Genomic DNA, 54,877 nt, shown 5'->3' with positions numbered 1-54,877 from the left:
CCTTGGCGTCTGTGGGTACGAACTTATTCGTGAATTATTCATATTTGTAAAATTAATTTTGAACAGTTACTTAAAGCATATGAAACAAATCTACAGACAAGGTACTAAAATTCTACAAATATCGAGTTTTAGCACATAGAGCAAGTATATATAAAGTGTTAAAACAGAGACTTTTAGCACAAAACAGGAAGAGGCTGAACAAAAGCAACCTCCTCCACAAATGAGTAGGTAAATAAATCACTTATGCACTTAAAATTATAAATTCAAAGTAAACTCTTATATTAAGATTACAAAATACAGTTATGCATATAAACCTAAAAAACGTTTATTCGACGAAATCAAGCGACAACTGAGTTGCACCAGTCAAGTTGTAACTCATACGATGATAAGGAGACTGACCATGCAATCGTATTCCCTCACGGTGAGCCTTTGTTGGATAACCTTTATTGCTTTGCCAATCATAATAAGGATATTCCTCAGCCAATCGGCACATATATTCATCACGAAACGTCTTTGCAAGAATACTCGCAGCGGCAATTGACTGATACTTGCCATCACCCTTTACTATCGTAGTGTAAGGAACATCGCCATAAGGATTAAATCTATTTCCATCCACAATAATTGCCTCCGGACGAACCGTGAGCTGGTCAAGTGCGCGATGCATTGCAAGAAAACTCGCATTAAGAATGTTAATCTTGTCAATCTCCTCGGGAGTTACAACGCCTACAGCCCACGCTACTGCATCACGAACAATTTGATCACGCAACTCACTGCGACGCTTCTCGGAGAGTTTCTTCGAATCGTTAAGCAATGGATTATCATAATCCTTGGGTAAAATTACAGCAGCAGCATACACGCTACCAGCCAAGCAACCACGACCTGCTTCATCACATCCGGCCTCAATAAGATCTGTATAAAAATGTGGGAGTAAACGAAGTTTGCATTCTGTCTTTTTCATATCAATAAATATAAAACAAAAAAGAAAGGCTAGCAGAACTCTTCAGTCCTACCAGCCTTCTTTTATTGAGATAAAGTCGATAATTCGAATTATTCAGCCTTTGCCTCTTCTGTAGCCTCTATTGCAGGAGCCTCAGTTGCAGGAGCTTCTACAGCTTCTGCTGACTTGCGGCTACGGCGAGTCTTCTTACCTGCCTTAGCAGTCTTAGCCATGTTCTCGTTGAAGTCAACGAGCTCGATGAATGCGATAGAAGCAGCGTCACCCTTACGAGTACCGAGCTTAATAACGCGTGTGTAACCACCAGGACGATCACCTACCTTCTCAGCAACTGTACCAAAAAGCTCCTTAATGGCATACTTGTTCTGAAGATAGCTGAATACTACACGTCGAGAGTTAGTGCTATCGTCCTTACAGCGTGTAATCAGCGGTTCTACATACATCTTCAAGGCCTTGGCCTTGGCAAGAGTCGTAGTGATTCTTTTGTGCATAATCAGCGAGATAGCCATGTTAGCGAGCATAGCGTTACGGTGAGATGCAGTACGACCCAAATGGTTGAATTTCTTATTGTGTCTCATTTTGTTTTATTCTTTATCTAATTTGTATTGAGAAATGTCAGTTCCAAACGACAGATTCAGACTCTCGAGCAAATCATCAAGCTCTGAAAGCGATTTCTTACCGAAGTTGCGGAACTTCAAGAGGTCAGTCTTGTTATACTGAACCAAGTCGCCAAGTGTCTCAACATCAGCAGCCTTTAGGCAGTTAAGCGCACGAACCGATAGATTCATATCTACCAACTTTGTCTTCAAAAGCTGGCGCATATGCAATACTTCCTCGTCAAACTCTTGGTTGCCTTCGTGCTCTGGGCTTTCGAGTGTTATCTTCTCATCGCTGAAGAGCATGAAATGCTGTATGAGAATCTTGGCAGCTTCCTTAAGCGCATCCTTCGGGTGAATGGAACCGTCCGTGGTGATTTCGAGTATAAGCTTATCATAGTCGGTTTTCTGTTCAACACGATAAGGCTCAACTGAGTATTTCACATTACGGATTGGGGTGTAGATAGAATCGATTGGAATTACGTTGATATCAGTGCAGTATTCTCTGTTCTCATCAGCCGTAACATAGCCACGACCTTTGTTGATGGTCAGATCAATCTGCATAGAGGCTTTGACATCTAAATGACAAATCACCAAATCAGGGTTTAACACTTCAAATCCAGTCAGATACTTGCCTATATCACCAGCCTTGAACTCAGTTGAATTCTCAACGGTGATACTAACTTTTTCGTTCTCGAATTCTTCTACTACTTGCTTGAATCTTACTTGCTTCAAATTCAAGATAATGTTAGTTACATCCTCCTTAACGCCTGGAACTGAAGAGAACTCATGCTCAACACCAGCAATTTTGATGGTATTGATAGCATAACCCTCCAGCGACGAAAGCAGAATGCGGCGCAGGGAGTTACCGATGGTAACACCGAATCCTGGCTCCAACGGACGGAATTCGAACTTGCCGAACTTGTCGTTGGAATCCAACATTACAACTTTGTCAGGTTTTTGAAATGCTAATATCGCCATTAATTTAATGATTATTTAGAGTACAACTCAACGATTAACTGTTCCTTAATGTTCTCAGGGATATCGGCACGCTCCGGCTTGTGGAGGAACTTACCGCTCTTTGTGTTCTGGTCCCATTCAATCCAAGGATACTTGCTGTGGTTATAACCAGCGAGAGCAGCCTCGATAACTTCGAGAGACTTAGACTTCTCACGAACACCGATAACCTGACCAGGCTTAACTGCATATGAAGGAATATTCACTACCTGACCGTCAACCACAATGTGCTTGTGGCCAACAAGCTGGCGAGCAGCTGCACGAGTAGGAGCAATACCCAAACGGAACACTACGTTATCCAAACGGCTTTCAAGATTCTGAAGCAAAACCTCACCGGTGATACCGTCAGCCTTAGCTGCCTTCTCGAACATGTTACGGAACTGACGCTCGAGAACACCGTAAGTATACTTTGCCTTCTGCTTCTCTGCCAACATGACAGCGTACTCAGACTGCTTTCTGCGACGGTTGTTGCCATGCTGTCCAGGAGGGAAGTTTCTCTTGGACAAAACTTTGTCAGCGCCGAAGATGGATTCACCAAAACGGCGTGCAATTTTAGATTTCGGACCTATATATCTAGCCATAATAAATAATATGCTTTATTGTTATTTGTATCTTTAAAGAGTTGCAGACCCAGAATAATAAGAGTCTGCAAAGGGAAATTTAGACCTTACGACGCTTCGGAGGACGGCATCCGTTGTGTGGAAGCGGAGTAACGTCAACGATCTCTGTCACCTCGATACCGCAGCTGTGAACGCCACGGATAGCAGACTCACGACCGTTACCCGGACCCTTAACGTAAGCCTTTACCTTGCGCAGACCAAGGTCGAATGCTACCTTGCCGCAATCCTCTGCTGCCATCTGGGCTGCATACGGTGTATTCTTCTTGGAACCACGGAAGCCCATCTTACCTGCAGATGACCATGAAATTACCTGTCCCTCGCTATTTGCTAAAGATACAATAATGTTGTTGAACGAGCTGTGAACATGGAGCTGTCCGATAGCGTCAACCTTTACATTTCTTTTCTTAGATGTTGCTGTTTTCTTTGCCATAATTTTGTTTAGTTAAAAGTTAAAAGTTAAAAGCCTACCTGTCAGTCACTGACAGTACATGACTTTGCTTTCAACTAAATTTTACTTAGTAGCCTTCTTCTTGTTAGCAACAGTCTTCTTCTTTCCCTTACGAGTACGGGCATTGTTCTTTGTGCTCTGACCGCGAACAGGAAGACCGTTACGATGACGAACTCCACGATAGCAACCAATATCCATCAGTCGCTTGATATTCATCTGGATCTCAGAACGGAGATCACCTTCTACTTTGAATTCAGCGCCGATAATTTCGCGGATCTTGGCAGCCTGATCGTCGTTCCACTCGCTGACCTTCAGGTCGCGGCTAACGCCGGCTTTGTCCAATATCTTTGCTGAACTACTTCGACCGATACCATAGATATAGGTCAATGCGATTTCGCCACGCTTGTTCTGGGGCAAATCTACTCCAACAATTCTTATTGCCATTGTTTAATAAAATTGATTGATTAATTAATTTGTTTATTTTTGAGTTCCAGACCGTCCTCGTCACGAGTAACAAATGTCCGGTCCTCGGAATGAGTTTTAACCCTGACGCATTTTGAACTTAGGGTTCTTCTTGTTGATAACGAACAGACGACCCTTACGACGAACGATCTTGCAGTCGGGTGTACGTTTCTTTAATGATGCTCTTGTTTTCATATATTTAAAATGTTACTTGTATCTGAAAACGATTCTACCCTTAGTCAAGTCATACGGACTCATTTCGACCTTCACCTTGTCACCGGGTAGGATTTTTATGTAGTGCATTCTCATCTTGCCTGAGATATGGGCGATAATCTGCACACCATTCTCCAACTCGACTCTGAACATTGCATTGGACAACGACTCAACGATTGTGCCGTCTTGCTCAATAGCGGATTGTTTTGCCATAAATAATTTAAAAATCTATATTAGGAATGTTCTATTTCTTCAAACGTAGACAGTATCTCAGCCTTGCCTCTCCTTATAGCAATTGTATGTTCAAAGTGAGCGGCTGGTTTCCCGTCGCGAGTACAGATACCCCAACGGTCCGGCATAAACCATACTTTTCTATCGCCCATAGTTATCATAGGTTCTATAGCTATGCACATGTCTTCTTTAAGCATGACGCCATTGCCACGCCTTCCATAATTGGGTATCTGCGGATCCTCGTGCATTTGCTTGCCAATGCCATGTCCAGTGAGTTCTCTCACCACTCCATATCCATGGGCTTCACAAAAAGTTTGGATTGCATCGCCGATATCTCCGACATGATTTCCTGCCACTGCCATTTCAATACCTTTTGTCAGTGACTGTCGTGTCACTGTCAGTAAATCTCTGACATCTTGGCTGACTTCACCAACACAAAACGTGTAAGCAGAGTCTCCATTATAACCAGCAAGAAGTGTGCCACAATCAATAGAAATTATATCTCCATCCTTGAGGAATGTCTTTTCATCGGGAATTCCATGTACAACGACATCGTTGACAGAGGTACAGATACTTGCGGGAAACGGCCCTCCAAATGGATTAGGGAAATTCTTGAACGTTGGAACAGCACCGTTGTCACGGATAAATTCCTCCGCTACCCTATCCAGTTGAAGGGTCGTCACGCCTGGTTTGATATGTTTGGCCAATTCCGCAAGGGTTGCTCCGACTAATCGGTTAGCCTTGCGCATCAGCTCAATTTCATCTTCTGTTTTTAGAAATATCTTCATTTCAAAGATAAAATCAATATGCAGAAACTACTCCGTTGCGAGTGCGACCAGAGTTGAGCAATCCGTCATAATGACGCATCAGCAAGTGACTCTTGATCTGCTGTATGGTGTCAGAAACAACACCAACAAGAATGAGCAGTGAAGTACCGCCGAAGAACTGCGAGAAAGCCTGCTGTACATTCAAAAGTCCAGCGAGAGCCGGCATAATAGCGATGAATGCTATGAACAATGAACCTGGGAAAGTGATGCGGGTCATGATTGTATCAATATATTCTGCTGTGTCCTTACCAGGCTTAATGCCAGGGATAAAGCCGTTGTTACGTTTCATGTCCTCAGCCATCTGAGTAGGATTCAAAGTAATAGCTGTATAGAAATACGTAAACGCTATGATGAGAATCACATAGATGCAGTTGTAAGGCAGACTACGGTTGTCCATAAGAGCTTGAGCCCATGATGAACCACCATCGCTCTGATAGCGTACGAATACCAATGGTATAAACATCAGCGCCTGAGCGAAGATGATTGGCATTACGTTAGCTGCAAATAATTTCAGAGGTATGTACTGGCGAGCGCCGCCATACTGTTTATTACCTACGAGACGCTTGGCGTACTGTACAGGTATTTTTCGGGTACCCTGAACAAGCATGATTGAAGCACATATTACTGCATACAGAACCAAGATCTCGATGATGAACATCACAAGTCCGCCGCTTGAAATGGCCGTGAACCGTGAGCCCAGTTCCTGCACGAATGCCTGAGGCAGACGCGCGATAATACCAATCATGATGATCATTGAGATACCATTACCAACTCCCTTGTCAGTGATGCGCTCTCCAAGCCAAAGGATGAACATTGAACCAGCAGCGAGAATGATCGTAGCCGGAATCATGAACATAGGCCATGAGATACCTGAGGCGAGAGCCGAAGCGGCTTGGGCCTTAAGGTTGAGAAGGTAAGAGGGAGCCTGGACAAGAAGGATACCCACAGTAAGTATACGTGTGTACCAGTTTATCTTCTTGCGGCCGCTCTCACCTTCGCGCTGCATCTTCTGGAAGTAAGGCACTGCCACTGCCAGTAGCTGCATAACGATAGAAGCTGAGATGTATGGCATAATTCCAAGCGCAAAGATAGACGCATTGGAAAATGCTCCACCAGAGAACATGTCGAGCAGTGACATAAGACCACCCGCTGTTTGCGACTGAAGTTGATCCAACTTGCTCGGGTTGATGCCAGGAAGCACAACGAACGAGCCAAAACGGTAAATAGCCGTAAACAGGAGAGTAATGAGGAGCCGCTGACGCAGATCCTCAATTCTCCAACAGTTCTTTAGTGTCTCAATAAACTTTTTCATCTACTTAGATAATAGTTGTGTTACCTCCAACTGCCTTGATAGCTTCCTCAGCTGACTTAGAGAAAGCGTGAGCCTCAACCTCGAGCTTAGCCTTGAGTTCGCCGTTGCCGAGAACCTTAACGAGCTCCTTGCCGTTAGTGAGGCGAGCTGCCTGGAGCTCCTCGAGTCCAATCTTAGTGAGGTTCTTCTCCTCAGCAAGCTTCTGGAGAGTAGAAAGGTTTACTGCGAAGTAATCCTTGTGGTTGATGTTCTTGAAACCAGCCTTCGGAACACGGCGCTGCAAAGGCATCTGACCACCTTCGAAACCGATCTTTCTCTTATAACCTGAACGTGCCTTGGCACCCTTGTGTCCACGAGTAGAAGTACCACCGAGTCCTGAACCAGGACCGCGACCGATACGACGACGTGAGTGTGTGGAACCTGCAGCAGGCTTTAAATTATTTAATTTCATAATTTGTTCCTTTAATGATTTTATTATTCAACTACAGTTACCAAGTGGTGAACCTTGCGAAGCATACCACGGGTGCTCGGAGTATCCTCAACCTCAACAATCTGAGAGATCTTGCGGAGTCCAAGAGCCTGAAGAGTAGCCTTCTGATCCTTCGGATAACCGATTTTGCTCTTTATCTGCTGTACTTTTATTGTCGCCATTGTATGAATCTCCTATTAACCGTTAAACACCTTATCCATAGAAATGCCACGCTGACCTGCTACTGTGTAGGCATCACGGAGCTCAGAGAGAGCAGCGATAGTAGCCTTCACGAGGTTGTGGGGGTTAGAAGAGCCCTTAGACTTAGCGAGGATGTCCTTAACGCCTACGCTGTCGAGAACGGCACGCATAGCACCACCGGCTACAAGACCGGTACCTGCAGCAGCCGGACGCATGAACACCTGAGCACCGCCGAAGCGAGCCTCTACCTCATGAGGGATAGTGCCCTTGAGCACCGGAACCTTAACGAGGTTCTTCTTAGCTGCCTCAACACCCTTAGCGATAGCAGCGGTAACTTCGCCGGCCTTACCCAGACCGTAGCCAATTACGCCCTTGCCGTCACCAACAACGACGATAGCAGCGAATGTGAATGTACGACCACCCTTGGTAACCTTAGTTACACGGTTGATAGCCACGAGACGGTCCTTCAGATCAACGTCATTATAATTTTTTACTTTATTCATTGCCATAATCGTTTAGAATTTGAGACCGCCATTACGAGCTGCGTCAGCAAGCTCCTTAACACGTCCGTGATAGAGATAACCGTTACGGTCGAAAACCACTGCGGAAACACCTGCTGCGATAGCGTTAGCGGCTACGAGCTCACCAACCTTAGCAGCCTGCTCCTTCTTAGGCATCTTCTCAAGTCCGAGAGATGAAGCTGAAGCGATGGTAGTGCCAGTCAAGTCGTTGATAACCTGTGCGTAAATCTGCTTGTTGCTGCGGAATACGCTCAGACGGGGACGCTCAGCAGTACCGCTGATGCGCTTACGAACTCTATATTTGATTTTGATTCGTCTTTCTACTTTCTTTGTTGTCATGATCGTAAAATTTAAAATGTTACTTAGCTGAAGCTGACTTACCAGACTTTCTGCGGATGACTTCTCCCTTGAACAAGATACCCTTGCCCTTGTAAGGTTCAGGCTTGCGGAAAGAACGAATTTTAGCACAAATAAGACCGAGCAACTGCTTGTCGCAAGACTCCAGAGTAAGAACCGGGTTCTGGTTGCGCTCGCTCTTAGCCTCTACCTTAACCTCAGAAGGAAGTTCGAGGAAGATAGGGTGAGTATAACCGAGGGAGAACTCGATGAGGTTGCCCTGGTTAGAAACACGATAACCGACTCCGACAAGCTCGAGAACCTTAGTATAGCCCTCGCTTACACCGATAACCATATTGTTAACGAGTGAACGATAGAGACCATGGAAGGCTGACTTCTGCTTATAGTTTACAGGGCTGTTCTCATCTACCTCGAAAGCGATGTGGCCATCCTCAATCTTAGTGATGATAGACGGGTCTATCTTCTGTGACATCTCGCCCTTAGGACCTTTTACGCTTACAACGTCATTAGCGAAAGTGACGGTAACGTTAGCAGGGATACTAATTGGTAATTTTCCTATTCTTGACATATTCTAAATCCTCCAATTAATAAACATAGCAAAGAACCTCACCACCAATCTTCTGGGCAGAAGCTTCCTTATCGGTCATAACGCCCTTAGAAGTTGAGAGGATTGCGATACCCAATCCGTTAATTACTCTCGGCATGTCCTTGTATCCGACATACTTGCGGAGACCAGGAGTAGACACACGCTTCAGCGAAGTGATAGCGTTGGTCTTTGTGGTTGCGTTGTACTTGAGAGCTACCTTGATTGTACCCTGAGGACCGTCCTCAACGAATTTGTAGTTGAGGATGTAACCCTTCTCGAAGAGGATCTTAGTGATCTCTTTCTTCAAGTTAGATGCAGGCACCTCTACAACACGGTGATGAGCCATGATTGCGTTTCTGAGTCTTGTCAGAAAATCTGCTATTGGATCTGTCATTTTATAAAAATGTTTAATTAATCGGGACTACCCCGACAATATTAAAGTGAAAAAATTAAATTACCAGCTTTATGTGTGGCGCGTGGTTTACCAGCTTGCCTTCTTTACGCCCGGGATGAGGCCCTGTGAAGCCATCTCACGGAACTGAATACGAGAAATGCCGAACTGGCGGATGTAACCCTTAGGACGACCGGTGATCTTGCAACGGTTGTGCAGACGGATAGGGTTAGCATTCTTAGGAATAGCCTGGAGCTTACGAGCAGCCTCATAAGCCTCTGCAGGATCCTCAGATGTAGCGATGACCTTCTTCAGAGCGGCACGCTTCTCAGCATAGCGAGCAACGAGCTTGGCACGCTTTACCTCACGAGCCTTCATTGATTCTTTTGCCATATTGCTTAATCGTTTTTAGCGTTTTTAAATGGAAGACCGAATGCCTTGAGGAGAGCATAACCCTCTTCGTCTGTGTTGGCAGAGGTCACGAATGTGATGTTCATACCCTGGATGCGGTCGATCTGGTCGATATTGATTTCAGGGAAGATAATCTGCTCCTGAATACCCAGTGTATAGTTACCACGTCCGTCGAACTTGCTCTCAATACCCTTGAAGTCGCGGATACGGGGAAGTGCGATGCGAACGAGCTTCTCGAGGAACTCGTACATTCGCTCACGACGGAGAGTTACCATAACGCCGATAGGCATCTTCTTACGAAGCTTGAAGTTAGCGATATCCTTCTTAGAATATGTAGCAACTGCCTTCTGGCCAGCGATAGTTGAAATCTCGTTGATGGCTACGTCGATGATTTTCTTGTCCTGAGTAGCATCGCCAAGACCCTGGTTGATGACGATCTTCTTCAGAACTGGAATCTGCATTGATGAAGAGTAGTTGAACTGCTCCTTCAGTGCTGGAGCGATGCTCTCAGCATAGAACTTCTTTAACTGTGCTGTATCCATTATTTGATTTCCTCCCCAGACTTTTTAGCGATGCGTACTTTCTTGCCATCCTCTGTAACCTTGATGCCGACGCGAGTAGCCTTGCCACTCTTCGGGTCAACGAGGCTGAGGTTAGAGATGTGAATCGGAGCTTCCTGCTTAACGATACCACCCTGAGGGTTCTTAGCAGAAGGCTTGGTGCTCTTGGAAACCATGTTCACACCTTCAACGAGTGCGCGGTTCTTCTCAACCAGCACTTTGAGCACCTTACCAGTCTTGCCCTTATCCTCACCGGCAAGAACAACGACTGTATCATTTTTCTTAATATGTAACTTACTCATTACTTGTTTGCGTTTTAATCATTAAAGAACCTCAGGTGCCAAAGAAACGACCTTCATATTCACTGCACGCAACTCACGAGCAACGGGGCCGAAGATACGGCTACCACGGAGCTCACCTGCGTTGTTGAGCAGTACGCATGCGTTGTCGTCAAAGCGGATGTATGAGCCGTCAGCACGACGGATTTCCTTCTTTGTGCGAACTATCAAAGCCTTAGATACCGCACCCTTCTTCAAATCACTTGATGGGATAACGTTCTTGACAGCAACGACAATAACGTCTCCTACGCTTGCGTAACGACGGCGTGTGCCACCGAGGACACGGATACAGAGAGCCTCACGAGCGCCGCTGTTATCACATACTGTAAGTCTTGATTCTGACTGTATCATATTTTACTTAGCTTTTTCTACGATTTGTACTAATCTCCATCTCTTGGTCTTGCTCAAGGGACGGGTCTCCATGATGAGAACTGTATCGCCAATGTTAGCCTCGTTCTTCTCGTCATGAGCATGGTATTTCTTTGTCTTCTGGACGAACTTACCATAAATAGGGTGCTTCTCCTTGAACTTAGCTGCAATAACAATGGTTTTATCCATCTTGTTGCTGATAACGACACCCTGTCTTGTTTTTCTTAAATTTCTTGTTTCCATCTGGACCATTGTTATTTGTTAAGTTCTCTCTGGCGGATCTCTGTATTCAGACGTGCTATATCACGACGAACAGCTTTAATCTGTGATGGATTCTCAAGCGGAGTAACTGTGTGGTTGAGCTTCATCTGAGAGAGCTTCTCCTGGAGGTTCTCCTTAGTTTCTGCCAATGTCTTGGCATCCATTTCTCTTACTTCTTTGATCTTCATAAATTAAGCGTTTTTGTCGTAGTCGCGTCTTACAATGAACTTAGTCTTAACCGGCAGCTTCTGGGCTGCGAGGCGAAGAGCCTCCTTAGCGATGTCGAAGCTTACGCCTTCCACCTCGAAGAGGATGCGTCCGGGAGTAACCGGTGCTACCCATCCTGCGGGATCACCCTTACCTTTACCCATACGTACGTCGGCAGGCTTACGAGTGATTGGTTTGTCCGGGAAAATGCGGATCCAGACCTGACCCTGACGCTGCATGTAACGGTTTACTGCAACACGGGCAGCCTCAATCTGACGGCTGTCGATCCACTTTGCCTCAAGTGTCTTGATGCCGAATGAACCAAAAGCCAACTGTGTGCCTCTGTGAGCGTTGCCTTTATTGCCACGTCCATCTTGAGGTCTTCTATATCTTACTCTTTTTGGCTGTAACATTGTAGTCTTTTACTTTTAACGGTTATTGTTTCTCTTGCGGTTACCGCGGTTACCACGGCCGTTGTTTGAACCACCGTTCTGCTTCTCCTGAGTGAAGTTAGGTGTGAGGTCACGGTCACCGTAAACCTCGCCACGGCAAATCCAAACCTTGATTCCGAGGAGACCTACCTTAGTGAGGGCCTCTGCCTGGCAATAGTCGATGTCTGCGCGGAAAGTGTGCAGCGGAGTACGTCCCTCTTTGTACATTTCCTTACGTGCCATTTCAGCACCGTTCAGACGGCCAGTGATCTGGATCTTCACGCCCTCGGCACCAGCGCGCATAACGTTCTGGATAGCCATCTTGATAGCGCGGCGATAAGCAATCTTGCCCTCTACCTGGCGAGCGATGTTGTTGCCCACGATAGTAGCGTCGAGATCAGGCTTCTTCACCTCGAAGATGTTGATCTGGATGTCCTTCTTGTAGAGCTTCTTGAGCTCTTCCTTGAGCTTGTCTACATCCTGACCACCCTTACCAATGACGATACCCGGACGGGCTGTGCAGATTGTGATAGTGATGAGTTTCAGTGTGCGCTCGATTACGATCTTAGAAACGCTAGCCTTCTCAAGACGCTTGTTGAGGTAAGTACGGATGTTCTTATCCTCTACGAGGTTGTCTCCGAAGCTCTTTCCACCGAACCAATTTGAATCCCAGCCGCGGATAATGCCGAGACGGTTGCTTATTGGATTAACTTTCTGTCCCATTCTACTTATTATTTTTCGTCATTAGTTTTGGTATCAACAAACAGAGTAACGTGGTTGCTACGCTTGCGGATGCGGTAGCCGCGACCCTGCGGAGCCGGACGCATGCGCTTCATAGTAACGCCTTCGTCAACGAACACCTTAGAGATGAAGAGTTCGCCGTCCTCAGCCTTGCGGTCATTCTTAGCTTCCCAGTTTGCAATAGCCGAACGCAACAGTTTCTCAACGTCAGCAGCAGCCTGCTTCTTAGAGAAGCGGAGTACGCCGAGTGCGCGGTTAACCTCCAAGCCACGAACCATGTCTACAACGTAGCGCATCTTACGTGGTGAAGAGGGAACGCCGTTGAGCTTTGCGAAGTACAAGTTCTTACGGGCTTCTTTTCTTTTTTCAGCCGATATATGTTTTCTTGCTCCCATTATTTGTTTCTATATTTAAAATGGTTTAAACCCGCTTACTTTCTGTTACCTGAGTGGCCACCGAAGCGACGTGTCGGAGAGAACTCGCCGAGCTTATGTCCTACCATGTTCTCAGTGATGTAAACAGGGATAAATTTGTTTCCGTTATGAACTGCAACAGTGTGTCCCACGAAGTCAGGTGAGATCATTGATGCTCTGGCCCAAGTCTTGACAACTGTCTTCTTGCCACTCTCGTTCATGGCGAGAATCTTCTTCTCAAGCGACACGTTGATATATGGACCTTTTTTTAATGAACGACTCATAATTTACTCTTGTTTGATTATTTGTTAGCTCTTTCGATGATATACTTGTTAGACTGCTTCTTAGGTGCACGTGTCTTGAGACCCTTAGCATACAAGCCCTTGCGTGAACGTGGGTGTCCACCAGACTGACGGCCTTCGCCACCACCCATCGGGTGATCGACAGGGTTCATAACAACACCACGGTTGTGAGGACGGCGACCCAACCAACGAGAGCGACCAGCCTTACCTGACTGCTCAAGAGCGTGGTCAGAATTTCCTACACTACCAATTGTGGCCTTACAAGCGCTCAACACCTGGCGTGTTTCACCAGAAGGGAGCTTAATAACGCAGTAACTGCCTTCACGAGAAGTCAACTGAGCGAAATTACCAGCCGAACGAACGAGCAGAGCACCCTGGCCTGGACGCAACTCAATGTTGTGGATCACAGTACCAACGGGAATGTTTGCGAGGGGAAGAGCATTACCTACTTCAGGTGCAGCCTCAGCACCTGACATAAGCTTAGCGCCTACTTCCAGTCCGTTAGGAGCAATAATGTAACGTTTTTCGCCGTCAGCGTAGAACAAGAGAGCGATGCGAGCCGAGCGGTTCGGATCATACTCGATTGTCTTCACTACAGCGGGAACACCATCTTTCTCTCGCTTGAAGTCGATCAGACGATACTTACGCTTGTGACCGCCGCCCATGTAGCGAACTGTCATCTTACCAGTGTTATTACGACCACCAGTAGCGCGCTTTCCGAAAACGAGAGACTTCTCTGGCACGGATGCAGTAATCTCCTCGAACGTGCCAATAACCTTGTGTCTTTGTCCCGGTGTAACCGGTTTAAATTTACGTACTGCCATTTTTTATTTAGATATTGCTATAAAAATCAATTACATCGCCCTCTTTCAGAGTAACGATAGCTTTCTTGAACGAGTTCTTCTGTCCACGAACGAGACCCTTGCGTGTGTAACGGCTCTGGCGCTTGCCAGCATATACCATTGTGTTCACGTCGAGTACAGTAACGTTGTAACGTGTCTCGATCTCCTTCTTAATCTCAAGCTTGTTAGCCTCGGGAAGCACGATGAAGCCATACTTTGTCTCGGCCTTCTTTGTGCGCTCCTGACCCTTAACCTTATATGTCTTGGCTACAGAAGACTTGTCAGTGATCTTGGTCATCTTCTCGGTAACCAACGGTTTTACGATGAATGTCATGTCTGTTGCCTCCTATTATTTTGTTAAGATTGAGTCGATAGCCTTGAGCGAATTCTCAGTGATTACGAGCACGTCTGAGTTCAAAACCTTGTAGGCATTGAGGGCTGTTGCTGTCATCACTTCAGCACGCTGCAAGTTACGAGTTGACAAATATACGTTTTTATTTACTTCTGGCAAAAGAAGAAGAAGCTTTTTGCCCTCAACTTTCAGATTTTTAGTAATGTTTACGAAATCTTTAGTCTTCGGAGCCTCCATTGCGAAGTCTTCTACTACTACGATAGCAGCCTCCTGAGCCTTGTAAGACAGAGCTGACTTACGAGCGAGAGCCTTCACCTTCTTGTTGAGCTTGAAGCTATAGTTGCGTGGCTTCGGACCGAATACACGGCCACCACCTACGAGCACCGGTGAGTTGATATCACCACGGCGAGCACCGCCGCCGCCCTTCTGGCGACCAAGCTTACGGGTAGAACCGCTAACCTCGCTACGCTCCTTTGACTTAGCTGTACCCTGGCGCTGGTTAGCGAGGTACTGCTTAACGTCGAGGTAGAGAACGTGATCGTTAGGCTCAATTCCGAAGATTGCGTCGTTCAACTGAACCTTTCTTCCGGTCTCCTGACCGTTGATATTTAATACGCTAACTTCCATTATTTCTTGATTAATACGGTTGAACCATTGCATCCGGCTACAGAACCCTTAACGATAATGAGGTTCTTGTCCGAGATTACCTTTAACACTTTGAGATTCTGGGTTGTAACGCGGTCGCCGCCCATCTGGCCGCCCATGCGCATTCCCTTGAATACCTTTGCTGGGTAAGAACAAGCACCGATAGAACCCGGCTTGCGAGCGCGGTCATCCTGACCGTGAGTGCTCTGACCAACACCACCGAATCCATGACGCTTAACAACACCCTGGAAACCTTTTCCCTTAGAGGTGCCTACAATGTCAACGTATTCTACATTGGCGAAGAGATCTACAGTGATTACGTCACCGAGGTTGTACTCCTCGTCAAATTTGAACTCGGCCAAGTGCTTCTTAGGTGTTGTACCTGCCTTCTTGAAGGTGCCCATCATAGGCTTAGTGGTGTTCTTTTCCTTAGCCTCACCATAGCCCAGCTGAACTGCCTTGTAGCCGTCTGTTTCAACGGTCTTGACCTGTGTTACAACACATGGACCAGCTTCGATAACAGTGCACGGAACATTCTTACCGTCGGCACTGAAAACGGATGTCATTCCGATTTTTTTTCCAATTAATCCTGGCATTTCAAATGAATATTAAAAATGAAAATTACTATACTTTGATTTCTACTTCTACACCGCTGGGGAGCTCGAGCTTCATAAGAGCGTCAACTGTCTTAGCTGTTGAGCTATAGATGTCGATAAGACGCTTGAAGTCAGAGAGCTGGAACTGCTCACGTGATTTCTTGTTAACGAAAGTACTGCGGTTTACAGTGTAGATACGCTTGTGTGTAGGCAATGGAATTGGACCGCTTACGATGGCACCAGTAGCCTTCACAGCCTTTACGATCTTCTCAGCTGACTTGTCTACGAGCTTGTGGTCGTAGCTCTTCAGCTTGATACGAATTTTTTGACTCATAATTGTATTTAAAGTTTATAATGCAATTCTTAATTGGCGCGTTCAGCGTGATTATGGTCTCAACTTGGAGTGCTGAACAGCCGAAAAAAGGAGGTGGGGTACGTCACTTAAGAGTCATTCGCTAAGCGACGCCCCATGTCCCTTTAGATTTTTTATCTTGTGAGATAAACCAGGAGAGAGGAGTCAGGAGTTAAGCCATTTGCTTGGTTTGCCAAACATTTGGCTTAACTTCTATATTCTTCAATTCTGGATTCTTCTCGTTTAACGTGCTGATTACACGAGGTCTGCGCGACCCTTAACCTCCTCGAGCACTGCCTTAGCGATAGCACTTGACAGAGGAGAGTGATGATCGTACTCCATAGAGCTTGTAGCACGACCAGAAGTGATGGTACGGAGAGCGGTTACATAACCGAACATCTCTGACAGTGGCACCATAGCCTTAACGATACGAGCGCCAGAGCGAGCCTCTTCCATGCCTTCTACCTGACCACGACGCTTGTTCAAGTCGCCGATTACGTCACCCATATTCTCCTCAGGAGTAACAACCTCTACCTTCATGATAGGCTCCATAAGAACCGGACCTGCCTTCGGGCAACCGTTCTTGTAAGCATTGAGGGCAGCAAGTTCGAATGACAACTGGTCAGAGTCAACCGGGTGGAATGAACCATCGGTGAGGACAACCTTCATACCAGTCATTGGATAGCCACCGAGGATACCGTTCTTCATGGCGTTCTCGAAGCCCTTCTGAACTGAGGGGATGAATTCCTTAGGAATGTTACCACCCTTAACCTCGTTAACAAACTGCAAGTCGCCTTCCTTGTAATCCTCGTCCTTCGGGCCGATTGTTACGATGATGTCAGCGAACTTACCACGACCACCAGACTGCTTCTTGTAAACCTCGCGGAGAGTTACCGGCTTTGTGATAGCCTCCTTGTAGTTAACCTGAGGCTTACCCTGGTTACATTCAACCTTGAACTCACGCTTCAGACGGTCGATGATGATGTCGAGGTGAAGCTCACCCATACCAGAGATAATGGTCTGACCACTCTGCTCGTCGGTACGAACGGTGAATGTCGGGTCCTCTTCAGCGAGCTTAGCAAGACCGTTGTCAAGCTTGGCGATGTCAGCCTGGCTCTTAGGCTCAACTGCGATAGAGATTACAGTATCTGGGAATGTCATTGACTCGAGCACGATAGGATGTGCCTCGTCGCAGAGAGTATCACCTGTGCGGATATCCTTGAAACCTACACCAGCGCCGATATCACCAGCGTCGATTGACTCCATAGGAATTTCCTTATTTGAGTTCATCTGGAACAGACGTGAGATGCGCTCCTTCTTGCGTGAACGTGGGTTGTAAACGTAAGAACCAGCAACAACCTTACCTGAGTAAACGCGGAAGAATACCAGACGGCCCATGAACGGGTCGGTAGCAATCTTGAACGCAAGAGCCGAAGTAGGCTCGTCCTCAGAAGGCTTACGATTCTCCTCTTCCTCAGTGTCAGGGTTTGTACCTACGATAGCGGCTGTATCGAGAGGTGAAGGAAGGAATGCGCAAACGTAGTCGAGAAGCGGCTGAACACCCTTATTCTTGTATGAAGAACCGAGGAGCATAGGAGTAAGTTCCATTGAGATTGTACCCTTGCGGATAGCTGCGATAAGCTCCTCCTCAGTAATTTCCTCACCCTCAAGATACTTCTCCATGAGAGCGTCGTCGAAGTTGGCAGCAGATTCTACCATCTTGTCATGCCACTCGTTAGCCTCGTCAACGAGGTCGGCAGGAATTTCCTCAACATCGTACTCAGCACCCATTGTCTCGTCGTGCCACAGAATAGCCTTCATCTTGAGGAGGTCAACTACACCCTTGAAGTTCTCTTCAGCACCGATAGGAATCTGAATAGGACAAGGATTAGCACCGAGGATGTCCTTCATCTGCTGTACTGTCTCGAAGAAGTCAGCACCTGAACGGTCCATCTTGTTAACGTAACCGATACGAGGAACGTTGTACTTGTCGGCCTGGCGCCATACTGTCTCAGACTGTGGCTGAACGCCGTCGGCTGCAGAATAAGTAGCAACTGCTCCGTCAAGTACGCGCAGTGAACGCTCTACCTCAGCGGTGAAGTCAACGTGTCCCGGAGTGTCAATCAAGTTAATCTTGTATGACTTGCCAAGATAGTTCCAGTTACATGTAGTAGCAGCAGATGTGATAGTGATACCACGCTCCTGCTCCTGAGCCATCCAGTCCATTGTGGCAGCGCCGTCGTGAACCTCACCAATCTTATGAGTCTTACCTGTGTAGAACAGGATACGCTCAGAAGTTGTGGTCTTACCGGCATCGATGTGAGCCATAATGCCAATGTTACGAGTCAAATGTAAATCGCGATTTGCCATTTTCCTTTTACCTTATTATTATATTAGAATCTGAAGTGAGCGAATGCGCGGTTAGCCTCGGCCATACGGTGCATATCCTCCTTACGCTTGTAAGCACCACCCTGATTGTTGTAGGCATCCATAATCTCAGCAGCAAGCTTGTCAGCCATGCTCTTACCACCACGCTTGCGGGCGAAAGCGATAAGGTTCTTCATTGAGATGCTTTCCTTGCGCTCCGCACGAATTTCTGTCGGAACCTGGAAAGTAGCACCACCGATACGGCGGCTCTTTACCTCAACCTGCGGAGTGATGTTGTCGAGGGCCTGCTTCCAAATCTCGAGAGCCGGCTTCTCTTCCTTAGCCATCTTCTCCTGAACGGTGTCAAGTGCATTATAGAAGATTTCGTATGAGGTATTCTTCTTACCATCATACATCAAGTGGTTTACAAACTTAGAGACCTTCTGGTCGTTGAATTTCGGATCCGGAAGGATCACGCGCTTCTTTGGTTTTGCTTTTCTCATTTTGTTTCGAAAAAATTTGTCTGCGTGGGGTTGTTTCTTACTGTTCTTCAACGCCCTCTCTTGGGCATTTACTCAACCTGTCTATTAACAATTCTCCAGCAAAACGATTTTAAAAAATACGTCCGACAATTAAATTATCTTCTGATTACTTCTTGGCTGCCTTAGGACGCTTAGCTCCGTACTTTGAACGACGCTGTGTACGGTTTGCTACACCGGCTGTATCGAGTGTACCGCGAACGATGTGATAACGTACACCAGGAAGGTCCCTTACACGACCACCGCGAACCAATACGATTGAGTGCTCCTGAAGGTTGTGGCCCTCTCCCGGGATGTAAGAGTTAACTTCCTTAGAGTTTGTCAAACGTACACGGGCAACCTTACGCATTGCCGAATTAGGCTTCTTAGGTGTTGTAGTGTAAACACGAACACAAACACCACGACGCTGAGGACATGAATCCAGAGCCGGTGACTTGCTCTTGTCTACGAGCACCTTTCTGCCTTTTCTTACCAACTGTGAAATTGTAGGCATAATTCTAATTTTTAATTTATATATTTTTATTTCAATTGTCGATCTTATAAAACAGCTAGTATCAAGCCGTTTTCGGGGTGCAAAGGTACGAACTTTTCTTGAAAATACCTAATATATAAAATTACAATCTTACCGCATACATCTAAATTTACGGTTTTACAGGTTATATTAACAGTTATTTACCTTTATTGAGCATCATTCCATGCTTTTCTGTTGCTATATATTATGTAATGTGATGAATGTCAATCATAATTGACCATACCGATATTTCTTAATTCGACAATCACATCCATCTTGAGCATGAGCGCAAAGAACTCCATAAAATCAAGCCGGCTATAGGTCTGAACTTTTTCAAGTGCCGACCTATACTCTTCCACCCACGCCAGATGTTCGGTATCAAGCTGCTTGAAATCTGTCAGAACGGACATAATATCTTGTATTGACTCTTGTACCAAAATATGATCGTCATCCATTTCGAGTCCACATTGCCATAACATCGACTTACGTTTATTCTTATCATAATCAATCATGCCTCGGAATATGTATCCGAACGAACGGTCAAGTGCATTAGTATGGTCTATCGAGTTGATTTTCAATCCGTCGTTTGAGGCTAACGCATTGAAATACTGCTGATATCGCTCATATTCTTCAGGACAGTTCTTTTGCAGCTTGACAAGTTCATCAATGACCTTTGGCAAATTGATTGCTATCTTCTTCAGATGTTCTTTGATTATTATCTTAATCGAGCGCACGAGGAGTGCATCCACTCGCTGTTGCATCGTCAGTTCAGGCTGTTTAGATATAAGAAAATGGCGTTTGAACGCTTCACGCCAACAGTGGTCTTTCTCTTCCTTGAGCTGCGCCTCCATGTTGCACGCATTCCTTACAAGAAAGAGCGGTTTGAATATCAGATTGTCATAATCACGGTTCACAGCATCGTCATTGATAGTTGGTCGTGAGAGATGATTGCACGCCACATTGATTTCAATGTTATAGTTTCTGAGCAGCAGTCGCATTTCCGAAACAGTTGCAGCCATCTGCGGATTGATGTCAAGCACAAAATCTTCGGGTGCAGCTTGAAGCTTAAGGATATGGCTTTCAGAAGGATACGCTTTCCGTATACCGTCCTTTGCGTTGTCATCGGCAAAGAACTTCATCGCCGTAGTCAGCACTACTACCAGATTGCGGTATTCATGTCTTGTCAGGTCACGGAACTTGTTTATCTGATCTTTGACAGGAACGTTTCGCGTATTGCTCTCGGTCTGGCTCTGCGACACATACGAACGGAACGTATAAAGCAGCGAGAACAACGCCAGTACCACGCCCACTATACCGTAAAAGTTGAGGTTGCTCCAAAAGAAGCTACCGTTCACGTCGCCTTTTACTGCCGTCACCTTGGCTGGCCACGACACTATCCATTCGTCAGAAAACAACAATACGACGACGCACAGGAAGAGTACGAGTGAGACACATTGCCAAAATAGATTGCTGGTTTTCATAGATTGTAGAAGTTTTGGTTATAATGATTTTGCAAACTTACACAAAATCAGTGAAAATCAGAACCCTACAACAAAAAAAAATGCAACAAAACGGACAAAAATCTTGTTACTTTTACTTACATTGCTTATATTTGCCTTACTATTTCCCAAGTATAATATTAACCATAAAAGCATCAATTATACATTACATTTTTGATGCTATTAATGTTTAACAGATGAAAAAGATTATACTTATAATAATCTCATGTCTATTCGTCTTGGCTGCACACAGCCAAGACAAAATGTTTGTATCGGAGCGCATATTCATAGCATTGGCAGACCAATTTGTCCTTAAGAACGACACGGTGAAGATTATGGGACAGTTGTTGTCAACAGACTACAACGACTTTTATCCATATAGCAGATATGTATATGTAGAACTTATCGATAGGCACAAACAAGTTGTTGAGCGCAAGAAAATACGTTGCAATGACAACGGATCTTTCTTCACTTCCATCCTTTTACCTGACAAGAGTCCAAACGGCATATACTACGTACGTGGCTACTCACAATTCATGCGCAATCGCGAAAGCCAGCAGTTCCCCATGGTGCCACTTTATGTGGGTGTCATGCCACAAGAGCAAGAAACGAAGGAAAATATATATGCGGGGTTCTTTCCTGAAGGCGGTCATCTGGTAAAGGGGCATGTTCAGACTGTTGGCATATATATATGTAACGAACACAAAATGCCAACAGCAACCAAATTCGTCATCTTAAACAGTCGGCGCGATACAATATGCAGCGGAAAAACCGACGCCAACGGACTTGCGTCAATATCATTCATACCCGACGGCAATAGATACTTGTTGTCTACTGAAACCGACGACAAAGCAACACATAATTTTCTTCTACCAGAAACCGTGGAAATGCCAACATTAAGAGCTGCGGTCAACCACGAGAGACTGACTTGCTACGTTTTAGCAGATACTGACGACAAAGAACCAATTGACTCCTTGGAAATAGCTATATACCACTCCAGCTTCGGCATCAAAAAGTTACATCTGAGAAAAGGAGTCTGCATGGCTGACTTGTCGGGATGCACACCCGGACTTATTACATTGTGGCTATGCAATAAAGCAGGCAACATTCTCGCCCAACGTGTATTGCGGATCGGTGGCAGCAACATTTCAACAAGCACTAATGACACCATCGGGAAAAGTTCGGTATTTGTAAGATTTCTCCCCGAAAAAGCAGGCAAAATCAGCACAGCATTCGAAATGCTTAATTTCACCGACGAACTGTTGTCACCAGTACCTTTCCCAGAGACATATTCTGACAGCTCAAACATCCAAACTGACCAGAATATCAATACATGGTTATTGTCTGCCAGCAACAAGATGATTGGTGCAGATGCTTTGAGAGCAGACAGCATATCATACAAATATCCCATAGAGCAGGCGTTATGTATATCAGGAGTCGTGAGAAATGGCAAAAGACCTCTACAGAATGCCAATGTGCAAATATACAATGTGCAGAACAACGATGCCGTATCGGTAAGTACCGATGCAACCGGACATTTCAATGCTACAGTCAACGACTTCGTGAATGGCAGCAAGTTATACATACAAGCATACAACAGCAAAGGAAAAACCGGTACATTTACCTACCAACTTGACGAAGAAGACTATCCGCCAGTGACGGACATTTCCTACAACGTACCATTCGCCCAAGAACTCACCGACGAGAATCTGGCAAAGATTATAGAACCGATAGACACGGTGCGACGTCATAAAGTGTCAGAAGTAGTAGTAAACCGCAAACATCCGAAAGAAAAGCCATACGAATGGGTACGCACCAGAAATGTGTTCAACTACTACGACCGTGAATTCCTTGACAAGCACCCTAACATACAGACAGTAAAGGACGCTGTACTATATACGTCAAAAGTGATTGTCAGCAACCAAGACAGGTCGATAACGTGGAAAAGCAACAAACTGCAAGGGCTAATGCCGCAGCATCTAAGAGTAGAAAAGATGCTCAGCGATGACGACGATCCCATAGTATACAGCCAAATAGCTGTTGTAGTGAACGGTCTGAAAATAGAAAATGGAATAGACGGCATTCTGGAATGGCCCATAACCGACATCGAATCGATAGAGCTTGTCAGTCCTTTAGATCCACGCTCATTATGGCATTATGCCGGCTACGGATTCTTTGACATTAAAATGCGCACAACGGTAAGAACGACACCGGTAGTTTCCAACGGGGTCACCATCCAGCCTCTCGGAATAGCAACACCCACAGAGCCTTTCACATGGCAACCGCCAACAAAAGCCGGTACATACAGAATGATTGTGGACGTAGTGTCAGCCGACAGAAGCATACGGCATGTTGTCAAGACCATAAATGTAAAATAACAAGGCTATACATGCCGCTAAGCTCTGACAAGCACAGCTTTAACTTGGGGCATAATAAAAGGCAGACGAATCCTTGCGACTCGTCTGCCTTATTTTTTGCATAGGTATTCCAAATCTTATGCTTCAGCAGGCTGTTCGAACGGAGTAGCGGTGCGTGGCTGCTGCTGTTCGGGCAGGTTGATCTTGCCAAACTGCTGCTCATACTTCAGGATATTATCGTTGAGGGCCATCAGAAGACGCTTTGCGTGCTCGGGAGCCATCACTACGCGGCTACGAACCTGCGGCTGCTGCATACCTGGAAGCATGCATGTGAAGTCGAGGATGAAGTCTGAAGAAGAGTGAGTGATAAGCGCAAGGTTAGCGTATACTCCTACTCCGATTTCCGGCTTCAGCTCAATCTGAAGACCCTGGGGCTGCTGATTCTGGTTGTTTTCTTCCATTTTCTTATTTGTTTAGGTTTAAAAATACGTTGTTTAACTCAAAACAATACGCCCCGCGCAGCCATAACCTTGCATGGTTTGGCTTCGTGGGGCATAATGTTTGTAATGCAAAGATAGCATTTTGTATGCTAACCTGCAAATTTTTATACGATTTATTTCATTTTCAATTTCACAAAAACGGGATAGTGGTCTGACGGCAATCGGCGCTGTGCCGGGCGGAAGTCTATCTCCTGCGGAGCGTCGCTTGCCTTGTTTGCCTCATCTACTTTTGGCGCTGTCCAATAGCAGTCGGTGAGAATTGCGTAGTTGTCAACGAGGAAATTGGACGACACAAACACGTGGTCGATACGGCTGTCGGTGTAGGTATCGTTGTTGTAAGCATTGAAAGTGCCGTTCTCGGCATAGCGCAGACGGGCTGCGGTATAGCTGTCGCGGAGCAATCCCGAATTGGTGAAGATGGCATATATCTCGTTGTTTTGGTCTACATTGAAGTCGCCCGTGAGTACAACGGGGGCGCTGCCTGCTATCTCGCGTATCTTTCGCACAACGAGTTTGGCACTTTCTCTACGTGCCACTATGCCCACATGGTCCATGTGCAGATTGAAGTAGAAGAACATCAAGTGCGAACGTTTGTCCTCAAACTTTCCCCAAGTACAGATTCTGATGCACGCTGCATCCCAACCAAGATTCGGTCGTGTGGTATCTTCAGCCAACCAGAACTGTCCGTTGTCAAGCAGTCGGATATGGTCTTTCTTGTAGAATATGGCGGCATACTCACCCCCACGCTTGCCGTCATCACGACCTACACCTATATAGTCGTAGCCGTCGAGCGTAGCGAGCATGTCCTTCAACTGCGGATACAGAACCTCTTGTGCGCCGAAGACGTCGGGCTGTTCGAAGTTGATGATGCCGCAAACGCGCGGACAACGCTGTTGCCAGCTGTTTCCGTCTTTAGCATCCGACTTGTTCTGATAGCGTATATTGTACGAACCGACAAAAAGATTTTGGGCTTGAAGACCCACTGCTGCCATGACAAGCAGCAGCGACATAATGATTTGTTTCATTTTTTGTTTTTAGGTTTATTATAATTATGGTTGAAGTCTTGTTCAACTGCGCTTGCGCTGCGCGTCCCATATCTCCCAACTGTTGATAATGTTCTGCCACAGAATGTAACAACCAGGACCTACCGACGACAGTGGTGTGAGATAGGCACAGGCTATCCATATTGCAAAGGCGGTGTTTTTCTGTCCGAGTGCCTGACCGGCATTGACGGTCTGACCGAATCGCGAGCCTATTGCCCTACCGCAGCCAAACTGAAACAGGCACAGCACAAGCGAACAGAAGGCAATAAGCAGCAAGAACGTTATGGTAGTCTGAGCATGCAGTATATTCTTCATCGTGGTGCCCGACACTATCAGCAACGAGCATCCCCAAAGATAATAGGACAAGTCTTTCACTGATGTGATGCGCCTACAGAGTTGCTGTGCATGATGCTTCACCAAGTATGCCAAAACCATCGGCACCACCAACACCATGAATACCTTATATAATATAAGGGTGAAAGCATCGAGAAAATGTATGTCGGCAGCCTGGTCTATCATCGGGAAGCATACGGGAATGAGCATTGCGGTGATAAGATTGGAGACGAAGGTGTAGGTTGTCATCTCCTCAAGGTTGCCTCCGAGTTTCTGTGTAACCACTGCTGCTGCCGAAGCACACGGACAGATAATACATGTGAGAACGGCTTCGGCAAGCGTCAGACTGTCACCCGTAAGCTGGAACGCCACAATCACAGCTACCACTGCCGACACCGTCAATACCTGAAACACGCCAACCCACAAATGCCATACTACTGGCCGCAACTTATGGAAGTCGACCTTGCAGAACGTCACGAACAGCACCAGGAACATGAACGTCGGCAACATAGTATCGAACACCGGTTCGGCTGCCAGTGCGAATCCGTCGAGTGCAGGCACGAGTGCAAAAATTAGATAAACGGTTATGCCGGTACCAATAGCCACCGGCAAAGTCCAGTCTTTTATAAATCGGATTATCTGCATGTCGTCATTACTTTGCGTTAAGCAAAGGCAAAAGTACAAAATAAATGGCAAAATAAATGGCAATATAAAGGGGCAAATATCAATAAATATGGTTCATACGATATTAGCGGCAACAAATATACACCGGCTAACTGCTCAGGCTATGGCGAGGACGCTATAGCCTCCTAATAATATAAACAAAAAGATGGTTCTTCCCAATTATGGAGTGATACATCCATTAACTAAAAGCTAAATGCAGGAGGAGGGTGTGTTCAAAAGTCAATTATATGGGATGAAAGCCCAATAAGCACATAGCCCAAGGCAGCACCTTGGGTTTATGGATTGATAAAAGCAAAACGCCCTGCAAGGGCAAAAGCATTGATAATTAACGCTTTTGTCCTTACAGGGCGCATTGTTATTGGGGTTTCTTTTACTCAGGGCGGTGTCCTGGACTATGGACTTCTGCCCCTTCGGGGCGTGCTGATGTGACTTTTGACACGCCCTCGCTTCAATCAGTTTAAGCCTCAAGCTTCTTCTCCAGACGCTCGCGTATTGCAGCGATGAATCCGGCAGAAGTCTTTGTCTGTGGAGTAACGCCTTCCATAAGTCCGGCGAGGTCCTTAGTCACAATGCCTTCGTTGAGTGTATCGAAGCAAGCAGCCTCAAGCTGGTTGCCGAAGTTGACGAGTTCGGGCAGATTGTCCATCTCACCGCGCTTGCGCAATGCACCGCTCCATGCGAAGATAGTAGCCATCGGGTTGGTAGATGTCTCTTCACCCTTAAGGTACTTGTAGTAGTGACGTGTCACTGTGCCGTGAGCAGCCTCATACTCATACTTGCCGTCAGGCGAAACGAGTACAGAAGTCATCATTGCCAATGAGCCGAATGCTGTAGAAACCATGTCCGACATAACGTCGCCGTCGTAGTTCTTGCAAGCCCAGATAAATCCGCCCTTCGAACGGATAACGCGAGCTACAGCGTCGTCGATGAGAGTGTAGAAGAACTCCAATCCGCGCTTCTCAAACTCTTCCTTATACTCCTCGAATACCTCGTAGAAGATGATCTTGAACTGAGCGTCATACTTCTTAGAGATGGTATCCTTTGTAGAGAACCAGAGGCTCTGGTTGGTGTCAAGAGCGAACTTGAAGCATGAGTGAGCAAACGAGCGTATTGACTTGTCGGTGTTGTGCATAGCCTGAAGCACGCCAGCGCCCTTGAATGTGTGCACTACAACCTCCTCGTGCTTGCCGCTTTCGCCGTCGAATACGAGCTTGGCAACACCCGGCTCCTCAGCGCGAATCTCAACGCTCTTGTATACGTCGCCGTATGCATGACGTGCGATAGTGATAGGCTTCTCCCAGTTGCGTACTGCCGGATGAATGCTCGGGATAGTGATAGGAGTACGGAATACGGTACCGTCGAGAATAGAACGGATAGTGCCGTTCGGGCTCTTCCACATCTGGTGGAGCTTGTACTCGTCCATACGCTGATGGTTAGGCGTAATGGTGGCGCACTTAACAGCCACACCAAGACGCTTTGTAGCCTCAGCTGCATCCTTTGTAATCTGGTCGCCGGTCTCGTCACGCTTTACCAGACCGAGGTCGTAATATTCTGATTTGAGGTCAACGAACGGAAGGATAAGCTCATCCTTGATCATCTTCCACAATATACGGGTCATTTCATCGCCATCCATCTCCACAACCGGAGTGGTCATCTGAATTTTCTTTTCCATAGCAGTATGATTTTTGAGTTTTGAATTTTGAGTTTTGAATTGTTGCCAGAGGCAATTAGGAGTTTTGAGTTTTGAATTTTGAGTTTTGAGTTTTGAATTGTTGTCTGCCAATTCCAAATTGAATAATTCAAAATCGGCGTAGCCGACAATTCAAAACTCAACATTCAAAATTCCTAATTGCTTCATCGCTTCGATGAAGCATAGTAATTCATCAAGCATCCGTCTACCAGGATCTGGCGCTCGTTGGCGGTCAGATTCTGGAAGTAGAGGTGGATAGGCTTAACGCCTTCCTTGGTGATTACCTGAGCGTCAATCTCCTCCTTGCCTGCGAGCATAGCCTCGCGAATGCCAGGGATGAACACCTTATCGCCCGGTTCATAGTTGAATTCAACATCCTTAGCGATGGTGAACGGTACGATACCCCAGTTGATACAGTTAGAGCGATAACGCTTTGTAGCATACTCGTAGCAGATGTTGGCATCGCCACCGAGCACCTTCTGACAGCTGGCAGCCTGCTCGCGTGCCGAACCGTCGCCCGGACGATTAGCGAATACGCATGAGCCGAACGATGTGTTCTCAGCAGTAGCGCCTACAGCCTTCAATGCCTCAGCCACATTCTCGCTTACATTACCCTCACGGCGTGCGAGGTCCTGCTTCTGTATCTCCTTGCTCAAGCCTACATATTCAGGTACACGGCGTGAGAGAGCAAACTCAGAGAGCTTCAACGGATTAGAGCGGTAAGAACTTGTCTCGCCTGAAGGGATAAGCTCATCGGTCGTTGTGACGGGGTCGTGGATAACGGCAGCAAGCTCAACGAGCATGTTCTCCTGCATCGGATACATCTTAGGCCAGTCCTTGATGTTCGGACCATAGCGCAGTTCGGTCTCAGGACGAGCCTTGCCGAATCCGTTGTATACGCGGCACTTGTATATCTTGTCGTCGTAAACGTATGGCTTGTGTGTATTCTCGTACTCAACGTCGGTAGCAGCTGTGATAACGCCACCGTTGGCAGCAGTAGCTGCGATAGAGCGTGCGTCCATAAGGGCTACGAGTGAGAGCTGGCCCTGACCTGGCTTCGATCCCTCACGGTTGGGGAAGTTGCGGGTTGTATGGCGTATACTCAATCCGTTATTTGAAGGCACGTCACCTGCGCCGAAGCACGGACCGCAGAATGCGGGCTTCATCACAACGCCTGCCTCAATCAAGTCGGCTGTGATGCCCTCGCGTGTCACTGCCATCGAAACCGGAGTCGACTGCGGATAAGCCGAAGCTGTGAAGTAGTCGTTGCCGATGTTCTTGCCCTTGAGGATGGCAGCAGCCTCAGCGAGGTTGTCGTATGTACCGCCCGAGCAACCGGCGATGATACCCTGGTCGGCCTGCACCTTTCCGTCAACCACCTTGTCAACAAGATGTACGTCCACCTTATCGCCGAAACGCTTCTTTGCGTCTTCCTCTATGCGTGTAAGTATACCTACCGGGTCGGCCTGAAGCTCGTGGATTGTAACAGCGTTCGACGGATGGAACGGCAGTGCAATCATCGACTCCTGTGTAGAGAGGTCGATGCGTATCATCATGTCGTAGTAAGCCACGTCGCCCGGCTTCAGTTCGCGATAGTCCTGCGGACGCTCGTGTATTTCGTAATGGTGCTTCACCTCGTCGTCGGTAATCCAAATTGAGCTCAAGCAAGTGGTCTCGGTGGTCATGATATCGATGCCGTTACGGAAGTCGATAGGAAGATTCTTCACGCCAGGACCGGCAAACTCAAGCACCTTGTTCTTAACAACGCCGCTCTCGAAAGTAGCCTTAACGAGCGAGATGGCAACGTCGTGCGGACCAATACCCTTCTTAGGTGCGCCCTCAAGCCATACCAATACCACCTCAGGAGCGTTGATGTCCCATGTGTTCTTGAGAAGCTGCTTGACAAGCTCGCCGCCTCCTTCGCCTACACCCATATTGCCCAACGAGCCGTAGCGTGTGTGTGAGTCGGAGCCGAGTATCATGTTGCCACACTTCACCATCATCTCGCGTGCATACTGATGAATGACAGCCTGGTTGGCAGGAACGTAGATACCGCCATACTTCTTGGCAGCCGAGAGGCCGAATACGTGGTCGTCCTCATTGATAGTTCCGCCCACAGCGCAGAGTGAGTTGTGGCAGTTGGTCATTGCATAAGGCAGCGGGAACTCCTCGAGTCCGCTGGCGCGTGCTGTCTGAATGATACCTACGTATGTTATGTCGTGCGACATCATAGCATCGAAGCGAATGCGCATCTTGTTGCCCTTACCGCCGTCGACATCATGCGAGCGCAAAATGCCGTATGTGATAGTATTCTCGCGGGCCTCATCGGGGGTCATGCCCTGATAGTTGTCGCGGATTTCATTTCCGTTGAGGAGATAGACTCCATGATTGATAAGTTCCACCATAATGTCAATGTTTTTAGATTTTCAAAATATAAAGTTAGTAATTATTTATCATTTAACGTTGTTTGCGTTAACAAAATCACCTAAAATGCATTAAAAATACACTTTTTCGGTATATTTGCTGCAAATTATTCAGTCTTTTCGCGTTATTCCGAACAAAAAGACAACGAGCGCAAGCATGTCGGCACTGCCTCCAGGCGAGATGTTACGACTAACGAAATCGCGGTTCAAGTCGTCAATTCCTGCTTCGGAGAAGTCCTCAAGCAGGTGTCTTGCCAGGGTCTTCACGTTGAGCATCGTGTCGTAGTCGGTGCGATATACGATGTTGGTATCGTCGAGGTCGCACATGATACGCAGCAGGGTCTTGTGCTTCACGTACGAGTCGTCGCCCTTGATGCGTGTCTCGTAGAACGGAAGCCATTCGCCGAAGAGCTGGCTGTAGCCTTCGCGGGCATTGTCGAGCGCACTCTTCAGACTGCCTCCAGCCTGGGCTGCTTGTTTGGCTTGGCTGCCGTGTGTGCCTCTGGTGTCGGGGAAACCATTGGCAAGTTGTATTATTATGGCAGAAAGCAGGTCGCCAGGCACGTACTCTTTGCCGTGAGTTGTTGTTGCCACTTTGCCTCTACCTATTATATATGTGGCTGCGGTGAGTGCCAGTCCCATCGAGAAGAGAGCTCCCTTGTAGGTATTTACGCCTCCGGTAGACTTGAACATGGCTTTCTCTGCCTCTAAGCCTATGCTTACTATGTCATCGTGGGCGGGCAATTTGGGGCTGTCATAGCCCAGTGTGGCGAGCCTGACGAAGTATGGATGCATTGCACGTATGCTGCGCATCATCAATGCATGGTCCATGTCGCGGTGTGCTCCGCTGTCGTGGGTGTCGACGAGTCCCGGCTTCGGGGTGGTGTTCAGCTCTGCCTTCAGTGCCCGTGTTGCCAAGTGGGCTGCTATATAAGGTACGGTGGTTGGCGGAACGAGCCGTGCAGCCAGTGCGAGATGATTCTCTACTATTGCCTTGCGCACTCTCGATGCGCTCACCGCTACCCCACTCTGCTGCAGTCGTGCCACCTCGCGCACGTCGGGCAGCATACTCTTCATCAGTTCGTTGTAGCGTCGGGTCAGCGGGTCGTCGGGTTCGGTTCCCACGAAACGCACCGTTGCGTCCAGTGCCGGAGCTATATGTCGTCTGTATAGGTCAATGTCGAGTGTCATCTGAGTGTCTGACGCATCCGAAAGACTCTTCAGGAAGTACGTAGGGAACGTGGTTGCGCTGATGGAGTATTCGCTGCCGTCGCACACCACTACATTATTAATATGCGCCACGCCCCGAACTATCATCGCCTTGCGTTCGTCATAGCCGAACATCGAGCAGTCTTCTCTCACCACCAGTATGTACAGCGTCTGCACTTGTTGCGCCGCCTGCTCTATCAGATAGCGGTGGCCGAGCGTGAACGGGTTGCAGTTCATTATGATTATGCCGCTTTGCGGCATAATCGGTTGTGGGGTTGAGGGGTTGAGGTGGTGAAGTTTGCTATTGGATTCTTCACTTTTCACTTTTCCCTTTTCACTTTCCAACTCTTCACTATACCTCTTTATTCCTCCAATGCCCGTCTCCATCAGTATAGCCTTTGGTGCTTCGGCGAGGAGTCGGAACGACATGCTCTCGAACATCTTTTGGTTTTGCGGTTTGGTGAAGAGTTTCACGCATTGATGTCCGTCGGCGTTGGCATGTGCAATGAGGTGCGACACAATCTGGTTGGCTACAGTCTCGCCCTTGTGTCCGTCAGCCACAGCCACGCATTTTATTACGCCTCCTTTCAGTCCACCACCGGCTACTATTTCGTCGGTCGTCTCGTCGACAAGGGCGGCGTAGTAGTCTACATCGTCAAGACGCAAGCCATTGTCGTCAAGAAACTGTTCTATGCGTCGACGTTGGCGCGGTATGGATGGATTTAGCTGTATCAGTTCCAATGTGAGTACGGATTGTTAATGTTAATGACTTTTGTTAGTTGTTTGATTGCGTAAAGATTTAAGTTGATTGCTTCAGGGCATAGTCGTCAGTCATCTGCCTTATCCTTGCCCATATCTCTTCTTGTGTGTGCCACCGCATTCGCATGCAGTATCTGGCTTCATGGTCGCATACGAGACAGCGTCGGGGTTGCCCTCCCACTCTGTCGCGCGACACCGGGATGCCTTGTGCGTCAATCACGTCGATGTCGAACAGTCGGCCCAACGGATGTGTGTCCTCAATCTCTACTGCCACTCGCTTTGCTTCAAGCAGTGGCATAGGGGTAATCAGATAGGCTTCATAGCCAGTATTAAGGTCGCGCTCGATAAGGCATCCCTCATCATTAGTTTTCAGTTCATTGGTTAGTAATTCAGTTTCAGGTATCAGTTCATCACTTCCCATTAATTCGTCTGTGTTCTTCACTCTTCGTTCTTCACTCTTCACTCCGAACGCCTTCTGCATAGCCTCAACGGCAGCATGCGCTACAGTGAGCGACTGAAGGTTACGCTTCACGCTTCCTGGCATAACCACCGTCAGACACACCAGTGTCTTTCCCGAGTGTTCAGCCATCAGCTTCTGCTGCATAGCATGGCGTGCATCGCGGCTCGCCAGAAGTTCGTCAAGCGTAATAGGCATATTTTTCATTTCATTAGTTATTTACTGAGTTGTTGCGTGTCAATGGCATTGAGCCATCTGCACGATTAGGTATCTCTCACAATGCTATTGTGAGGGCGATCTTGAAGCGAAATGAAAAGGGAATGAGGGCATCCACCGCAAGGGCTAATAACACTATCCACGTAAATACGAGAACACTCCCTTCCACAAATTGCTGAAAAGAACCGCCTTCGATACTTACGCTCACGCGAGTGGTATGTATAGATTTAATTTTATGGCGTAAAGTTACATCATTTGCTCGAAACAAACAAATTTTTACGCCAAAAAATTCGTACAATCCGTCATTATAGACTACTTTGCTTGACAAATGTAAAATCATAGGAGGCTATAGCGTCCCAACAGTCAAAAAAAGGACTCCTTTTGGGTTGCAAAAGGGCTCCTTTTGAAGTGCAAAAGGACTCCTTTTAGAGGGCAAAAGGACTCGTTTTGGAAGGCAAAAGGGCTCCTTTTGCAAAGGGGGTAAGCCACATCAAAAAACCGCTCAAAACCCGAGCATCACGCACTGAAGATTTCCTTGTGCGTCAAACTCGTGGTTTTGAGCGGTTAAGAAATGCAATAATGTCGTGGAGCGGTGCTCCAGTTGGGTTGGTGTTATAATGAGATGGTGTTATGGCTAACCATTACTTCACCTCTTTATATCTTATGTCAACAATTCGGGCAAAGCCCTTATATTCCCATACACGGTCGGCGTCGCCTACCTTATCCTTCTTAAGCGAAAGATTCAGTCCGCCGTCTCCTACATTATAGAATCGGAGAATACCACCGTTGACACCAGTGTCGGATGTGTCGTACGAGCCTATGATGAGGTCGTTCTGACGGTCTAGATATATCTGGCGTGTTTCCTCATCCTTCTTGCCCAAGAAGCTTTGGCGTATGCCGGCACCAGTACCCCACGGTTCATCATAGCGGTTGAACTTGAGCATCGTTACCTCCTCATTCGTGCCAAGGTCGATTTCGGCAGAAGCCTTCGTAGACAGATTGTACGCATACACCTTATTCTTATATGCATAATAAATCACGGCATACTGCGAACTTGCCGCAAAACATGTGGCTTTGTCGAAATCGGGAGCCTGAATGTCCATAAAGGCATCGAGCTGCTTGAATTCGTCGGTCAGCAGACTGACTGCATACACATGGCGCTTGTTGCCGTCCTGCATGATGCTGTACACTGTTCCCGACGACTGGGCGGTGTTGAGCATACATACGAGATCCATACCTGTCTGGAAGCTGAACTTCTTTCCTTCGGCAGGATCAGCCAGCGGAGCGCATTTCTGGGTGATGCCGGCAGGGTCGTCGTTGGCTGCGCCCTTACTGTTCCATCCGATAAAGCGCTTGTTGTCTACATCATACAGCAATGCACATGCGTATCCGCTATTCAGACCATCGAATCGCAATTCGGTAGCACCAACATATGGAGCCACCTTATATTCAGGCGTACCACCTCGTGTTGAGGTGTTAATGGGATACTCAAATGCTGCAGACATGTTGGTCGACTTGTAGTTGTAGGCATAAGCATTGCCCTCTGACGACACACATATAGCCGCATTAGGACGGCCCATTGCCTGATAAGCCAAAGTTACATGATTGACTATGTGGTCGTTGCTCTTGGTTATGAACTGATTTGCTTTGAATTCATCAGCAAGAGTCAGCTTGCCAAGCTCGCCATAGGCATAAGCATCGGCTGTGGGCACTACATACGAGTCGGTGCTGGAGAACATGAATATGTTGCTGAATCCACCGTATGTACGTACATATCCTATCTTGGTGGCGTGATGCATAGCAGGAACGTCTTCAGCCATCGGCAATACGTTGTATGCTGGCATGATACGGTCGAGCGAAATCTGCGACAGCATGTCCATGCGCACCTTCTCGTCCTGTCCCTCATTGCAAAGCACAAGCCATCCTTCAGAAGTGATGGTAGTGGCGCGAACGTCAAAGGGGCAGATTGTCTGCACGCCTGTGCGATTGTCGGTAACGGCAAAATAGCAATTGTTGGTTCCGGCGTTCATCTCTGCCAGCACATAAAGGTCTTTCTGGTCGCCCAGTTTCACCCACTTGCCGTCCGAGTCCTTACGCATATAGGCAAACGAATAGTTGGCATCGTCAGCCTTGACATCACCGTCGATAGACGATGTTACTACCGGCTTCAGGTCGACATACTCGGCATTGGCGAGTACGGATGTCAGAGCCGGAATGTTCTCTATAGTTATTATGTTCGCATCGCTGTATGTGTAGTTGCCCTTGTCGTCCGAGCAGGAAGCCAAAGACATTGCTGCACACAATCCGACGACGGGCATAAGCTTGAATATTGTCTTTTTCATCATCATTCGTTTTTAGTTCTGATTTTCAGTAGCATTGTCATAGTTCACCTGATAGTTGGCGCCAAGCTGCATATAGCTGCCGTCGTCCTCAAGCATAGGCTGTCCCTCGTCGGCACGCTTCTGCAGTTCCTTCTGCAATTCGCGAGCGTAGAACGGCATACGTCCTTTACTGATTCTGCCCGTAGACCACTCCCAGTCGTCGGTAGAGAAACCGAAGAAGTCGTTGATGAACACATACTTGGTGGCTGTCCACTGTCCGAAGTAAGTACCGGCATTGACCTCACCCCAACGGCGTGGCTGCTGATAGATCTCACTCATATAGAAAGCAAAGCGCGAACCGTCCATCTCCTTGGCAGTGGTGTTCGACCACACATTGGTAGAGCGATACTTCTCAAGCACCTGGAAGTACTTGTTGGGCAGGAGTTTCAGACAAAGCACCTGCTTCTTCTCCTTGATGTTCTGACTGCGCAGGAAACGTACGCCAAACGTTGCCTTACTCTGTCCTGCCTTTATCTTCAATGTGTCGAGATCAATCTCATAGTCTACACCTTCCACCATTGTCGTGCTGTCGGCATCGATGGTAATCTTGCACTCGCGGTCGTAGTCGACCACCTGTCCCATCATCTGTATTGTGGCCTTGAAGGTAAGACCTGCGACATTCTGGTTGACACCTACAAACGAGTAGTCAGTAGAGTTTGAATAGCCCACCGCACCGTTTGCCGAAGAGTACGACTGCACCTGGAAGTATATCTTAGCATCGTCCAGCTCGTACAGATCGATGGTCTCATGCTTGCATGACACAAACATGCTGGCAAGAGCCAATATTGATAATAGCCATTTGTATTTCATTTCCATTCTGTTTTTAAGAGTTCAACACTTTATAATTTAGCGGTTGTCCAGCTCGCTCTGAGGCAACGGTGCCACAAAGCGCTTCTCCTTTTCGGCATCTGTAGCCTTGTCTTCATAGCTGTATGTAGGAGGTATGAACGGAGGGAATCCTGCACTTACCAATACCTTTATCTCCTTGCGACCGTTATAGTCGTTGTCAAATCCCATATTACGACGCTTGAAGTAGAAGAATTTCTGTCCTTCGCCTACAAATTCGCGGATGTAGTCGAGCGTAAGGTAGTTCCAGAAGGTTTTCTCGGCTGTAGTGGTAGGATACGAACCAAGTCCACGGTTCTCGCGTACTGTGTTGAGATAGTTCCATGCTTCCGCCAGGTTGCCGTTACGCATCATACATTCAGCGGCTATGTAGTAAGCCTCGCTAAGCTTTATCAGCGAGCAGTATGTTCCGTAGAACTTCTGTACCTGCAGCACGCCGGTCTCGTCTTCTTTGTTGTTCTCGGCATTGTTCTTACCAGCATCGTTGATGTCCTTGAACTTTGTGAGCTTCCTAGAAGACTGACCTTCGAGTGTTTCGCCCAACTCCCACTGCGACTTGTAGCGGATGTCTTCAGCATCGGAGCTGCCAAAGAGCTGGCCATCTACATATCCCGAACGTGGGATGAGCAGACCGGTACCGGTATTGCTACCGCCAAATGTGCCGTCGTAGATCAAGCCACGGTTCTTGTTGTAATAACCAAACAACGATTCGGTAGAGAACATACGGTCAGGGTCGTTGTAGTTGCCGAGCAACTTTGCCTTGTCAACTGCGGGGAAGAAGCCTTTCACCTTAGCGTCTTCAGTGAGTTTCTGAGCCTCAACAAGTGCGTTGTCTACGTCGTCGCCCCACAGATAGGCGCGTGCTGTAAGCAGAACAGTGGCATAGTAGTTAAGGCGCAGCTGACGATAGCGCATTGAATTGTCAAGGTTCACTTCGTCGTATTCGGCACGCGGACCCTCTGTAATGACGGGATCGGACTCGGCAAGCAGGTTCTCGGCTTCCTTAAGGTCGCGCAAAATGTAGTCGTTGAGAGCGGTCTTGGCATTGTGCATGGTGAGTATCTGAGGCTCGGTGGTGTCGTTGTACGGTATGCCACGACCCTCAGGGTTCTTGCTGTATATCGGACCGAACCAACGCAGCATGTCGAAATGTATCATGGCACGTGCTGCGAGCATCTCTCCCTTGAGCATCTTGTATTCGCGCTGCGGAAGCACCTTCTTGCCAGTGGCATCCTTCTCGATATTGTTCAACACTACATTGATGTTCATGATGGTGGAATATGCCTCATTCCATGTGCTGCTCAACACTGCCGATACGCCCTCTTCGGTATAGTCCCAATTGGTTAGGGCACGCAGATACTTATAATAACTGCCTTGGTTGCTCTGCTCTACTATATAGTATTGTCCCAGCAAATCAAGGTCACCGTAAGAAAGAGTCTTGCCGTAGAGATTAGAACCCGACATGCGATTGTAGACACCGTTCACTGCTGAGTAGAATCCGTCCTTGGTAGAGAACTGCTGTTCCTCGCTCTGCTTGTCGTTGGGCTGGGTGTCAAGCCAGTCGGTACATCCGCTTAGCATTGCGCAAAGCGCTACCGACAGTGTTATTATATATTTATTGAGTTTCATAGTTGTGCGGTTTTTAGAGAGTTAGTGATAGTGCGAACGAAACGCTGCGTGCGTATGGATATGACGTACCACGCTCCTGCTTGATGGTAGTAAGTCGGAAAATGTCGTTCATGTAGGCGTTCAAGCGTATTGAACCCATTCCGCAACGGCGGGCAAGTTCGGGTGAGAACTCGTATCCGATACGCAACGACTCCAACGACCATGAGTTGTCGCGCTGTACGAAGCGTGACGACATAGGTGTTGACACCGAGTTGGCAATGTCCTTGAACTGTGCGTGATCGCCAGGCTTCTGCCAGCGGTCGTAGAGTGCACGCTTGTCCTGATTGTATATAAGCGAGCTGGTGCTGATATTCTCTACCTTATTAAACAGTACTGAGTTGAACGAGTATCCACCAATACGATAGCGGAAGTCAGCGCTTACCGACAGTCCCTTCCATGAGAACGATGTGCCGAGCACACCCTCAACGGTAGGACGGCTATTGCCTACTATCACCTCATCATCATAAGAGAAGTCATAGGTCAGTTCACCGTTCTTCTTGATGAATATCTCGCGTCCCGTTGCAGGGTCGATGCCTGCCGAGCGTACTACCCAAATATCGTCGGTGCTGGCTCCATCATAATAGCGCTTGGTAGAGCGGTTTTCGCCCTCTCGCTCTTTTGAGTTGAACGACTCAAGCTTGTTGCCTATGCCCGACAGCTTTGTAGTACCGGTGCGCAGCGTACCACGAACGTTCCACCACAGACGGTTCTTTATCTGGCGTATGAGATAATATGTGGCTTGGCCGGTGAATCCCTGCGAGGTCTGTTTGCCGAAGTTCTTGTATATCTGATTGTTTGTTGCACCCGACGAAGCCGGCATATCAATGGTGATAAGCAGAGGGTCGGTGGTCTTGTAATAGTAGTCGCCCACAAGCTTCAAGCGGTCGTTGAGAAGCGTAATATCGAAACCTATGTTGCGGTCGATGGTAGTCTGCCACTCCAGATTAGGATTGCCAAGCTGTGCCATCGAGGTGGTCATTCCGAAATAGTTGAACGAATTGAAGTTGTAGCGGAATGTGGTTATTGTGGCTGACGACGAGAAGTTCTGGTTGCCAGGGTTACCTACTGAAGCACGCAACTTCAAGTATGTGATGCCAAGACTTTTCAGGTTGTCCTTGATAAACTTCTCGTTGTGCAGGTTCCATGCCAGTCCGACTGCCCAAGTTCCAATATAATGCTTGTTGCGTCCGAATACTGACGATCCGTTGACACGGTAGCTGAAGTCTATAAGATAGCGATTGTCGTAAGAGTAGTTGCCTATGGCATAACCGCTCACGGCACGGCTTATCGACTCGCTGTAGCCTGGCTTACCTCCTTCGGGATAACCGTTGGAGAACGACGGAAGGTCGTAGTCGCCCACGGGGAAGCCTACTGCCGAATAACCATTATAAGTACTGTTGGTCTGCGACAGATATCCACCTACTGCAAAGTTGAACATATGCACATCGGCAAACACCTTGGCATATGTGGCTGTGAGCTCGCCCTCATACTTGTTGGTCTTGGTCTGTCCCCAATTGTACGATCCGCGCTTGGTGTATTCGGTTTCGTAATAAGACGTAGAGCGTGGCGAATAGAATGTCTTACTGTCGCTGCTGGTATGCGTAAAACCAAAGCGGCCACGTATCTTCATCTCCTTTACAGGTGTGTACTCGGCTACAAACTTGTCAGAAATAGAGTATCCTCCACTCTTGCTGTAGCTGTTGAGCGAAGCATCGTAGAGAGGATTGGAAGCCTTTATGTCATCATTGTATTCGAGCCAACGCTCCACCTCACCATTCTCGTTGCGTTTGGTATAGTAAGGATTGGCCTTGGCATACTCGGAGAAGCTTACCATCGGGTCTTGGCTATCAATATTGCTGATAGAGAACTTGTTGCTAAACTGGAGCTTATTGAGACGGTAAGTAAGGTCGATGTTTCCGCTTATGTTGTCACGCTTGGATTCTTTCATAATACCGGTAACACCGTTATAGGTTAGGCCCAAGCCGAACATGAACGCACCTTCACCTCCGTCTGCATATATAGAATGGCGATGATTGAGGCCCGTACGCAGCGGTTCGGACAGCCAATAGGTGTCAACGCCACGAGCTATGTCGGCCAACTTATCGTTGTACGACTGCATAAGACGTAGCTCTTGTTCGGTATTGCTGAAGTTGCTATAACGTCCTACCAATTTCTCGAATTCGAGTTTCTCGGCAGCGTTCATAAGGTTATAGCTGGTAAGGTCGGCCCACTGTACATTGGCTGAGCCATTATAAGAAAGGTGGAGGTGGCCCGACTTAGGCTTGATTGTCTCTACTACCACAACGCCGTTAGACGCTTTGGAACCGTAAATGGCAGTAGAAGCAGCATCCTTCAAAATTGTGATTGATGCAATACGGTTCATGTCAAGGTCGTAAATCGCCTGAAGTGACGACTCAAAACCATCGAGAATAAAAAGTGGTTGGTTGGGGTCTTCTGCCAACTCATCACGTGTACTGATAAGACTGGATTTTCCACGGATTTCAATGTTAGGCATACGGTTAGGGTCGGAACCGAATTCGCTGTCAAGCACATTGAATGAAGGGTCAAGGGTTTTCAAACTGGCAATGGCATTCTGCGTACCTACGTTCTTAAGCTGATCGCCCGAGAATGTGGCAGCCGAACCGGTAAAGCTGTTCTTCATCTTATTGACAACACCGGTTACAACAACGTCACCGAGTTCGTTGACATCATCTACCATCACTACCTTAGCACTTGCTTGACCGTTATAGGTGACACGCTGAGGTTTAAGACCTACCGAAACGAAGCTTAACACGCTTCCTATCTTGATAGGTTTGGTGATAGTGAAATTTCCGTTTACATCGGTCACAGCGAGCAGTGTCTTACCATTGGTATAAACACTTACTCCCGGAAGACCCACACTGGTGTTGTCCACTACTTGTCCACGTAAAAAGACCTTTCCTTGCTGGCCTTTAACGGAAGACGGTTTCGTCTGATGACCACCTTGCGAATAGGCAGCAACAGGAATCGACAAGGACAAAGCTGATGCTAATAGCACTGACAGTCCTCTTGATGTGAAATTCACGTCCATACTGTATAGTTATTTATGGTTAGTTATAAATGTTGTTTAGGATATATTGTGTATATATAAACAGCGATTTGCTGAAGTATCGTTCCACAGCGATAAAGTTAATAATTTTATCGAAATGATATTAATTTTTAGCACTATTTTTTTGAAAAAGTGCCGCTAAAAATGAAATTATTAGCGGCAAAAAAGGAATATGGGCTGCTAAAAACGAGCAAAAGAATGTATCGATATTGTCTCTCAGTACCGATTTTAATACCTCATAACTGATACTGGAGTTTCAATTGAATGGTACTGGAGTTTCAATTGAATGGTACCGTAGTTTATATTGAATGGTATTGGTGGTTATATTGAATGGTGAATTATAATACGCCCTACCCCACCTTATAATATAGATGTAATGCGCGTCAGCATTTCGTGTGCTCCGAGACGTTTGCGGAGCGACTGTATGGCTCTTAGCTTATGCACTCTGACGGTTTCTTCGGCTATAGCAATACCGACTGAACTGTGTCTTCAGCAGCCTCGCTACTGCCGGTTATACGCACAGCATGGTATGCCAAAGACTCGTAACAAGCGTCGTAAAGCTTGTGGAAGTCCTCGGAAGTAGAAATGTCCTGACATTTTAATACTGCGCCCATACCCTTATGTTTTACCGTAAAAGTGAGTTAAATTCCGTGTTTTCAGGTGCTGTTTTCGGGAATTATTCCGTGATTAACAATAAAAAAAGAGAGTTTGGAATGTATAAGCCTGCTATGGCTTTCAACTCCAAACTCTCCGTGTTTAACTTAAATATATCACTTTACTTTTACTCTTCGATGTTCTTGATTACATCCTGTACCGAACCGTCGCGGTTGAGCACTACGCCTACTACCTTGTCGCCGAATGGCAACGGAGCTGGTGTGCCGATGATAGAGAGGGCACGGTCGCGAAGCTCTTCAAGTGTAACGAGAGGCAAGCCAGCCTGACGCATGCGCTCGGCGATGTCGGGACGCAACGGATTGACAGCGATGCCATACTCTGTAACGACTACGTCGACTGTACGACCCGGTGTGATGAGTGTCGTAACCTCATCGACGATGCACGGGATGCGACCGCGAAGCATAGGACAAACGATGATGCTGAGCGCTGAATCTTCTGCTGTGTCAGGATGACCGCCTACCGCTCCGCGTATAATACCGTCGCTTCCTACGAGCACGTTAACGTTGAAGTGAACGTCAACTTCAAGAGCCGAGAGGATAACGATGTCGAGACAGTGGGTAGCCGAGCCTTCCTCGTGCATACTTGCATACTCGTAAGAGGCTACCTCCTTGTGTGTCGGGTCGTTCTTCAATGACTCTGCAGCAACCTTATCGAACGACTGAACGTCGATGAGGCGCTCAATGAGTCCCTCTTCATGCATCTTAACCATGTGGGCTGTGATGCCACCGAGTGCGAACGAAGCCTTGATGCCCTGGTCAATCATGCTCTGGCGGATATACTTGACAGCTGCCAACGAAGCGCCACCCGAACCGGTCTGGATAGAGAAGCCCTCCTTGAAGTAGCCGCTATTGACAATAACCTTGGCAGCCTGCTTTGCAAGAAGGATGTCGCGCGGGTTCTTTGTATCGCGAATAGCACCTGAAGCAATCTTGGAAGAGTCGCCTACGCTGTCAACCTCAACAACGAAGTCAACGTCGTGCTCAGATATTGAGTTAGGTGTATTGGGATAAGCAACGAGGTCGTCGGTAAGAATCACAACCTTGTCAGCATAATGAGCGTCAGGCAAAGCATAACCTAACGAACCACAGATACTCTTGGCGTTGGGCGAACGTGAATATCCGCAGGCGTTGCCGAGAGGATCGGATGAAGACGCACCGAGGAATGCTACGTCAATATGGAGTTCGCCTGAAGCGATAGCCTCACCACGTCCGCCATGCGAACGGAACACTACGGGATGCTCCATAAGTCCGTGCGAGATCTCACGTGCCAAATCGCCACGCAGACCAGATGTAGAAATCTCGGTGATTACACCATTCTTTATATGGTCGATGAGCGGAGCGTGAACGTCCTGCAAACTTGAAGCAGCAAGATGAAGGTTCTTGAAGCCCATAGCAGCGAGCTTGTCTACAACCATATTCACAACCTTGTCGCCTCCACGGAAATGATGATGGAACGAGATAGTCATGCCGTCGCGCAAACCAGAGCGGCGAATAGCCTCCTCGAGTGTGACGAGTTTGGGGCTCTTGCGCTGCAACTCCATACGCGGAGCAATCTCCTTGAGCTTCGGCTCAACTTCGTTATATACACTCTTGCCCATAGCCTGGGCCATCTGACCTATGAGGGTCTGTCTTTCTTTCAGTGTGCTCATGCCAAGTCCTCCTCTTTAATTACGCCCGAAGCCATGGCGAGGTCAATCACGCGCTGAGCGCGGATAACAACCGGGCGGTCAACCATTTTACCATTAACGGCGATAACTCCTGAGCCCTTGCGTTCTGCTTCCTTGATGGCGGCGATAACTGCCAGGGCCTTGTCGATGGCCTTCTGTGTAGGTGTGAACACCTCGTTAATAATCTCAATCTGACGTGGGTTGATGATAGACTTACCATCGAATCCAAGCTGATGGATAAGTTCTACCTCCTTGCGGAATGTCTCCATGTCGTTGAGGTTGCTATATACTGTATCAAGAGCATCGATGCCGGCAGCGCGTGCAGCCACAACGATGGTCTGGCGAGCCATAAGCAGCTCCATACCTTCGGGCGAACGCTGTGTCTTAAGATTAGCGCAGTAGTCCTCAGCACCAAGAGCGATGCCCATCATGCGCTTTGAAGCGGTGGCGATGGCGTAGGCGTTGACAACGCCGAGTGTGCTCTCGATAGCAGCCATAATCTGTGTACGGCCGAGACAACCAATCTCGCGTTCTACCTTTTCAATCTCGCGCTCTACCTCAACAACTTCTTCGGCGGTCTCGGTCTTAGGCATACGTATAACGTGAACACCAGCCTTGACAACGGCTTCGATGTCCTTCTTGCCATAAGGAGTATTTAGTGGATTGATGCGCACGACCATTTCGGTGGTGCCATAATCGATGGTCTTCAATGCGTTGTGCACCAACAGGCGCGCAGCGTCCTTCTCGGCCATAGTGACTGAGTCCTCAAGGTCGAGCATAATGGAGTCTGGACGGTAGATATACGCGTCCTGCATCATGCCAGGATTATTGCCAGGCACGAACATCATAGTTCTTCTTAGTCTCATAGTTATCTTTTCTTAGGTTAGTCTTTCCACACATCGCATCCCGTTGCTCTTACAGCAGCCGCAGTGGTGCGAGCGCGTATAGTGCAGTCGAGCGCGCCTTTATCGGTGGCGTGTACCTCGGCCTGAGTGATGCCAAGACCTTCGAGTGTCTCGTGTATCACGTTCTTGATCTGGTCGCCAAATTGAAAGGCAACCGAACTCTGAAGCTGGATGTCAAGTCCCGGGCGGTCGCTCGGGGCAATCTGAATCATAATGTCGCCGGACTCCATGGTTCCGGCAGTGGCCTGTTTTAATTCCATAGGTATAGCAGTTATGTTATTAAAATAAATAAAATCATCAGGTTTTATCTGCGGGTAAAGTTACACATTTAAAATGTAATAGCAAGCGAAAACGCAATATTTTTTATTGATAAAGGCTCTATTTCTTTGCCGTTCAGCGCAAAAGCAGTAATTTTGCACACAGTTATGGACAAAAACATAAAGAATATTATCTTCGACCTGGGCGGAGTGCTCGTCGGTCTGAATCCCGAACGTTGTATCAATGCGTTCAGAGAGATAGGATGTGGGGTGCTCGCATCGTATGTTGAGGAACACCGTACAGAGGATTTGTTCCTCGAAACCGAACTTGGACGCATCGGCGAGGGCGAGTTCTGCAACGAGGTGCGACGCATTGCCCATACCGACACGCCCGACAAGGACATAGTATGGGCGTGGAACCAGTTGCTAACGGGCATTCCTCACGAGAAACTGTTGCGCCTGGCGCGTCTGAAGCAGCAGGGTTACCGACTGTTTTTGCTGTCGAACACCAACTCAATGCACTGGAACCGCTGTCGCGACTACTTCTTCACGGCATGCGGACTGCGTGCCTCTGATTATTTTGAACATATTTTCCTCTCGTACGAAATGCACTTGGCAAAACCCGACGTGGAGATTTTCAACGAGGCTTTGGCCGTTGCCGGCATCAATGCTGCCGAAACAATTTTCATCGACGACAGCGAGGCTAACTGCATCGCTGCCGAAAAGGTGGGCATCAGCACCCTGCACGAGACATCGGGTCACCGATGGCTGTACGAGATTTAAGGACATAAACATTTCAGCAACATCAATCCATTGGAACATAACGCATCTTTTGCGGCTACTATAGGTTTCTTTGACGGTGTACACAAGGGACATCAGTTCCTCATAAACCGACTCAACGAAATGGCTCACCACATCGGACAGCAGTCGATGGTAATCACCTTCGACTGCCATCCGCGCCAGGTGGTGCATGCCGACTATGTGCCGCAGCTCATCACACCGCTCAACGAGAAACTGCGATTGCTCAACCTTACGGGTGCCGACCGCATCGAGGAGCTCCACTTCGACACAAGTATGGCAGCGCTGTCAGCTCACGACTTCATGCTTGAGGTGCTACACCGTCAACTGGGTGTGGGCACGCTGCTCATAGGCTACGACAACCGTTTCGGACACAACCGTGCTGAGGGCTTTGACGACTATGTGCGCTACGGCAAGGACATGGGCATCAATGTGGTGCAGAACACACCGATTGACGTGGAGGGAATGCGTGTGTCGTCGTCGCTTGTGCGCCGACTGCTTGCCGAAGGCGACGTAAGCACTGCTGCAACATTTCTCGGACGGCGATTCGAAATAGAAGGAACCGTGGAGCACGGGTTTGCCGAAGGACGCAAGATAGACTTCCCCACCGCCAACCTGCGCCCCGACTGCGACTGCCAGCTGCTGCCAAGCGACGGTGTATACGCCACTCGTATATGCGTAGACGGCGGTCCGTGGCTCAAGGCGATGACCAACATCGGAACAAACCCGACATTCGAGCGCTCTCTACAGACTATAGAGACGCACATCATCGATTTCAACGCCAATATATACGGACAGCATGCCCGTATAGAGTTTTGCCAAAGACTGCGCGGCGAACAGAAGTTCGACAGCGTAGACGAGCTGAAAGCCCAGCTTCAGCGCGACCGTGAGGCGACGCTGGCATATAGGTATTAACAATCAAAAGGTACATATTATGAAACGTACATTATTGGATACGGCATGGTATCTGGCAGCATTCCTTATTATACAGTATGTCTGCATGATGGCAGCAATGATAGGTTTTCAGACTAAAGCCATCACCCCAATGGTGAACATCGTGTCGACTCTCGCAGCCAGCATTATCACAATAGCGCTGTACGGATGGCGTAAATGGGCACCGCTCAACAGCAGATACCTCAACACGCGCCCATGGTTCACACTGTTCTGGGTGGTATGCCTCACCATTGGAGCCGCCATTCCGCTCACGGCAGCACTTGATGCCACCGGGTTGCAACTGCCCGAGATATACAAGCAGATGTTTAAGGGCATGATGCACAACGATATGGGATTCATAGCAATTGGCGTGCTGGTGCCGATAGCCGAAGAAATGGTGTTCCGCGGAGCCATACTGCGCCGTCTGCTCGACCTTACGGGCAACGAGAAACGATGGATTGCCATAGTCACATCGGCGGCATTGTTCGGTCTGGTACACGGAAACATGCTGCAAGGACTCAACGCTTTCGCCTTGGGATTGCTGCTCGGATGGATGTACGTACGCACCCGAAGCATCGTGCCGGGCGTGGTGATGCACTTCACCAACAACAGCCTTTCGTATATTATGTATCGCATGTATCCCGGAGCCGACGATATGACACTACGCGAGTTCTACGGTGGCGACATGACCAGAGTATGGCTGAGCGTGGTTTTCTCGCTCATGATATTCGGAGCGGCATTGTATCAGCTGAATATGCGGCTGAAGAATAATTAGCATATACATTATTTATTATATACAGATTTAGATTTTTACATTGAAGACATTTGAAGAATTGGGCGTAAGCGAGGAGATTCGCCGCGCCATTGAGGAGTTAGGATTCGAGCACCCCATGCCGGTCCAGGAAGAAGTGATACCCTATCTGCTGGGCAACGGCAACGACGTCATTGCTCTGGCACAGACCGGTACGGGCAAGACGGCGGCTTTCGGAATTCCGTTGCTCGAACGTACTGACCCCACCAACCGCAACACGCAGGCCGTAGTGATATCGCCCACGCGTGAATTGTGCCTACAGATAGCCGACGACCTGAAGTCGTTTGCCAAGTATATCAAGGGCATCAACATCGTAGCCGTATATGGCGGCACTTCCATTATCGACCAGATTCACGCCCTGAAGCACGGGGCTCAGATTATAGTGGCTACTCCGGGACGACTCATCGACCTCATGCACCGTGGCGCAGCGAAAGTGCAAGAGGTGCGCAACGTGGTGCTCGACGAGGCTGACGAAATGCTCAACATGGGCTTCTCCGACTCTATCAACGAGATATTCGACAACGTTCCTGCCGACCGCAACACACTGTTATTCTCGGCTACTATGAGCAAGGACATCGAGCGCATCGCTCTCAACTATCTGCACGACCACAAGGAGATTGTAGTGGGATCGCGCAACGAGGGTGCCGAGAACGTCAACCACATATATTATATGGTGAACGCCAAGGACAAGTATCTTGCCCTGAAGCGCATTGTCGACTTCTATCCACGCATATACGGCATCATCTTCTGCCGTACCAAAGCCGAAACGCAGGAAGTAGCCGACAAGCTTATACGCGACGGATACAACGCTGAGCCATTGCACGGCGACCTCTCGCAGCAGCAGCGCGACATAACCATGCAGAAGTTCCGCCAACATATCACCCAATTGCTCGTGGCTACCGACGTGGCTGCACGTGGTCTGGATGTCGACGACCTCACTCACGTCATCAACTATGGTATGCCGGGCGACACCGAGAGCTACACCCACCGCTCAGGACGTACCGGACGTGCCGGCAAGAAGGGCACGTCTATCAGCATCATACACACCAAGGAGCGTGGACGTGTGCGCGAAGTGGAACGCACTATAGGCAAGGAGTTTGTAGACGGAACGCTTCCTACTCCGCAGGAGATTTGCTCTAAGCAATTGTTTAAGGCTATCGACGAGATTGAGAAGGTGGACGTTGACGAGGACCAGATTGCTCCGTTCATGGAGGACATCAACCGCCACTTCGAGTATTTCGACAAGGAGGACATCCTGAAGCGCATCGTTTCGCTGGAGTTCGGCAAGTTCCTCAAGTACTACGCCAACGCTCCCGAGATTGTAAAACCTTCTACACAGCGCGACCGCAAGGACCGCAACGACGCTCGCGACGGACGCAAGCGCGAGAAGCGTGCACCGGAGTCGGGCTATCGCCGACTGTTCATCAACCTTGGCAAGGACGACGGTTTCTATCCGGGCGAGGTGATGCAGTTCATCAACCGCAACGTACACGGCCGTCAGGACGTAGGACATATCGACCTGCTGGGTCGCATATCATATATTGAGGTGCCCGAGGAGGATGCCAACAAGGTGATGCGCGCGCTCGACGGAGCCAAGTATCGTGGCAGAACCGTACGTTGCAACGATGCCGACAGCACTCCTTCAGGCAAGGGCGGACGTACTCGTCGCAGTTCTAACGAGCGCAGTCAGCGTGCCTCAAACGAGCGCAAGCCTCGCGCAAACCGTGGCGGTTCGCGCTACGAAAGCGGCCGTCAGGACGATTGGCGACAGTTTATCGACAATCCCGACATCAAGCTTGTGGGCGACGAACCCGACTTTTCGGAGGAGGGATGGGCACGCCGCAAACCTCGCAAGAAGAAGTAATTAATAGTGATTAATCACAGTCGGCGCTGTGATTAATCACACATAATATTGTCTAAAAGGGACTCAAAAGTCTAAAAATATATGAAAACTTGATGCGTATGCATAGTTTTTCGTAACTTTGCACACGAAATATCCGTGTAATGAAATGAATTTCACGATGATAGCATCACATCATTAGATTTCCGTATATGACAAAATCGCATATCTTGCTCGCTTTCGCTGCGGCTACAATGACGCTTACTTCCTGCTTTAAGGAAGAACCGCTCAATGCCGAATGCGACATCGAGAAAGCTTATATACATGTTGACGAACCGCTTGATATGTTCGTCAAGAAAACCGATACATTGGCTACTACCGACCAGACTGCCAATGTAGTGACGTTCTCGGTGCGCAAAGGCACCGACCGCACAGCCGTGGCACCATTGTTTCAGATTACTCCGGGTGCTACAATTTCTCCTGAAAACGGTTCTACTCAAGACTTTTCTAATGGCGGTGTTACTTATACCGTGACTTCTGAAGACAAGGCTTGGAGCCGTACTTATACCGTACGTGTCAACGAAGTGGCTGACCATTCACCCTTATACGATTTTGAAAACTTCTTCCTCGAACCCGGTAAGAGCAAGTATTACATCTGGACCGACCTCACTGAGGACGGTACACGACTGCTCAACTGGGCTTCGGGCAACGCAGGTTTTGCCATTGTGGGTGGTAATAAGGCACCAGATAAATATCCGACAGCTCCACTTGAAGAGGGATATAAAGGTCATGGTGTATGCCTTACAACCCGTTCAACGGGTAAAGCCGGCAATGCATTCAAGATGCCTATCGCTGCCGGTAACCTATTTACGGGCGAATTTATTGTCAAGACAGCCACATCGAAACCTTTGGAGTCAACTCATTTCGGCTCAGGCGACTTCTGTGTAATTACCAAGAAGCCTCTTAAATTTAGCGGATATTATCAGTATACTCCGGGTGAGACAGTAACTAACCGCCAAAAAGAGGAACTTGAGGGATTGGTAGACAAAGGCGACATCTATGCCGTATTGTTCCGCAACACCATAAAGGACGAAAATGGCAACGACCAAGTGTTCTATCTTGACGGCACCAACGTAAAGACAAGTCCGCAGATTGTGGCAATTGCCGAGGCTGGCGAGATCAATGAAACGGAAGAAGGATGGAAGAAATTCGACGTAGTATTCAAATATCGTACGGAAATCGACCCCGCAGTACTTGCCAACCGTGGATATAGCCTTGCTATTGTATGTACATCGAGCATAGAGGGAGCCAACTTCCAGGGAGCTGTGGGCAGCCAACTGCTCGTTGACGAACTCCATGTACTTGTCGACGAAGAATAAGCCGTCGGAATACAAGCAACAACATCTAACACCGCAACAGATATGAAAAGATATATTCTTGCCTTAATGCTCGTAGTGCTTACTGCAACACAGAGCATGGCAATAGGCATTTTCGACGACCTGCGCTATCATGTGCGACTGGGCTACAACATCGGTGGCACAGCTCCGATTGGTATGCCTGCCTCAATACGTACACTCGACAAGTACACATTGGGCAACAATATGACCATCGGACTCGATGCCTACAAGCCTCTTGCTGAACGTTGGGGACTTATGGCTGGATTCCACTACGAGAACAAGGGTATGCGTACCGATGCCCGTGTGAAGAACTATCACATGGAGATGCGCTATGGCGACCAGGTGATTGAGGGTATGTTCACGGGACAAGTCGTAACAAAGGTGACGGAGTGGATGCTTACCATGCCTATACAAGCCACCTACAATGTTTCGAAGAAAGTACGTCTGAAGGCAGGACCTTACTTCTCTTACGTAATGTCGAACGACTTCTCGGGCTATGCCTACGACGGCTATCTGCGTGAGGGCGATCCAACGGGACAGAAAGTAGAGTTGGGACATGACGAAGGAGAGCGTGGCGACTACGACTTCACAGACGACTTGCGCCACTGGCAGTTTGGTGTTGACGTGGGAGCTGACTGGTATTTCTCAAAGCGCGTAGGCGCTTACGCCGACTTGGCATGGGGACTTTCTGCCGTGTTCCATAAGCGATTCAAGACCATAGAGCAAAAACTCTACCCCATCTACGGCAGCGTAGGACTGATGTATAAACTGTAATATAACATTATATAATATTAAACAAGACAACAATTTTATAAGAAAGGAATAATTATGAAAAGATTTTTACTCCCGGCTTTTGCGCTTGCTCTTGCAGTAAACGCTAACGCCACAAGTTTTCAGGCTAACATGTTTGCTGAGCAGCAAACTAAAGCGCAGGCTGCTGATGGTAGCAAGACTTTTAGCGGAGACTTGAGTGTATATATGGATGATGGTTCGGAGATGGGAACAACAGAGAAGTCTCAAATTCTGGTAACCAAAGAATCTGACGGCACATATACATTCGTTCTTAAAGATTTTACTGTAGATGCCATATATGTTGGTGATGCTACCATATCAAAACTTGAAGGTAATGAAAAGAATGGCGTAATCACTTTGGAAGCAACAGATGTTGATGCTGTCATTACAAACGGTCTTAACGGAACCTTGGGAATTAATAAAGTTGTTATGTCAATGACCGCATCTATCCAAGGCGACTATATGGTTGCAAACATCAGCAAGGTTAATGTACCTATGGAGGGTAAACCATTGATAGTTTCAGCCAAATTCGCCTCAAAGGTATACGATTCAATAACACTCCTTGACAGTTTTGAAGATAATTGGGTTAAATGTATTCCTTGGGATAGCAACAATAATAAAACTGCTGTAGGAAAGACCCCTAGTGGATGGTGTGTATCAAATGTTTATACATCTCTTATACAATTTGATATAGCTACACGTGAAGGTGGTAGTAACAGCGATTACGCAGTTAAATTGAAAAACACGAGCTACTTTGGACAAAAAATCCCTGCATATATGACTCTTGGAACATCATGGGCTACCGCTAAAGGTATGAGTGGTAGCAACCCTGATGGCGGTTCATTTGGAGGAAAAGAATTCAACAAACGTCCAGACGCTATTAGATTTGACTATTTGCGAAACACTAAGAAAGGAAAAGAAAACGCAACAGTAGTAGCATACCTTTGGAAAGGAACATATACACAAAAGGATGTCCCTGGAAATACTGCAATATATGGAGATCCAAAGCCTTACGATATGACAGATCGCGATCGTAACATCCTTGGAATGCCTACGGACCAGGGTGGTGACGTAACGAAGGCACCTGATGCAGAATGCATAGCTACAATAAACTACGCTATCACAAGTAGCACCAATGGCGAATGGGAAACACTTACAATTCCATTTGAATACAAGACCAGCAGTACACCAGAAAAAATAAATATTATCTTCGCGGCTACTGACTACTTTGATCGCACAAAGATTGTTGCAGATAATTATCTTTGCGTTGACAACGTGAAGTACGTATACTATCACTCTCTCAGCGATATCAAGCTCAATGGTACAACCATCGACGGATTCAACGAGAACAGAACTGAGTATACCGTTAAGGGCAACATGTCTGACTATAAGAACGCTCTCGATTGCACTCTTAAGAGCGCAAACTCAACCAAGGATGTAAATTGGAACGATGCTAAGAACCTCGTTACAATCACAGTTAAGGGCAGCAATTACGCTGAAGACAACGAGAGCATGACTGTATATACAATTAAGTTCGAGGGCACTGGCACTGGCATCCACAACGTTACATCAACCAGCACCAACTCAGCCAATGGCGCAATCTACGACCTCTCTGGTCGTCAGCTTAAGACCATGCAGAAGGGCATCAACATCGTTCGCGGTAAGGACGGTAAGATGATCAAGGTGATGAAGTAAACACGCCGACAACGACAGTTCGCAATAACAACTGCGACACAGAAGCAATGCAACAGAGCTTCTGTGCCGCAGTTTTTTTTTATTATAGCAAGTAAAGTCAAAAGTCGAAAAGACAAGAACAAGGCAATCTGTAGGAGGCTATGGCGTCCCCGCCATAGCCTGAGCAGTTAGCTTGAGTATTCTTGTTATTAATCATTTGCGACGTTGCTTGCTCAGGAGGATGTGTCAAAAGTCAAACAAAGCGGGCTGAAAGCCCCAAAAGCACATAGCCCAAGGCAGCACCTTGGGTGTACGGATTGAAAATAGCAAAACGCCCTGCAAGGGCAAAAGCATTGATAATTAACGCTTTTGCCCTTGCAGGGCGCATTGGTTTTTTGTGATACTTTTACCCAGGGTGTTGCCCTGGGCTATGGGCTTCTGCCCCTTCGGGGCGTGCTGCTTTGACTTTTGACACATCCTTCTCCTACTTATTGCCTGCGGCATTATTCTCCGCAAATTTGCGGAGAATAAACCAGTTAATCTCCGCAAAACTTGCGGTAATGGCCGATAAATCGTAAATTTGCCAATAAAACATTTCAGATATGGCACACAAATACAACGGAGCAACACAATATATATGGCAACACACCGATTGGCCAAGCATGACGGTAGACATGCAGGCATTGGCAGGTCTTGTTGCTGAGACAAACTTGCTGCGCGGTCAGCTGATGGGACGCGTGTCGATGTTCGGCTTTGAAGAGCAGAACACATCAATGCTCGAAACGATGACTTCCGAGATTGTACACTCGTCAAAGATTGAAGGTCAGATGCTCAGCGCCGACAGCGTGCGCTCTTCGCTTGCCACCCAACTCGGATTGAAATACGACGGATTGCCCCCAACCGACCACTACATAGAGGGCGTTGTACAGGTGATGCTCGACGCTACACACAACTTCAGCCGTCCACTTTGCTTTGAGCGTATGTTCGGATGGCACCACGCTCTGTTTCCTAACGGATACAGCGGAATGTACAAAATCAATGTAGGCAAATGGCGTGAAGGCAAGGAGGCAATGCAAGTGGTGTCGGGAGCGATGGGAAAGGAACGTGTACACTATGAAGCTCCGCCTTCAGAAGAGGTGCCACGAATGATGAACGACCTGCTCGAATGGATTGAGGCGAACGACTCCAAGACCGATCCGCTCATAAAGGCGGCTATAGCCCACTTATGGTTTGTCACCATTCATCCCTTCGACGACGGCAACGGACGTATATGCCGAACCATCACCGAGATGCTGCTGTCGCGGGCAGACCATACGGGCAAGCGCTACTACAGTCTGTCGTCGCAGATTCTACAGAACCGTAAGGCTTACTATGACTGCCTCGAGCATGCGCAGAAGGGCGGAATGGACGTGACGGAATGGGTGGCGTGGTTTCTCAGTACACTGAAGGACGCTATCAACGCATCGCTCACCAAGACCGAGAACGTTGTACGCAAACGCCAATTCTGGAACCGGCATGAGCAGACGCCGTTCAACGAGCGCCAGCGCAAAATGCTCAACCGACTGTTTGACGGATTTGAAGGCAAGCTGAATTCTTCAAAATGGTATAAGATATGCCATTGCTCGCAGGACACTGCAACACGCGACTTGAACGACCTTGTCAATAAAGGCGTACTACGGAAAACCGACGATGGCGGTAGAAATACAAACTATGAATTGAACGAATAATACACTTACATATATGAACGTAAAGATAGAACCCTCATGGCACGAGCACTTGCAGCAGGAGTTTGAGCAGCCTTACTTCGCCCAGCTCACCGACTTCGTGCGCCAGGAATACACCACCCAGACTTGCTATCCGCCGGGTAGCCTCATCTTCAACGCCTTCAATCTGTGTCCGTTCGACAAGGTGAAGGTGGTGATAATTGGTCAGGACCCTTACCACGAACCTCGTCAGGCGCAGGGTCTGAGCTTCTCAGTTGCCGACGGAGTGCCTTTTCCGCCGTCATTGCAGAACATATTCAAGGAGATACAGAACGACTTGGGCAAGCCGATTCCTGCCTCGGGCGACCTGACGCGTTGGGCTAAGCAAGGTGTATTGCTGCTCAACGCCACTCTGACTGTACGTGCCCATCAGGCTGCATCGCACCAGCGCCACGGATGGGAGACGTTCACCGATGCCGCCATACGTGCTCTCTCAGCCGGTCGCGAGCACCTCGTATTCATTCTGTGGGGCGGATATGCGCGCTCCAAGGCGCAACTCATCGACCGCTCGCGCCACTTCATACTCGAATCGGTTCACCCCTCACCGCTCTCAGCCAACCGCGGCGGATGGTTCGGCAACCACCACTTCTCACGCTGCAACGCCTATCTCGAACAGAACGGAATAGCACCGATTGAGTGGTAGGGGAAGGGAAATAACACGAATCGCACGAATAACACAAATCTTAAAGAACAGCAACATTCGTGAGATTCGAGATATTCGTGGTGAAAGATAAACAACACGAATCGCGCGAATCACACGAATCTTAAAG

The 54,877-nt window shown here is 47.8% G+C and carries 61 protein-coding genes; 10 read left to right on the top strand and 51 right to left on the bottom strand.

Annotation, left to right across the window (positions count from 1 at the left end; translation table 11 throughout):
- Nucleotides 1-325 precede the first annotated feature (325 nt).
- The 35 genes from I6E49_RS08230 to I6E49_RS08060 all read right to left on the bottom strand — a co-directional run bounded on the left by I6E49_RS08230 (nucleotide 326) and on the right by I6E49_RS08060 (nucleotide 20,924).
- Nucleotides 326-958: a ribonuclease HII gene (locus tag I6E49_RS08230; RefSeq protein WP_235401722.1), complete on the bottom strand. Its 633-nt coding sequence runs from the start codon at nucleotides 956-958 to the stop codon at nucleotides 326-328.
- Between the two features lie 89 nt (nucleotides 959-1,047).
- A complete protein-coding gene (gene rplQ, locus I6E49_RS08225; RefSeq protein ID WP_235401720.1) occupies nucleotides 1,048-1,533 on the bottom strand; it encodes a 50S ribosomal protein L17 in 486 nt (161 codons plus the stop codon).
- 6 nt (nucleotides 1,534-1,539) lie between these two features.
- Entirely contained in the window at nucleotides 1,540-2,532 is a 993-nt protein-coding gene (locus tag I6E49_RS08220; protein ID WP_235401719.1) for a DNA-directed RNA polymerase subunit alpha, read from the bottom strand.
- Nucleotides 2,533-2,543: 11 nt separating this feature from the next.
- Nucleotides 2,544-3,149: a 30S ribosomal protein S4 gene (gene rpsD, locus I6E49_RS08215; RefSeq protein WP_235401718.1), complete on the bottom strand. Its 606-nt coding sequence runs from the start codon at nucleotides 3,147-3,149 to the stop codon at nucleotides 2,544-2,546.
- Between the two features lie 79 nt (nucleotides 3,150-3,228).
- On the bottom strand, nucleotides 3,229-3,618 hold the full coding sequence (gene rpsK / locus I6E49_RS08210; RefSeq protein WP_235392433.1) for a 30S ribosomal protein S11: 390 nt from the start codon (nucleotides 3,616-3,618) through the stop codon (nucleotides 3,229-3,231).
- Nucleotides 3,619-3,699: 81 nt separating this feature from the next.
- Nucleotides 3,700-4,080 (bottom strand): 30S ribosomal protein S13, encoded by a 381-nt coding sequence (gene rpsM, locus I6E49_RS08205; protein ID WP_154535289.1) that lies wholly within the window; start codon nucleotides 4,078-4,080, stop codon nucleotides 3,700-3,702.
- A gap of 96 nt (nucleotides 4,081-4,176) precedes the next feature.
- Complete coding sequence (gene ykgO / locus I6E49_RS08200; RefSeq protein ID WP_007899708.1) at nucleotides 4,177-4,293, bottom strand: type B 50S ribosomal protein L36; 117 nt, start codon at nucleotides 4,291-4,293, stop codon at nucleotides 4,177-4,179.
- 12 nt (nucleotides 4,294-4,305) lie between these two features.
- Nucleotides 4,306-4,524, bottom strand: coding sequence for a translation initiation factor IF-1 (gene infA, locus I6E49_RS08195; protein WP_004341775.1), 219 nt, complete (start codon nucleotides 4,522-4,524; stop codon nucleotides 4,306-4,308).
- A 20-nt stretch (nucleotides 4,525-4,544) separates the two neighbouring features.
- Entirely contained in the window at nucleotides 4,545-5,330 is a 786-nt protein-coding gene (map, locus tag I6E49_RS08190) for a type I methionyl aminopeptidase (protein ID WP_235401717.1), read from the bottom strand.
- Nucleotides 5,331-5,343: 13 nt separating this feature from the next.
- Complete coding sequence (gene secY, locus I6E49_RS08185; RefSeq protein ID WP_235401716.1) at nucleotides 5,344-6,681, bottom strand: preprotein translocase subunit SecY; 1,338 nt, start codon at nucleotides 6,679-6,681, stop codon at nucleotides 5,344-5,346.
- A 4-nt stretch (nucleotides 6,682-6,685) separates the two neighbouring features.
- Complete coding sequence (gene rplO, locus I6E49_RS08180; RefSeq protein ID WP_235401715.1) at nucleotides 6,686-7,132, bottom strand: 50S ribosomal protein L15; 447 nt, start codon at nucleotides 7,130-7,132, stop codon at nucleotides 6,686-6,688.
- Nucleotides 7,133-7,155: 23 nt separating this feature from the next.
- Complete coding sequence (gene rpmD / locus I6E49_RS08175) at nucleotides 7,156-7,332, bottom strand: 50S ribosomal protein L30 (RefSeq protein WP_235392429.1); 177 nt, start codon at nucleotides 7,330-7,332, stop codon at nucleotides 7,156-7,158.
- 15 nt (nucleotides 7,333-7,347) lie between these two features.
- Nucleotides 7,348-7,860 carry a 30S ribosomal protein S5 gene (gene rpsE / locus I6E49_RS08170; RefSeq protein ID WP_235392428.1) on the bottom strand — a complete coding sequence of 171 codons (513 nt, stop codon included), beginning with the start codon at nucleotides 7,858-7,860 and terminating at the stop codon, nucleotides 7,348-7,350.
- A gap of 6 nt (nucleotides 7,861-7,866) precedes the next feature.
- Nucleotides 7,867-8,211 carry a 50S ribosomal protein L18 gene (rplR, locus tag I6E49_RS08165; protein WP_235392427.1) on the bottom strand — a complete coding sequence of 115 codons (345 nt, stop codon included), beginning with the start codon at nucleotides 8,209-8,211 and terminating at the stop codon, nucleotides 7,867-7,869.
- A gap of 19 nt (nucleotides 8,212-8,230) precedes the next feature.
- Nucleotides 8,231-8,797, bottom strand: a complete 567-nt coding sequence (gene rplF, locus I6E49_RS08160) for a 50S ribosomal protein L6 (protein ID WP_235401714.1) — start codon at nucleotides 8,795-8,797, stop codon at nucleotides 8,231-8,233.
- Between the two features lie 16 nt (nucleotides 8,798-8,813).
- A complete protein-coding gene (gene rpsH / locus I6E49_RS08155) occupies nucleotides 8,814-9,209 on the bottom strand; it encodes a 30S ribosomal protein S8 (protein WP_235401712.1) in 396 nt (131 codons plus the stop codon).
- Nucleotides 9,210-9,296: 87 nt separating this feature from the next.
- Complete coding sequence (gene rpsN / locus I6E49_RS08150) at nucleotides 9,297-9,599, bottom strand: 30S ribosomal protein S14 (protein ID WP_235392424.1); 303 nt, start codon at nucleotides 9,597-9,599, stop codon at nucleotides 9,297-9,299.
- Nucleotides 9,600-9,604: 5 nt separating this feature from the next.
- Entirely contained in the window at nucleotides 9,605-10,159 is a 555-nt protein-coding gene (gene rplE / locus I6E49_RS08145) for a 50S ribosomal protein L5 (protein ID WP_007899758.1), read from the bottom strand.
- On the bottom strand, nucleotides 10,159-10,479 hold the full coding sequence (gene rplX / locus I6E49_RS08140) for a 50S ribosomal protein L24 (protein WP_235392423.1): 321 nt from the start codon (nucleotides 10,477-10,479) through the stop codon (nucleotides 10,159-10,161). The genes rplE and rplX overlap by 1 nt, the downstream gene beginning before the upstream one ends.
- Before the next feature lie 21 nt (nucleotides 10,480-10,500).
- Nucleotides 10,501-10,866 (bottom strand): 50S ribosomal protein L14, encoded by a 366-nt coding sequence (rplN, locus tag I6E49_RS08135; protein WP_235392422.1) that lies wholly within the window; start codon nucleotides 10,864-10,866, stop codon nucleotides 10,501-10,503.
- 3 nt (nucleotides 10,867-10,869) lie between these two features.
- Nucleotides 10,870-11,136 (bottom strand): 30S ribosomal protein S17, encoded by a 267-nt coding sequence (gene rpsQ, locus I6E49_RS08130; protein ID WP_094879342.1) that lies wholly within the window; start codon nucleotides 11,134-11,136, stop codon nucleotides 10,870-10,872.
- A 2-nt stretch (nucleotides 11,137-11,138) separates the two neighbouring features.
- The gene (gene rpmC, locus I6E49_RS08125) at nucleotides 11,139-11,333 is read right to left on the bottom strand and encodes a 50S ribosomal protein L29 (protein ID WP_235401710.1); all 195 of its coding nucleotides are present in this window, start codon (nucleotides 11,331-11,333) and stop codon (nucleotides 11,139-11,141) included.
- A gap of 3 nt (nucleotides 11,334-11,336) precedes the next feature.
- Complete coding sequence (gene rplP / locus I6E49_RS08120) at nucleotides 11,337-11,765, bottom strand: 50S ribosomal protein L16 (protein WP_235392421.1); 429 nt, start codon at nucleotides 11,763-11,765, stop codon at nucleotides 11,337-11,339.
- A gap of 15 nt (nucleotides 11,766-11,780) precedes the next feature.
- Nucleotides 11,781-12,506 carry a 30S ribosomal protein S3 gene (rpsC, locus tag I6E49_RS08115; RefSeq protein WP_235392420.1) on the bottom strand — a complete coding sequence of 242 codons (726 nt, stop codon included), beginning with the start codon at nucleotides 12,504-12,506 and terminating at the stop codon, nucleotides 11,781-11,783.
- A gap of 8 nt (nucleotides 12,507-12,514) precedes the next feature.
- On the bottom strand, nucleotides 12,515-12,919 hold the full coding sequence (gene rplV / locus I6E49_RS08110; RefSeq protein ID WP_235401708.1) for a 50S ribosomal protein L22: 405 nt from the start codon (nucleotides 12,917-12,919) through the stop codon (nucleotides 12,515-12,517).
- A gap of 35 nt (nucleotides 12,920-12,954) precedes the next feature.
- A complete protein-coding gene (gene rpsS / locus I6E49_RS08105) occupies nucleotides 12,955-13,221 on the bottom strand; it encodes a 30S ribosomal protein S19 (protein WP_007899787.1) in 267 nt (88 codons plus the stop codon).
- Between the two features lie 17 nt (nucleotides 13,222-13,238).
- On the bottom strand, nucleotides 13,239-14,063 hold the full coding sequence (gene rplB / locus I6E49_RS08100; protein ID WP_235392418.1) for a 50S ribosomal protein L2: 825 nt from the start codon (nucleotides 14,061-14,063) through the stop codon (nucleotides 13,239-13,241).
- A 7-nt stretch (nucleotides 14,064-14,070) separates the two neighbouring features.
- A complete protein-coding gene (rplW, locus tag I6E49_RS08095) occupies nucleotides 14,071-14,415 on the bottom strand; it encodes a 50S ribosomal protein L23 (protein ID WP_235401707.1) in 345 nt (114 codons plus the stop codon).
- A 15-nt stretch (nucleotides 14,416-14,430) separates the two neighbouring features.
- Nucleotides 14,431-15,060, bottom strand: coding sequence for a 50S ribosomal protein L4 (gene rplD, locus I6E49_RS08090; protein ID WP_235392416.1), 630 nt, complete (start codon nucleotides 15,058-15,060; stop codon nucleotides 14,431-14,433).
- Nucleotides 15,060-15,674: a 50S ribosomal protein L3 gene (gene rplC / locus I6E49_RS08085; RefSeq protein ID WP_235401706.1), complete on the bottom strand. Its 615-nt coding sequence runs from the start codon at nucleotides 15,672-15,674 to the stop codon at nucleotides 15,060-15,062. Before rplC ends, rplD begins: the two co-directional genes overlap by 1 nt.
- 28 nt (nucleotides 15,675-15,702) lie before the next feature.
- Nucleotides 15,703-16,008: a 30S ribosomal protein S10 gene (rpsJ, locus tag I6E49_RS08080; RefSeq protein WP_007899799.1), complete on the bottom strand. Its 306-nt coding sequence runs from the start codon at nucleotides 16,006-16,008 to the stop codon at nucleotides 15,703-15,705.
- A gap of 273 nt (nucleotides 16,009-16,281) precedes the next feature.
- On the bottom strand, nucleotides 16,282-18,396 hold the full coding sequence (gene fusA / locus I6E49_RS08075) for an elongation factor G (protein WP_235401705.1): 2,115 nt from the start codon (nucleotides 18,394-18,396) through the stop codon (nucleotides 16,282-16,284).
- A 23-nt stretch (nucleotides 18,397-18,419) separates the two neighbouring features.
- Complete coding sequence (gene rpsG / locus I6E49_RS08070) at nucleotides 18,420-18,896, bottom strand: 30S ribosomal protein S7 (RefSeq protein ID WP_235401704.1); 477 nt, start codon at nucleotides 18,894-18,896, stop codon at nucleotides 18,420-18,422.
- A gap of 145 nt (nucleotides 18,897-19,041) precedes the next feature.
- Nucleotides 19,042-19,425: a 30S ribosomal protein S12 gene (gene rpsL / locus I6E49_RS08065; RefSeq protein ID WP_235401703.1), complete on the bottom strand. Its 384-nt coding sequence runs from the start codon at nucleotides 19,423-19,425 to the stop codon at nucleotides 19,042-19,044.
- A 242-nt stretch (nucleotides 19,426-19,667) separates the two neighbouring features.
- Entirely contained in the window at nucleotides 19,668-20,924 is a 1,257-nt protein-coding gene (locus I6E49_RS08060; protein WP_235401702.1) for a hypothetical protein, read from the bottom strand.
- A gap of 215 nt (nucleotides 20,925-21,139) precedes the next feature.
- Between I6E49_RS08060 and I6E49_RS08055 the strand changes: the two genes are divergently transcribed.
- Nucleotides 21,140-23,320: a carboxypeptidase-like regulatory domain-containing protein gene (locus tag I6E49_RS08055; protein ID WP_235401701.1), complete on the top strand. Its 2,181-nt coding sequence runs from the start codon at nucleotides 21,140-21,142 to the stop codon at nucleotides 23,318-23,320.
- Between the two features lie 116 nt (nucleotides 23,321-23,436).
- Here the strand turns inward: I6E49_RS08055 and I6E49_RS08050 are convergent, their stop codons facing one another.
- The 15 genes from I6E49_RS08050 to citD form a co-directional block, all read right to left on the bottom strand.
- Nucleotides 23,437-23,760: a DUF3467 domain-containing protein gene (locus tag I6E49_RS08050; RefSeq protein ID WP_235401700.1), complete on the bottom strand. Its 324-nt coding sequence runs from the start codon at nucleotides 23,758-23,760 to the stop codon at nucleotides 23,437-23,439.
- Between the two features lie 152 nt (nucleotides 23,761-23,912).
- Nucleotides 23,913-24,824, bottom strand: a complete 912-nt coding sequence (locus tag I6E49_RS08045) for an endonuclease/exonuclease/phosphatase family protein (protein WP_235401699.1) — start codon at nucleotides 24,822-24,824, stop codon at nucleotides 23,913-23,915.
- A 42-nt stretch (nucleotides 24,825-24,866) separates the two neighbouring features.
- The gene (locus I6E49_RS08040; RefSeq protein ID WP_235401698.1) at nucleotides 24,867-25,820 is read right to left on the bottom strand and encodes a transporter; all 954 of its coding nucleotides are present in this window, start codon (nucleotides 25,818-25,820) and stop codon (nucleotides 24,867-24,869) included.
- A 496-nt stretch (nucleotides 25,821-26,316) separates the two neighbouring features.
- Complete coding sequence (locus tag I6E49_RS08035; RefSeq protein WP_235401696.1) at nucleotides 26,317-27,531, bottom strand: NADP-dependent isocitrate dehydrogenase; 1,215 nt, start codon at nucleotides 27,529-27,531, stop codon at nucleotides 26,317-26,319.
- A 182-nt stretch (nucleotides 27,532-27,713) separates the two neighbouring features.
- Nucleotides 27,714-29,954 (bottom strand): hydratase, encoded by a 2,241-nt coding sequence (locus tag I6E49_RS08030; RefSeq protein ID WP_235401695.1) that lies wholly within the window; start codon nucleotides 29,952-29,954, stop codon nucleotides 27,714-27,716.
- A 129-nt stretch (nucleotides 29,955-30,083) separates the two neighbouring features.
- A complete protein-coding gene (citC, locus tag I6E49_RS08025; protein ID WP_235401694.1) occupies nucleotides 30,084-31,922 on the bottom strand; it encodes a [citrate (pro-3S)-lyase] ligase in 1,839 nt (612 codons plus the stop codon).
- Between the two features lie 58 nt (nucleotides 31,923-31,980).
- Nucleotides 31,981-32,595, bottom strand: coding sequence for a citrate lyase holo-[acyl-carrier protein] synthase (locus I6E49_RS08020; protein ID WP_235401692.1), 615 nt, complete (start codon nucleotides 32,593-32,595; stop codon nucleotides 31,981-31,983).
- A gap of 659 nt (nucleotides 32,596-33,254) precedes the next feature.
- Nucleotides 33,255-34,955 carry a PKD-like family lipoprotein gene (locus I6E49_RS08015; protein WP_235401690.1) on the bottom strand — a complete coding sequence of 567 codons (1,701 nt, stop codon included), beginning with the start codon at nucleotides 34,953-34,955 and terminating at the stop codon, nucleotides 33,255-33,257.
- Nucleotides 34,956-34,967: 12 nt separating this feature from the next.
- A complete protein-coding gene (locus I6E49_RS08010; protein WP_235401687.1) occupies nucleotides 34,968-35,804 on the bottom strand; it encodes a DUF4843 domain-containing protein in 837 nt (278 codons plus the stop codon).
- A 36-nt stretch (nucleotides 35,805-35,840) separates the two neighbouring features.
- Complete coding sequence (locus I6E49_RS08005; RefSeq protein WP_235401684.1) at nucleotides 35,841-37,469, bottom strand: RagB/SusD family nutrient uptake outer membrane protein; 1,629 nt, start codon at nucleotides 37,467-37,469, stop codon at nucleotides 35,841-35,843.
- 13 nt (nucleotides 37,470-37,482) lie between these two features.
- Nucleotides 37,483-40,578, bottom strand: a complete 3,096-nt coding sequence (locus tag I6E49_RS08000) for a SusC/RagA family TonB-linked outer membrane protein (protein ID WP_235401682.1) — start codon at nucleotides 40,576-40,578, stop codon at nucleotides 37,483-37,485.
- 479 nt (nucleotides 40,579-41,057) lie between these two features.
- Entirely contained in the window at nucleotides 41,058-41,210 is a 153-nt protein-coding gene (locus tag I6E49_RS07995; RefSeq protein ID WP_235401679.1) for a hypothetical protein, read from the bottom strand.
- A 167-nt stretch (nucleotides 41,211-41,377) separates the two neighbouring features.
- Nucleotides 41,378-42,919, bottom strand: a complete 1,542-nt coding sequence (gene citF / locus I6E49_RS07990; protein ID WP_235401677.1) for a citrate lyase subunit alpha — start codon at nucleotides 42,917-42,919, stop codon at nucleotides 41,378-41,380.
- On the bottom strand, nucleotides 42,916-43,803 hold the full coding sequence (gene citE / locus I6E49_RS07985; protein ID WP_235392400.1) for a citrate (pro-3S)-lyase subunit beta: 888 nt from the start codon (nucleotides 43,801-43,803) through the stop codon (nucleotides 42,916-42,918). Before citE ends, citF begins: the two co-directional genes overlap by 4 nt.
- Nucleotides 43,804-43,820: 17 nt before the next feature.
- Nucleotides 43,821-44,102: a citrate lyase acyl carrier protein gene (citD, locus tag I6E49_RS07980; protein WP_235392399.1), complete on the bottom strand. Its 282-nt coding sequence runs from the start codon at nucleotides 44,100-44,102 to the stop codon at nucleotides 43,821-43,823.
- Between the two features lie 165 nt (nucleotides 44,103-44,267).
- On the opposite strand from citD, the gene I6E49_RS07975 reads away from it, so the two are divergent.
- The 7 genes from I6E49_RS07975 to I6E49_RS07945 all read left to right on the top strand — a co-directional run bounded on the left by I6E49_RS07975 (nucleotide 44,268) and on the right by I6E49_RS07945 (nucleotide 52,365).
- A complete protein-coding gene (locus I6E49_RS07975; RefSeq protein ID WP_235401675.1) occupies nucleotides 44,268-44,882 on the top strand; it encodes an HAD family hydrolase in 615 nt (204 codons plus the stop codon).
- A gap of 30 nt (nucleotides 44,883-44,912) precedes the next feature.
- The gene (locus I6E49_RS07970; RefSeq protein ID WP_235401673.1) at nucleotides 44,913-45,812 is read left to right on the top strand and encodes a bifunctional riboflavin kinase/FAD synthetase; all 900 of its coding nucleotides are present in this window, start codon (nucleotides 44,913-44,915) and stop codon (nucleotides 45,810-45,812) included.
- A gap of 19 nt (nucleotides 45,813-45,831) precedes the next feature.
- On the top strand, nucleotides 45,832-46,605 hold the full coding sequence (locus I6E49_RS07965; RefSeq protein ID WP_235401671.1) for a CPBP family intramembrane glutamic endopeptidase: 774 nt from the start codon (nucleotides 45,832-45,834) through the stop codon (nucleotides 46,603-46,605).
- Between the two features lie 40 nt (nucleotides 46,606-46,645).
- Entirely contained in the window at nucleotides 46,646-48,505 is a 1,860-nt protein-coding gene (locus I6E49_RS07960; protein ID WP_235401670.1) for a DEAD/DEAH box helicase, read from the top strand.
- A gap of 188 nt (nucleotides 48,506-48,693) precedes the next feature.
- The gene (locus tag I6E49_RS07955) at nucleotides 48,694-49,860 is read left to right on the top strand and encodes a PCMD domain-containing protein (RefSeq protein ID WP_235401667.1); all 1,167 of its coding nucleotides are present in this window, start codon (nucleotides 48,694-48,696) and stop codon (nucleotides 49,858-49,860) included.
- Between the two features lie 42 nt (nucleotides 49,861-49,902).
- Nucleotides 49,903-50,652, top strand: coding sequence for a porin family protein (locus I6E49_RS07950; protein ID WP_235401665.1), 750 nt, complete (start codon nucleotides 49,903-49,905; stop codon nucleotides 50,650-50,652).
- Nucleotides 50,653-50,706: 54 nt separating this feature from the next.
- Nucleotides 50,707-52,365 (top strand): calycin-like domain-containing protein, encoded by a 1,659-nt coding sequence (locus I6E49_RS07945; protein WP_235401663.1) that lies wholly within the window; start codon nucleotides 50,707-50,709, stop codon nucleotides 52,363-52,365.
- Between the two features lie 232 nt (nucleotides 52,366-52,597).
- On the opposite strand, the gene I6E49_RS14450 is transcribed toward I6E49_RS07945, so the two are convergent.
- Nucleotides 52,598-52,732, bottom strand: coding sequence for a hypothetical protein (locus tag I6E49_RS14450; RefSeq protein ID WP_262911530.1), 135 nt, complete (start codon nucleotides 52,730-52,732; stop codon nucleotides 52,598-52,600).
- A gap of 214 nt (nucleotides 52,733-52,946) precedes the next feature.
- Between I6E49_RS14450 and I6E49_RS07940 the strand changes: the two genes are divergently transcribed.
- Complete coding sequence (locus I6E49_RS07940; RefSeq protein WP_235401661.1) at nucleotides 52,947-54,071, top strand: Fic family protein; 1,125 nt, start codon at nucleotides 52,947-52,949, stop codon at nucleotides 54,069-54,071.
- 13 nt (nucleotides 54,072-54,084) lie between these two features.
- A complete protein-coding gene (locus I6E49_RS07935; RefSeq protein ID WP_235401659.1) occupies nucleotides 54,085-54,750 on the top strand; it encodes a uracil-DNA glycosylase in 666 nt (221 codons plus the stop codon).
- The last annotated feature ends 127 nt before the right edge of the window (nucleotides 54,751-54,877 follow it).

It is taken from the genome of Leyella stercorea, assembly GCF_021531655.1.
This window is presented reverse-complemented; position numbering and strand designations above follow the sequence as displayed.

What these genes read in the sequence shown, in the direction of transcription:
- I6E49_RS08045 (WP_235401699.1), bottom strand. Translation starts at nt 24,824, where the DNA reads ATGAAACAAATCATTATGTCGCTGCTGCTTGTCATGGCAGCAGTGGGT.
- I6E49_RS08035 (WP_235401696.1), bottom strand. Translation starts at nt 27,531, where the DNA reads ATGGAAAAGAAAATTCAGATGACCACTCCGGTTGTGGAGATGGATGGC.
- rplN (WP_235392422.1), bottom strand. Translation starts at nt 10,866, where the DNA reads ATGATACAGTCAGAATCAAGACTTACAGTATGTGATAACAGCGGCGCT.
- rplP (WP_235392421.1), bottom strand. Translation starts at nt 11,765, where the DNA reads ATGTTACAGCCAAAAAGAGTAAGATATAGAAGACCTCAAGATGGACGT.
- I6E49_RS08000 (WP_235401682.1), bottom strand. Translation starts at nt 40,578, where the DNA reads ATGGACGTGAATTTCACATCAAGAGGACTGTCAGTGCTATTAGCATCA.
- rplD (WP_235392416.1), bottom strand. Translation starts at nt 15,060, where the DNA reads ATGGAAGTTAGCGTATTAAATATCAACGGTCAGGAGACCGGAAGAAAG.
- I6E49_RS08220 (WP_235401719.1), bottom strand. Translation starts at nt 2,532, where the DNA reads ATGGCGATATTAGCATTTCAAAAACCTGACAAAGTTGTAATGTTGGAT.
- rplB (WP_235392418.1), bottom strand. Translation starts at nt 14,063, where the DNA reads ATGGCAGTACGTAAATTTAAACCGGTTACACCGGGACAAAGACACAAG.
- rpsN (WP_235392424.1), bottom strand. Translation starts at nt 9,599, where the DNA reads ATGGCAAAAGAATCAATGAAGGCTCGTGAGGTAAAGCGTGCCAAGCTC.
- rpsS (WP_007899787.1), bottom strand. Translation starts at nt 13,221, where the DNA reads ATGAGTCGTTCATTAAAAAAAGGTCCATATATCAACGTGTCGCTTGAG.
- rpsH (WP_235401712.1), bottom strand. Translation starts at nt 9,209, where the DNA reads ATGACAGATCCAATAGCAGATTTTCTGACAAGACTCAGAAACGCAATC.
- rpmD (WP_235392429.1), bottom strand. Translation starts at nt 7,332, where the DNA reads ATGGCGACAATAAAAGTACAGCAGATAAAGAGCAAAATCGGTTATCCG.
- rpsL (WP_235401703.1), bottom strand. Translation starts at nt 19,425, where the DNA reads ATGCCTACAATTTCACAGTTGGTAAGAAAAGGCAGAAAGGTGCTCGTA.
- rpsE (WP_235392428.1), bottom strand. Translation starts at nt 7,860, where the DNA reads ATGGCAATGAATAAAGTAAAAAATTATAATGACGTTGATCTGAAGGAC.
- I6E49_RS07965 (WP_235401671.1), top strand. Translation starts at nt 45,832, where the DNA reads ATGAAACGTACATTATTGGATACGGCATGGTATCTGGCAGCATTCCTT.
- I6E49_RS08230 (WP_235401722.1), bottom strand. Translation starts at nt 958, where the DNA reads ATGAAAAAGACAGAATGCAAACTTCGTTTACTCCCACATTTTTATACA.
- rpsC (WP_235392420.1), bottom strand. Translation starts at nt 12,506, where the DNA reads ATGGGACAGAAAGTTAATCCAATAAGCAACCGTCTCGGCATTATCCGC.
- rpsD (WP_235401718.1), bottom strand. Translation starts at nt 3,149, where the DNA reads ATGGCTAGATATATAGGTCCGAAATCTAAAATTGCACGCCGTTTTGGT.
- rplR (WP_235392427.1), bottom strand. Translation starts at nt 8,211, where the DNA reads ATGACAACAAAGAAAGTAGAAAGACGAATCAAAATCAAATATAGAGTT.
- I6E49_RS08005 (WP_235401684.1), bottom strand. Translation starts at nt 37,469, where the DNA reads ATGAAACTCAATAAATATATAATAACACTGTCGGTAGCGCTTTGCGCA.
- map (WP_235401717.1), bottom strand. Translation starts at nt 5,330, where the DNA reads ATGAAGATATTTCTAAAAACAGAAGATGAAATTGAGCTGATGCGCAAG.
- I6E49_RS07945 (WP_235401663.1), top strand. Translation starts at nt 50,707, where the DNA reads ATGAAAAGATTTTTACTCCCGGCTTTTGCGCTTGCTCTTGCAGTAAAC.
- rplV (WP_235401708.1), bottom strand. Translation starts at nt 12,919, where the DNA reads ATGGGAGCAAGAAAACATATATCGGCTGAAAAAAGAAAAGAAGCCCGT.
- I6E49_RS08060 (WP_235401702.1), bottom strand. Translation starts at nt 20,924, where the DNA reads ATGAAAACCAGCAATCTATTTTGGCAATGTGTCTCACTCGTACTCTTC.
- rplE (WP_007899758.1), bottom strand. Translation starts at nt 10,159, where the DNA reads ATGGATACAGCACAGTTAAAGAAGTTCTATGCTGAGAGCATCGCTCCA.
- I6E49_RS08050 (WP_235401700.1), bottom strand. Translation starts at nt 23,760, where the DNA reads ATGGAAGAAAACAACCAGAATCAGCAGCCCCAGGGTCTTCAGATTGAG.
- I6E49_RS08010 (WP_235401687.1), bottom strand. Translation starts at nt 35,804, where the DNA reads ATGAAATACAAATGGCTATTATCAATATTGGCTCTTGCCAGCATGTTT.
- I6E49_RS08020 (WP_235401692.1), bottom strand. Translation starts at nt 32,595, where the DNA reads ATGCCTATTACGCTTGACGAACTTCTGGCGAGCCGCGATGCACGCCAT.
- I6E49_RS07950 (WP_235401665.1), top strand. Translation starts at nt 49,903, where the DNA reads ATGAAAAGATATATTCTTGCCTTAATGCTCGTAGTGCTTACTGCAACA.
- I6E49_RS07940 (WP_235401661.1), top strand. Translation starts at nt 52,947, where the DNA reads ATGGCACACAAATACAACGGAGCAACACAATATATATGGCAACACACC.
- rpmC (WP_235401710.1), bottom strand. Translation starts at nt 11,333, where the DNA reads ATGAAGATCAAAGAAGTAAGAGAAATGGATGCCAAGACATTGGCAGAA.
- rpsQ (WP_094879342.1), bottom strand. Translation starts at nt 11,136, where the DNA reads ATGGTCCAGATGGAAACAAGAAATTTAAGAAAAACAAGACAGGGTGTC.
- rpsJ (WP_007899799.1), bottom strand. Translation starts at nt 16,008, where the DNA reads ATGAGTCAAAAAATTCGTATCAAGCTGAAGAGCTACGACCACAAGCTC.
- I6E49_RS07975 (WP_235401675.1), top strand. Translation starts at nt 44,268, where the DNA reads ATGGACAAAAACATAAAGAATATTATCTTCGACCTGGGCGGAGTGCTC.
- infA (WP_004341775.1), bottom strand. Translation starts at nt 4,524, where the DNA reads ATGGCAAAACAATCCGCTATTGAGCAAGACGGCACAATCGTTGAGTCG.
- I6E49_RS08055 (WP_235401701.1), top strand. Translation starts at nt 21,140, where the DNA reads ATGAAAAAGATTATACTTATAATAATCTCATGTCTATTCGTCTTGGCT.
- rplC (WP_235401706.1), bottom strand. Translation starts at nt 15,674, where the DNA reads ATGCCAGGATTAATTGGAAAAAAAATCGGAATGACATCCGTTTTCAGT.
- I6E49_RS07955 (WP_235401667.1), top strand. Translation starts at nt 48,694, where the DNA reads ATGACAAAATCGCATATCTTGCTCGCTTTCGCTGCGGCTACAATGACG.
- citF (WP_235401677.1), bottom strand. Translation starts at nt 42,919, where the DNA reads ATGAGCACACTGAAAGAAAGACAGACCCTCATAGGTCAGATGGCCCAG.
- citD (WP_235392399.1), bottom strand. Translation starts at nt 44,102, where the DNA reads ATGGAATTAAAACAGGCCACTGCCGGAACCATGGAGTCCGGCGACATT.
- rplO (WP_235401715.1), bottom strand. Translation starts at nt 7,132, where the DNA reads ATGAAATTAAATAATTTAAAGCCTGCTGCAGGTTCCACACACTCACGT.
- secY (WP_235401716.1), bottom strand. Translation starts at nt 6,681, where the DNA reads ATGAAAAAGTTTATTGAGACACTAAAGAACTGTTGGAGAATTGAGGAT.
- rpsG (WP_235401704.1), bottom strand. Translation starts at nt 18,896, where the DNA reads ATGAGAAAAGCAAAACCAAAGAAGCGCGTGATCCTTCCGGATCCGAAA.
- rplX (WP_235392423.1), bottom strand. Translation starts at nt 10,479, where the DNA reads ATGAGTAAGTTACATATTAAGAAAAATGATACAGTCGTTGTTCTTGCC.
- I6E49_RS07935 (WP_235401659.1), top strand. Translation starts at nt 54,085, where the DNA reads ATGAACGTAAAGATAGAACCCTCATGGCACGAGCACTTGCAGCAGGAG.
- I6E49_RS14450 (WP_262911530.1), bottom strand. Translation starts at nt 52,732, where the DNA reads ATGCGCCCTGCAAGGGCAAAAGCGTTAATTATCAATGCTTTTGCCCTT.
- I6E49_RS08040 (WP_235401698.1), bottom strand. Translation starts at nt 25,820, where the DNA reads ATGCAGATAATCCGATTTATAAAAGACTGGACTTTGCCGGTGGCTATT.
- rpsK (WP_235392433.1), bottom strand. Translation starts at nt 3,618, where the DNA reads ATGGCAAAGAAAACAGCAACATCTAAGAAAAGAAATGTAAAGGTTGAC.
- rplQ (WP_235401720.1), bottom strand. Translation starts at nt 1,533, where the DNA reads ATGAGACACAATAAGAAATTCAACCATTTGGGTCGTACTGCATCTCAC.
- ykgO (WP_007899708.1), bottom strand. Translation starts at nt 4,293, where the DNA reads ATGAAAACAAGAGCATCATTAAAGAAACGTACACCCGACTGCAAGATC.
- rplW (WP_235401707.1), bottom strand. Translation starts at nt 14,415, where the DNA reads ATGACATTCATCGTAAAACCGTTGGTTACCGAGAAGATGACCAAGATC.
- I6E49_RS07995 (WP_235401679.1), bottom strand. Translation starts at nt 41,210, where the DNA reads ATGGGCGCAGTATTAAAATGTCAGGACATTTCTACTTCCGAGGACTTC.
- I6E49_RS08015 (WP_235401690.1), bottom strand. Translation starts at nt 34,955, where the DNA reads ATGAAAAAGACAATATTCAAGCTTATGCCCGTCGTCGGATTGTGTGCA.
- I6E49_RS08030 (WP_235401695.1), bottom strand. Translation starts at nt 29,954, where the DNA reads ATGGTGGAACTTATCAATCATGGAGTCTATCTCCTCAACGGAAATGAA.
- rpsM (WP_154535289.1), bottom strand. Translation starts at nt 4,080, where the DNA reads ATGGCAATAAGAATTGTTGGAGTAGATTTGCCCCAGAACAAGCGTGGC.
- citE (WP_235392400.1), bottom strand. Translation starts at nt 43,803, where the DNA reads ATGAGACTAAGAAGAACTATGATGTTCGTGCCTGGCAATAATCCTGGC.
- rplF (WP_235401714.1), bottom strand. Translation starts at nt 8,797, where the DNA reads ATGTCAAGAATAGGAAAATTACCAATTAGTATCCCTGCTAACGTTACC.
- fusA (WP_235401705.1), bottom strand. Translation starts at nt 18,396, where the DNA reads ATGGCAAATCGCGATTTACATTTGACTCGTAACATTGGCATTATGGCT.